This window comes from Bacillus cereus group sp. Bce019 (genome assembly GCF_051781745.1).
Taxonomy (GTDB): Bacteria; Bacillota; Bacilli; order Bacillales; family Bacillaceae_G; genus Bacillus_A; species Bacillus_A cereus.
Window position 1 is genome coordinate 1 of the sequence record NZ_JBPWJX010000016.1, and the last position, 57,671, is coordinate 57,671.

A 57,671-nucleotide genomic window follows, 5' to 3' on the forward strand; every position below is an offset into this window, starting at 1 on the left:
GTTCGAGGTGGAAGCATGGTGACATGTGGAGCTGACGAATACTAATAGATCGAGGACTTAACCATATAATATGTAGCGATGTTATCTAGTTTTGAAGGAATATGCCTTCATAGTTTGGTGATGATGGCAGAGAGGTCACACCCGTTCCCATACCGAACACGGAAGTTAAGCTCTCTAGCGCCGATGGTAGTTGGGACCTTGTCCCTGTGAGAGTAGGACGTCGCCAAGCAAGAACCTAAGTTATTTTGACTTAGGTTTTTTTGTGTTTATTTTTATTTACCGAATGCTATAATCCGTAAATTTAATAAAGCTACAGACGAAAAAAGAATGAAGTAGAGACTCTTTAAAATAATAGTAATGATTTTTTGTGTTCCTGATTTTCCTAATGTCGCTAAAGTAATACTTAAAATAGGACACATTATTTCTATCATAAGTATATATTTTAAATAATGAGATGCTATAAATAAATATTTAATAATTACAGAAATTACTGCAATAGAGAAAAATAAATAGGATAATAGCAAAGTTCTTTCTTTAACAGTTATCCTCCTTAGAAATTAAATCGTTATAATAATACAAGAGTATATATATTTTGATTAAAAACATACTGAAGTGCTATTTAAACGATAAATACATAAAATAGATCTCTAGAAATATATATTCTAATTCCCTTTTCTTCTTGTATATAGTTGCAATTCTTCTTTTGAATATAACTAAAACACGAACGTTATTGACTGCTAATAAAAAAACATTCGATTATTTATTGACATTGTTTATGAAATATTGTTAATATAGCCATAGAAACAATAATATAAGACCTCATATAATCGCGGGGATATGGCCTGCAAGTCTCTACCTAACGACCGTTATTCGTTAGACTATGAGGGAAAGTCACTCGGTATTTTTCTATTCACAAGGGATACGTATGCCTGAGTAGAGCGCTTTCTCTCATAGTAAAAGAGAAACTGTTCTATTTCAGGCTTTTTTTATTTGAATCGGGGGGATTCTAATATGAAATCACTAGTTGGAGTCATAATGGGAAGTACGTCAGACTGGGAAACAATGAAATATGCTTGTGACATTTTAGATGAATTAAATATACCGTATGAGAAAAAAGTTGTATCCGCTCATCGGACTCCGGATTATATGTTTGAATATGCAGAGACGGCTCGTGAACGTGGATTGAAAGTTATTATTGCTGGAGCTGGTGGAGCAGCACATTTACCAGGAATGGTTGCAGCGAAGACAAATCTTCCTGTAATTGGAGTTCCAGTTCAATCAAAAGCATTAAACGGCTTAGATTCATTATTATCCATCGCCCAAATGCCAGGAGGTGTTCCAGTTGCAACTGTTGCAATTGGTAAAGCCGGTTCAACGAATGCTGGATTACTTGCCGCACAAATACTTGGATCATTTCATGATGATATACATGATGGATTAGAATTGAGACGAGAAGCGATTGAAAAAGATGTGCGTGAAGGTAGTGAGCTAGTATGACGAGAATCATTTTACCTGGAAAAACAATCGGTATTATTGGAGGCGGCCAGCTAGGAAGAATGATGGCATTGGCAGCTAAGGAGATGGGATATAAAATTGCTGTTTTAGATCCTACAAAGCATTCGCCATGTGCACAAGTTGCTGATATTGAAATTGTTGCACCATATGATGATTTAAAAGCAATTCAGCATTTAGCAGAGATAAGTGATGTTGTCACATATGAATTTGAGAATATTGATTATAGATGTTTACAATGGCTTGAAAAACATGCGTACTTACCACAAGGTAGTCAGTTGTTAAATACAACGCAAAATCGTTTTACAGAAAAGAATGCGATTGAGAAGGCTGGGTTACCAGTAGCAACGTATAGATTAGTTCAAAATCAAGATCAGCTTACAGAAGCAATTGCTGGGTTATCATTCCCTTCCGTCTTAAAAACGACGACAGGTGGATATGATGGGAAAGGGCAAGTTGTTTTAAGAAGTGAAGCTGATGTTGAGGCGGCAAGAAATCTTGTGGATAAAGCAGAATGTATTTTAGAGAAATGGGTGCCTTTTGAAAAAGAAGTATCAGTTATTGTGATTCGTAGTGTAAGTGGTGAAACAAAAGTGTTTCCAGTAGCAGAAAATATTCATGTAAATAACATTTTACATGAATCTATCGTTCCAGCTCGCATTACAGAAGAGCTTTCTCAAAAAGCAATTGCGTATGCAAAGGTACTTGCGGATGAATTAGAACTTGTGGGAACACTAGCTGTAGAGATGTTTGCTACAGATAATGGTGGGATTTATATTAATGAATTAGCGCCAAGACCTCACAATTCAGGACACTATACACAGGATGCATGTGAAACGAGTCAATTTGGTCAACATATTCGAGCAATCTGTAATTTACCTCTAGGAGAAACAAATTTGTTAAAACCAGTTGTCATGGTAAACATTTTAGGCGAACATATAGAAGGGGTCCTAAGACAAGTGAATAGATTAACCGGGTGCTATTTACACTTGTATGGAAAAGAAGAAGCAAAAGCACAGCGAAAAATGGGGCATGTTAATATTTTAAATGATAATATTGAAGTCGCTCTAGAAAAAGCGAAGAGTTTGCATATTTGGGACCATCAAGAACAACTGTTGGAGGGAAAAAGATGATTAGTCGTTATACACGCCCTGAAATGGGTGCGATTTGGACGGAAGAGAACAAATTTAAAGCGTGGTTAGAAGTTGAGATTTTAGCTTGTGAAGCATGGGCTGAGCTTGGCGATATTCCAAAAGAAGATGTTAAAAAAATTCGTGAACATGCATCATTTGATATTGATCGTATTTATGAAATTGAAAAAGAAACACGTCATGACGTAGTTGCATTCACTCGTGCTGTATCAGAAACGCCAGCATTAGGCGAAGAACGTAAATGGGTTCATTACGGTTTAACATCTACAGATGTAGTAGATACAGCATTATCTTACATCTTAAAACAAGCGAATGAAATTATATTAAAAGACTTAGAGAACTTTGTAAGCATTTTAGCTAACAAAGCGAAAGAGCATAAATACACAATCATGATGGGAAGAACACACGGTGTTCATGCAGAGCCAACGACATTTGGTTTAAAACTTGGTCTTTGGTATGAAGAGATGAAACGTAACGTAGAGCGTTTCAAACAAGCTGCTGATACAGTTCGTGTTGGTAAACTATCTGGTGCGGTTGGTACATATGCAAATATCGATCCATTCGTAGAAAAATATGTTTGTGAAAATTTAGGATTAGAAGCAGCACCAATTTCAACACAAACATTGCAACGTGATCGTCACGCACACTACATGTCAACACTTGCACTAATTGCAACATCTATCGAAAAGATGGCAGTTGAGATTCGTGGTTTACAAAAGAGTGAAACACGTGAAGTTGAAGAAGCTTTCGCAAAAGGTCAAAAGGGTTCTTCTGCAATGCCACATAAACGTAATCCAATTGGTTCTGAAAATATGACTGGTTTAGCTCGTGTTATCCGCGGTTATATGATGACAGCTTACGAAAATGTTCCATTATGGCATGAGCGTGACATTTCTCACTCTTCGGCAGAACGCGTAATTTTACCAGATGCTACAATCGCATTAAATTACATGTTAAATCGCTTTGGTAATATTGTTAAAAACTTAACTGTATACCCAGAGAATATGAAACGCAATATGACAAGAACATACGGCTTAATTTATTCTCAGCGCGTAATGCTTACACTAATCGACAAAGGTATGGTACGTGAAGAAGCTTATGATATCGTACAGCCTAAAGCGATGGAAGCTTGGGAAACACAAGTACAATTTAAAGAGCTTGTAGAAGCTGATGAGCGTATTACAAGCAAGTTAACACAAGAAGAAATTAATGAATGCTTCAACTATGAGCATCATATGCAACACGTTGATACAATCTTTGAACGCCTTGGATTAAACGAAGCGTAAAATTTCATATGGCACAGAATAGAGTCATTCTGTGCCATTCTTTATAAAAATATTATTCACATTTTTCAAACTACAGGGGGCTTGCGAAATGCAAAAGCTAGAATTGCTGTATGAAGGTAAGGCAAAAAGAATTTATCGTACAGAATCAGCAGATATGGTTTGGGTAGAGTACAAAGATAGTGCGACTGCTTTCAATGGGGAGAAAAAAGAGACGATTACAGGAAAAGGTCGTTTGAACAATGAAATTACAACTTTATTGTTCAGAAAGTTACAAGAAGTGGGAATTAAAACACATTTTGTTGAGAAGTTATCTGAAACAGAACAACTTGTTAAAAAAGTGAGTATTATTCCTTTAGAAGTTGTCACAAGAAATGTAATTGCAGGAAGTCTTTCAAAACGATTAGGAATGGAAGAGGGAACTGTACTTGCAGAACCAATCGTAGAATTTTACTTCAAAGATGATGATTTAGGAGATCCGCTTGTAACGGAAGATCATATTCGTGTATTAAACGTTGCATCGCCAGAGCAAGTAAGTGTATTACGAGATATGGCTCTACAAATCAATCAAGTGTTGATTGATCATTTCGCAAGCTGTCGTGTAAGATTAGTAGATTTCAAATTAGAGTTTGGTGTAACGGAAGAAGGAGAAATCATTTTAGCGGATGAAATTTCACCAGATACTTGCCGTTTATGGGATGAAACGAGCAATGAAAAGTTTGATAAAGATGTATTCCGTCGTGATCTTGGAAATTTAACAGATGCTTATGAAGAGATTTTAAAACGTTTAGGGGGAATTTCACATGTATAAAGTTAAGGTATATGTAACATTAAGAGAAAGCGTATTAGATCCACAAGGAACAGCAGTAAAAGGAGCACTTCATAGTCTTTCATTCACAGAAGTACAAGACGTTCGAATCGGAAAGTACATGGAACTAACAATTGATAAATCTGTATCTGATTTAGATAGCAAGGTAAAAGAAATGTGTGAAAAACTATTAGCGAACGTTGTAATGGAAGACTTCCGTTATGAAGTTGAGGAGGTTGTCGCACAGTGAAATTTGCCGTAATAGTATTTCCGGGTTCGAACTGTGATGTCGATATGTTCCATGCAATTAAAGATGAGCTTGGCGAAGAAGTAGATTACGTTTGGCACGATACAGAGAATTTAGATGAATATGATGCAATTCTACTACCAGGTGGATTTTCTTATGGTGACTACTTACGCTGCGGTGCTATCTCTCGCTTTGCTAATGCAATGAAAGCAGTGCAAAAAGCTGCTGAGCAAGGAAAGCCGATTTTAGGTGTATGTAATGGATTCCAGATTCTTGTTGAATCAGGATTACTACCAGGAGCGTTAATGAGAAACGAAAACTTAAAATTTATGTGTCGCACTGTTCAGTTACGTGTTGAAAATAATGAAACGATGTTTACATCACAATATGGAAAAGATGAAATAATTAATATTCCAATCGCGCATGGTGAGGGGAATTACTATTGTGATGAAGCGACTCTTAAACAATTAGAAGAGAACAATCAAATCGCATTCCGTTACGTAGAAAACCCTAACGGTAGCGTTTCAGATATTGCTGGTATTGTAAATGAAAAAGGAAATGTACTTGGTATGATGCCACACCCAGAGCGTGCTGTAGATGAATTACTTGGCGGTGCTGAAGGGTTAAAAGTCTTTCAATCTATCTTAAAACAGTGGAGGGAAACATATGTCGTTAATGCTTGAACCAAATCCAACACAAATTAAAGAAGAGCGTATATATGCGGAAATGGGGCTAACAGACGAAGAGTTTGCCATGGTTGAAAAGATTTTAGGTCGTCTGCCAAATTATACAGAAACAGGGTTATTCTCTGTAATGTGGTCTGAACATTGTAGTTATAAAAATTCAAAACCAGTGCTTCGAAAATTCCCAACAACAGGTGAGCGTGTTCTACAAGGGCCTGGGGAAGGTGCTGGAATTGTAGATATCGGTGATAATCAAGCAGTTGTATTTAAAATGGAAAGTCATAACCATCCTTCAGCTATTGAACCATATCAAGGAGCTGCAACAGGTGTTGGTGGTATTATTCGTGACGTATTCTCTATGGGAGCACGTCCGGTAGCTCTATTAAACTCACTTCGTTTCGGTGAATTACAGTCACCACGTGTGAAATATTTATTCGAAGAAGTAGTAGCAGGAATTGCAGGATACGGTAACTGCATCGGTATTCCGACTGTTGGCGGCGAAGTACAATTTGATCCATGTTACGAAGGAAATCCACTTGTAAATGCAATGTGCGTAGGTTTGATTAACCACGAAGACATTAAAAAAGGACAAGCACATGGTGCTGGTAACACAGTAATGTACGTAGGAGCATCAACTGGTCGTGACGGTATTCACGGTGCAACATTCGCGTCGGAAGAACTATCTGAAAGCTCAGAAGCGAAACGTCCAGCGGTTCAAGTAGGGGATCCATTTATGGAAAAACTTCTTATTGAAGCGTGTTTAGAATTAATTCAATCTGATGCACTTGTTGGAATTCAAGATATGGGTGCGGCTGGTTTAACATCATCATCTGCAGAAATGGCAAGTAAAGCAGGAATGGGTATTGAAATGTACTTAGATGATGTACCACAGCGTGAAACAGGAATGACACCATATGAAATGATGCTATCTGAATCACAAGAGCGTATGTTAATTGTCGTGAAAAAAGGTAGAGAACAAGAAATAGTAGATTTATTTGAGAAGTATGGTCTTGCAGCGGTTACGATGGGGAAAGTAACAGAAGATAAAATGCTTCGTTTATTCCATAAAGGTGAAAAGGTAGCTGAAGTTCCAGCAGATGCTTTAGCAGAAGAAGCACCAATTTATCATAAGCCATCAAAAGAAGCACCATACTTTGCTGAATTCCAAGCAATGAAAATGGAAACGCCAAAAGTAGAAAATTATAAAGAAACGTTATTCGCTTTATTACAGCAACCAACAATTGCAAGTAAAGAGTGGGTATACGATCAATACGATTACCAAGTTCGCACAAGCACAGTTGTTACGCCAGGTTCAGATGCTGCAGTTGTACGTGTACGCGGTACAGAAAAAGGATTAGCAATGACGACAGATTGTAACTCTCGCTACATTTATCTAGACCCAGAGATGGGCGGTAAAATTGCAGTAGCAGAGGCAGCGCGTAATATCGTATGTTCTGGCGGAGAGCCACTTGCAATTACAGATTGCTTAAACTTCGGTAACCCAGAAAAACCAGAAATCTTCTGGCAAATTGAGAAATCAGTAGACGGTATGAGTGAAGCTTGTCGCACATTACAAACACCAGTTATCGGCGGAAACGTATCGATGTATAACGAGCGTAGTGGTGAAGCTGTATATCCAACACCAACTGTTGGGATGGTCGGACTTGTGCATGACTTAAAACATGTAACAACACAAGAGTTTAAGCAAGCTGGTGATTTAGTGTATGTAATTGGTGAGACGAAAGCTGAGTTTGGCGGAAGTGAATTACAGAAAATGATTCACGGCAAAATTTTCGGTCAATCACCAAGTATCGATTTAGATGTAGAATTAAAACGCCAAAAACAAGTATTAGAAGCAATTCAAGCTGGTCTTGTTCAATCTGCACATGATGTTGCTGAAGGTGGTTTAGCAGTTGCGATTTCAGAAAGTGCAATTGGTGCTAAAGGCTTAGGTGCTACTGTGAAATTAGATGGAGAAGCAACAGCAGCATTATTCGCTGAATCACAGTCTCGCTTCGTGATAACTGTAAAACGTGAAAATAAAGAGGCGTTTGAGAAAGTGGTAGAAGCAATCCAAGTTGGAGAAGTAACAAGTACAAATGAAGTAACAATTCATAATGAAGAAAATGAAGTATTACTTACAGCAAATGTAGATGAAATGAGAAAGGCTTGGAAAGGGGCAATCCCATGCTTGCTGAAATAAAGGGGTTAAACGAAGAATGTGGCGTTTTCGGAATTTGGGGGCATGAAAATGCAGCACAAGTTTCATACTACGGATTGCACAGTTTACAGCACCGTGGGCAAGAAGGCGCAGGCATTGTCGTAAATAATGGGGAAAAAATCGTCGGTCACAAGGGGTTAGGTTTAATATCAGAAGTGTTTTCAAGAGGTGAGCTAGAAGGATTAAATGGAAAATCAGCGATCGGACATGTACGATATGCAACAGCTGGTGGAAGTGAAGTTGCTAACGTTCAACCATTGTTGTTCCGTTTTTCCGATCATAGTATGGCGTTAGCTCATAACGGAAATTTAATTAACGCAAAAATGCTTCGTCGTGAATTAGAAGCAGAGGGCAGTATTTTTCAAACTAGTTCAGATACAGAAGTACTTTTACATCTTATTAAACGTAGTACGAAAGATTCTTTAATTGAAAGTGTAAAAGAAGCTTTAAACAAAGTGAAAGGTGCGTTTGCGTATCTTTTACTAACTGGAAATGAAATGATCGTTGCATTAGATCCGAATGGGTTCCGTCCGCTTTCAATTGGAAAGATGGGGGATGCTTACGTTGTAGCATCTGAAACATGTGCTTTTGATGTAGTAGGTGCAACATACATTCGTGATGTAGAACCGGGTGAATTACTTATCATTAATGATGAAGGAATTCACGTAGATCGTTTCACAAACGATGTAGAACATGCAATTTGTAGTATGGAATACATTTACTTTGCACGACCAGATTCTAATATTGCAGGCGTTAACGTTCATGCAGCACGTAAGAATATGGGGAAACGTTTAGCGGCAGAAGCTCCTATTGAAGCAGATGTTGTTACTGGTGTACCAGACTCTAGTATTTCAGCTGCGATTGGCTATGCGGAGGCGACAGGTATTCCATATGAGTTAGGATTAATTAAAAATCGTTACGTTGGACGTACGTTTATTCAACCTTCTCAGGAACTGCGAGAGCAAGGGGTTAAGATGAAGCTTTCCGCAGTAAGAGGTGTAGTTGAAGGGAAACGAGTTGTTATGATTGATGACTCTATCGTAAGAGGAACGACAAGTAAACGAATTGTTCGTATGCTTCGTGAAGCTGGAGCGACAGAAGTTCACGTAAGAATTGCTTCACCACCTCTGAAATATCCATGTTTCTATGGCATTGATATTCAAACGAGAAAAGAATTAATTGCAGCAAATCATACAGTAGAAGAAATCCGTGAAATGATAGGAGCAGATTCTTTAACATTTTTAAGCGAAGATGGATTAGTAGATGCAATTGGACGTCCATATGAAGGGAAATATGGTGGCCTATGCATGGCTTACTTTAATGGGGACTATCCAACAGCTCTTTATGATTATGAGCAAGAGCTTTTAGAAAGTATGAAATAAGAAAAGTGAAACAAGCTTCTACTTCTTTTGATGTAGAAGCTAGCTCCTTTCTTAAAATAGCCCGCCCTGGATGGGGAGAAATTAAAAGACGAGGTGTAAATAACGATGGCGAATGCATATAAGCAAGCAGGAGTAGATATTGAAGCTGGATATGAAGCGGTATCTCGCATGAAAAAACACGTACAAACAACTATGAGAAAAGAAGTACTAGGCGGTTTAGGCGGTTTTGGAGGTATGTTTGATCTATCAAAATTTGCATTAGAAGAACCTGTATTAGTATCTGGAACAGATGGCGTGGGAACGAAATTGATGCTCGCTTTTATGGCAGATAAACATGACACAATTGGTATTGATGCAGTAGCAATGTGTGTAAATGATATTGTTGTCCAAGGAGCAGAGCCGCTTTTCTTCCTTGATTATATTGCTTGTGGTAAAGCTGAACCTAGTAAAATTGAAAACATCGTCAAAGGTATATCAGAGGGCTGTCGCCAAGCTGGTTGTGCATTAATCGGTGGAGAAACAGCTGAAATGCCAGGAATGTATTCTACGGAAGAATATGATTTAGCTGGTTTTACAGTTGGGATTGTTGATAAAAAGAAAATTGTAACAGGTGAAAAGATTGAAGCTGGTCACGTGCTAATTGGCTTAGCATCTAGCGGTATTCATAGCAATGGTTACTCTTTAGTACGAAAAGTGTTACTAGAAGATGGGGAACTATCTTTAGAGCGTATTTATGGCCGCTTAGAACTACCTCTTGGTGAAGAATTATTAAAACCAACGAAAATTTATGTCAAACCTATTTTAGAACTATTGAAGAAACATGAAGTATACGGTATGGCGCATATTACAGGTGGTGGATTTATTGAAAATATTCCACGCATGTTGCCAGAAGGAATCGGTGCCGAGATTGAACTAGGATCTTGGGAAATTCAGCCGATCTTTAGTTTGCTTCAAGAAGTTGGAAAACTGGAAGAAAAAGAAATGTTCAATATTTTTAACATGGGTATTGGTATGGTAGTAGCAGTGAAGGAAGAAGATGCAAAAGATGTTGTTCGTCTTCTTGAAGAGCAAGGAGAAATGGCTCGTATTATTGGACGTACTATACAAGGAGCTGGCGTTACTTTTAATGGGGGCACAGCACTATGAGTAGATTAGCAGTTTTTGCTTCTGGAAGCGGATCTAACTTTCAATCTCTCGTTAATGCGGTAGAAGAAAAAAGATTGGATGCAGAAATTAGTTTATTAGTATGTGATAAACCAGAAGCACGCGCTGTTGGACGGGCAAATTATCATCATATTCCGTGTTTTGCTTTTTCAGCGAAAGCATATGAGTCAAAAGAAGCATTTGAAAAAGAGATATTAAAGAAGCTAGAAGAATATGAAATTGATTATGTTATTTTGGCTGGATATATGCGGTTAATCGGGCCGACGTTACTAGAAGCATACGGCGGGAAGATTATTAATATTCATCCATCATTACTACCGAGCTTTCCGGGTAAAGATGCTGTCGGTCAAGCGTTAGAAGCAGGTGTGAAAGTAACTGGAGTAACAATTCATTATGTAGATGCAGGTATGGATACAGGGCCAATTATTGCGCAAGAAGCAGTGGTTGTTTCTGAAGGGGATACGAGAGAAAGTTTACAAAAGAAAATTCAACAAGTTGAACATAAATTATACGTAAATACAGTGAATCAAATTGTTCAGTCTGTGAAAGAATCAACTGTTAACTAACATACAACCAGGGGTGAAGGATAAATGAAAAAGCGTGCATTAGTAAGTGTTTCAGATAAAACAGGAGTAGTAGAATTTGTTAAAGGGTTACTAGAACAAGGGATTGAAGTTATTTCAACAGGTGGTACGAAAAAGTTATTAGAAGAAAACGGTTTACAAGTAATTGGTATTTCTGAAGTAACTGGTTTCCCTGAAATTATGGATGGCCGTGTGAAAACGTTACATCCAAATATTCATGGTGGTCTATTAGCAGTTCGTGATAATGAAACACATGTAACACAAATGAATGAATTAGGTATGGAGCCAATTGACTTTGTTGTTGTTAACTTATATCCATTTAAAGAAACAATCGCTAAGCCTGATGTAACATTTGCTGATGCAATTGAAAATATTGATATCGGTGGCCCGACAATGATTCGCTCTGCTGCGAAAAATCATAAATTCGTATCTGTAATTGTAGATCCAGTAGATTATGATATTGTGTTAGCAGAACTGAAAGAGAACGGTGAAGTAGCAGAGGAAACAAAACGTAAACTAGCAGCGAAAGTATTCCGTCATACAGCAGCGTATGATGCGTTAATTTCTAACTACTTAACAGAGCAAATGGGTGAAGAAAGTCCAGAAACATTAACTGTGACATTTGAGAAAAAGCAAGACTTACGTTATGGCGAGAACCCACATCAAAAGGCAACTTTCTATAAAGCGCCATTCGCAGCAACTTCTTCTGTTGCATACGCAGAACAATTACACGGTAAAGAATTATCGTATAACAATATTAATGATGCAGACGCAGCACTTAGCATAGTAAAAGAATTTACAGAACCAGCAGTAGTAGCAGTAAAACATATGAATCCATGTGGTGTTGGAGTAGGAACTGATATTCACGAAGCATATACTCGCGCTTATGAAGCAGATCCAGTATCAATTTTCGGCGGTATTATTGCAGCAAATCGTGAAATTGATAAAGCTACAGCAGAAAAGTTACATGAAATTTTCTTAGAAATTGTTATCGCACCTTCGTTCTCGCAAGAAGCTTTAGAAGTGTTGCAAAGTAAGAAGAACTTACGTTTATTAACTATAAATATTGAAAAAGCGACAAGTGCAAGCAAAAAACTAACTTCTGTACAAGGTGGACTTCTCGTTCAAGAAGAAGATACGTTATCATTAGATGAAAGTACAATTTCAATTCCAACGAAACGTGAACCTTCAGAGCAAGAATGGAAAGATTTAAAACTAGCTTGGAAAGTTGTAAAACATGTGAAATCAAACGCAATTGTTTTAGCGAAAGATGACATGACAATTGGCGTCGGTGCGGGACAGATGAACCGTGTAGGTTCTGCAAAAATCGCAATTACACAAGCTGGTGAAAAAGCACAAGGTAGCGCACTTGCATCTGATGCTTTCTTCCCAATGCCAGATACATTAGAAGAAGCAGCAAAAGCAGGAATTACAGCAATCATTCAACCAGGCGGATCAATCCGTGATGAAGATTCTATTAAAGTGGCAGATACGTATGGGATTGCTATGGTGTTCACTGGCGTACGTCATTTCAAACACTAATAGAGGATGTTTAAAAAGTCCGGTTAAGATAACCTTCGCATGTCGTCGTTGCATCGCCAGTGCGGTACTCATGTAGGAAAACTACACTCCGTGTCCTCCTGGCAAATGCGCCTAGACCTGCTCGGTTCTCTTAATCCTCCTTTTTAAACTTTTATTGATATGGATGTTTAAAAAGTCCGGTCGAGATAACCTTTTATTGATATGAAAAAGCAAACTAGGAGCATAGCTTCTAGTTTGTACTTATTTAATTATTGGGGGATGAAATATGAATGTTTTAGTAATTGGCCGCGGTGGGCGTGAGCATGCTCTAGCTTGGAAGTTTGCACAATCTGAAAAAGTAGAAAAGGTATATGTAGCACCAGGTAATGAAGGTATGAGAGATGTTGCAACACCAGTTGATATTGATGAAAATGATTTTGATGCATTAGTTTTATTTGCAAAAGAGAATAATGTTGAGTTAACTTTCGTTGGACCAGAAATTCCGCTTATGAATGGAATTGTTGATTGTTTTAAAGAAGAGGGACTTCGCGTATTTGGTCCGAATAAAGCGGCTGCTGTTATTGAAGGTAGTAAAGCTTTTACAAAAGAGCTTATGAAAAAGTATGATATTCCAACTGCGGCGTACGAAACTTTTACAGATTATGAAGAAGCAGTACAGTACATTCAAAAAGTTGGTGCACCAATCGTTATTAAAGCTGACGGCCTAGCTGCGGGTAAAGGGGTAACGGTAGCAATGACGCTTGAAGAGGCATTACAAGCTGTGAAAGAAATGCTACAAGATGTGAAATTCGGCGCGGCAAGTAAGAAGGTCGTTATTGAAGAGTTTTTAGATGGACAAGAATTTTCATTAATGGCATTCGTGAATGGAACAACTGTACATCCAATGGTAATCGCCCAAGATCATAAAAGAGCTTTTGATGGTGATAAAGGTCCAAATACGGGCGGAATGGGTGCATATTCTCCAGTACCACAAATTCCAGAATCAGCAGTTCAAGAAGCGATTCAAACCGTATTACATCCAACTGCTAAGGCGATGATTGCAGAAAACCGTTCGTTTACAGGTATTTTATACGCAGGTCTTATTTTAACAAATGATGGTCCGAAGGTAATTGAATTTAATGCACGCTTCGGTGATCCTGAAACAGAAGTTGTATTACCTCGCTTAGAAAATGATTTAGTTGACGTATGTAACGCTGTATTAGATGAAAGTGAACTAACGTTACAATGGTCAAAAGAAGCTGTAATCGGTGTTGTACTTGCTTCTAAAGGATATCCAGAAGCATATAAAAAAGGTGATATTATTAGCGGACTAGATGCACTGCAAGATGTGATTGTTTTCCATGCAGGTACAGCAATGAAACATGGGGACTTTGTAACGAACGGTGGCCGTGTATTATTTGTTGCTTGTAAGGCAAATAGTTTACAAGAAGCAAAAGATAAAGTATATAAAGAAATCGGTAAAATTGAGAGTGATGGTCTATTTTATCGAAGTGATATAGGATATCGTGCAATTGGGCATGAGATGACGAAAAGTTAATATGTAAAAATCCCGCTGAGGAATCAGCGGGATTTTTTATGCATCTTTATCTTTTTTTAATTTCCCTTTTTGCTTTGCCATTTCTCGAAGTAAATACTCGATGTGTGCATTGACGCTACGAAATTCATCATTTGCCCATTTTTCGATGACTGCGTGTAATTCAGGATCAATACGTAATGGAAAGCTTTTCTTTTTAGCCATAATTACTTATAGCCCTTAGTATAGGCTTCCTGTATTAATAACTGGTTGCGCACCTTTATCTGAAACGATGGCAACTAATAAGTTGTTTACCATATTTGCTTTACGCTCGTCATCGAGTTCTAGTACGCCTTCTTCATCTAACATATGGATGGAATCTTTCGCCATCTTCACAGCACCTTCAACAATTTCTTTTCTAGCAGCTAATACTGCTTTTGCTTGCTGGCGTTGTAACATTGCATGGGCAATTTCTGTTGCGTAAGCTAAGTGCGTTAAACGAGTTTCTAATACTTCTACACCAGCAATTTCAAGACGCGCCTCTAACTCACGTTTTAATTCTTCAGAGATTTCTTCAGTATTTCCGCGTAACGTAACGCAGGTTTCATCTTGGAAATTGTCATAAGGATATTTTGTTGCAACATGGCGGATTGCCGTTTCGCTTTGAATTTCTACAAATCGATCATAATGTTCAACACCAAACATTGCTTTTGCAGAATCAACAACTTTATATACGATAACAGCTGCAATTTCAATTGGATTTCCATCAACGTCATTTACTTTTAATTTTTTACTGTTAAAGTTTTCAACACGTAAAGATACAGTTTGACGGAATGCGAACGGAATCGTTAAAAATAAACCGTTTTGACGAATTGTTCCTAAATAATTACCGAAGAACGTAATAACCTTCGCTTGATTCGGTTGAACAATACCGATACCTGTAGCGAGAACTGCGGCTAATATAATAGTTAATGCCGCTCCTATGAAAATTTCTTGTGCAAGGAAAAATACACCGATAGCAGCTAAAATCAAAATTCCAATAATACCGAGAAAACCATTTACATAAAATACTTGTTTTTCTTTCATATGATCGCCTCCTGATATAAAAATGATATCACTTTTATATCATTTTAAGCAAGAGGTATGCACCTAATTTTCTGAATTTTATTGATTGATATCTTTTATATACATTTTAAGGTCGAAAAAAAGAATGTACGTTCTGTTTTATGGTAAAATAAAGAAGACTTAACCGCCCACTGCAGCAGCTAAGTCCCTTTGAGAGCATCTTGCATCGTGACAAATGATTCAAAGCGGTTTTGCCAGGATTATATTTTCAATCGCTGACTCAATCTCTTTGTCAGAAGCGTCATAACTTCCTTTTGACTTTGGCTTGTCATGAGTGGAAGTTTGATTCACTTCTTCTTTAGCATGTCCTTTTTCAGCAAAATTCATGCTAGGCATTTTAAATGCCCCCATATTCATGTATTTTCCGAATTTCCACATTTCAACAACAGGGCAGAAACGAACAATTCCTTCTGCAACTTTCATTGCACCAATCCATAGAAAAATGTTAGACCAAGTGCACCACGGCTTGCGTACAAGTTTAGTTGCACTACATCCGAAGAGGACAAGCCCAAGTGTAATTCGAATTAGAGCGTTTATTGTCCCGATATTTTGCTTCATTAGAAAAACACTCCTTTTTATGAAAGTTGAAATAGATAATACTATTTCTTTTATTAGTATCCCGTTTGATTTTTGGGATATGTAATCCAACATTTGACGTGGAAAAAGATGTTGGAATGTGCGTGTGTGTAAGTAACTTTTTTTGTTATAATGAAAGAATGCATAAAAGGAACTTCAAAATTAAATCCTCTAGTTTAAAAAATATGGAAGAGGTAATTCCAAACTTAATTCTCCGTTTTAAACAAATATTTAAGATGAAGTTAAAACAATAATGATGAAAATAAACTGTTATTTTGAACAGAAATATATATAACTAGAGAAAAGGAAGGGTGTTTTCATGTACGATATTTCCGGATGGAAACATGTATTTAAGCTTGATCCAAATAAGGAGTTAAGCGATGAACATTTAGAAATGATTTGTGAGTCTGGAACTGATGCGGTTATTGTAGGCGGAAGTGATGGAGTTACAATTGATAACGTATTACACATGCTAGTTAGCATTCGTAGATATGCAGTTCCTTGTGTATTAGAGGTTTCTGATGTAGAAGCAATTACACCAGGATTTGATTTTTATTACATCCCAAGTGTTTTAAATAGCCGAAAAGTAGAATGGGTAACAGGTGTTCATCATGAGGCATTGAAAGAATTTGGGGATATTATGGACTGGGACGAAATTTTTATGGAAGGGTATTGTGTTTTAAATCCAGAAGCGAAAGTAGCCCAGCTTACAGAAGCGAAATGTGATTTAACAGAAGATGACGTTATTGCATATGCTCGTTTAGCAGACAAGTTATTACATTTACCGATATTTTATTTAGAATATAGCGGTACGTATGGAGATGTTGAACTTGTTAAAAATGTAAAAGCAGAATTGAAACAAGCTAAGTTATACTATGGCGGTGGTATTTCTAATGCAGAACAGGCGAAAGACATGGCACAATATGCTGATACAGTAGTTGTTGGAAATATTATTTATGATGATATAAAATCGGCGTTAAAAACAGTTAAAGCAGTAAAAGGAGAGTAGGTGCAGGCGTATATGAGTATGACAGATAGATTATTAAACGGTTTAAATCCACAGCAACAAAAAGCAGTCCAAACAACGAATGGACCACTTCTATTAATGGCAGGTGCAGGTAGTGGTAAGACACGTGTGTTAACACATCGTATTGCGTATTTACTTGGTGAAAAAGGTGTAGCACCATGGAATGTACTAGCTATTACCTTCACAAATAAAGCAGCTCGTGAAATGCGTGAGCGTATTGATACACTTGTGGGACCAGAAGCAGAAGATATTTGGATTTCGACGTTCCACTCTATGTGTGTACGTATTTTACGACGGGATATCGATCGTATTGGTATTAATCGTAACTTTACAATCTTAGATTCAGGCGATCAGCTAACTGTAGTCAAAAAAATTATGAAAGAGCGCAATATTGATCCGAAGAAATTTGAGCCGCGATCTATTTTAGCGGGTATTAGTAATGCGAAAAATGAACTGTTATCTGCGGATAAATATGCAAAAAAAATTACAATGGCTGATCCATATGAAAAATTAACGAGCGATGTATACACAGAGTATCAAAAACGTCTTTTGAAAAATAATTCATTAGACTTTGATGATTTAATTATGACCACGATTCAGTTATTTGAACGTGTTCCAGAAGTATTAGAGTTTTATCAGCGTAAGTTCCAATATATTCACGTTGATGAGTATCAAGATACGAACAAAGCGCAATATCTTCTTGTTAAACATTTGGCAGCGCGTTTTAAAAATCTTTGCGTTGTAGGTGACTCTGACCAGTCTATTTATCGCTGGCGTGGTGCAGATATTTCTAACATTTTGTCATTCGAAAAAGACTATGAGAATGCGCAAGTTATCCTGTTAGAACAAAATTATCGTTCGTCACAAAATATTTTAAATGCAGCGAATGCGGTTATTGAAAGAAATACGAATCGTAAACCGAAGAAATTATGGACAGATAATGAAGTTGGAAACAAAATTTCGTATTATCGTGCTGCAACCGAAAAGGACGAAGCATACTTTGTTGCGAAAAAAATTCGCGACGATATTCAAATGGGAAAACGAAAATATACTGATTTTGCGGTGTTATATCGTACAAATGCGCAGTCTCGTATGGTCGAGGAGATTTTCCTGAAATCTAATATTCCTTACAAAATTGTCGGCGGTACGAAGTTCTACGACCGTAAAGAGATTAAAGACATTTTGGCGTATTTACGCTTAATTGGGAATCCAGATGATGAGATTAGTTTCGCACGTATTATTAACGTGCCAAAGCGTGGAATTGGTGCGACTTCTATCGACAAAATTATTAATTACGGTGTACAAAATGGAATTTCATTAACAGCTGTATTTGATGAAATTGAGCATGTTGGAGTAAGTGCAAAGGTTACAAAGGCAGTAAAGGAATTCGCAGGGTTATTACACAACTGGGTAAATATGCAAGAGTATTTATCTGTTACAGAATTGGTAGAAGAAGTTATTGAGAAAACAGGCTATCGCGACATGTTGAAAAACGAGCGTACGTTAGAAGCGGAAGGTCGTCTAGAGAACTTAGATGAGTTTTTATCTGTTACGCAAACATTTGAATCTCAAAGCGAAGATAAGAGCCTTGTTGCATTCTTAACAGACTTAGCACTTGTTGCAGATATTGATCGTGTAGATGAAGACCCAACTGCTGGTGAAGAAGTTATTTTAATGACGATGCACTCAGCGAAAGGATTAGAGTTCCCGGTTGTCTTTATTGTTGGCTTAGAGGAAGGGATATTCCCGCATACTCGTTCTCTAATGGAAGAAGATGAAATGCAAGAAGAGCGTCGTCTTGCTTATGTAGGTATTACTCGTGCAGAAGAAGAGTTGTATTTATCTAATGCACAAATGCGTACTTTATTTGGTAGAACAAGTATGAATGCCGCATCTCGATTTATTACAGAAATCCCGACAGAACTAGTGGAATCATTAAATGAAACAGCGCCAAAGCGTGAAACTTCGTTTGGTGCAAAAGGAAGAGTGGCAAGTAGCAGTAAAACGACAACTACAACTACAACACGTTCTCGCTCAGCTTTCGCGCGTCCTGCAGCTAAGACGACAGGCGGCGAACAAATCGGCTGGGCAGTAGGCGATAAAGCTTCCCACCAAAAATGGGGAATCGGTACAGTTGTAAGTGTAAAAGGTGAAGGTGATGCAAAAGAATTAGATATTGCGTTCCCAAGCCCAATTGGTGTTAAACGCTTGTTAGCAAAATTTGCACCTGTGACGAAACAATAGAAAGGAATGAGGATATGTCAAAAGAGATAGCAAAAAAACGTATAGAAGAACTACGTGATTTGTTAAATACATTTAACTATCAATATCACGTGTTAGACAATCCTTCTGTTTCTGATGCGGAGTATGACCGTAATATGCAGGAGCTTATAAAATTAGAAGCAGAGAACCCAGAGTTTATGAGTGAAGATTCTCCCTCCGTTCGCGTTGGGGGGACTGTTCTTGATATATTTGAAAAAGTAACACATAAGTCACCAATGTTAAGTTTAGGAAATGCATTTAACGAAGGAGATTTACGTGATTTCGACAGAAGAGTACGTCAAGGAATTGATAGTGCGAATGTAAGATATATATGTGAATTAAAAATTGACGGGCTTGCCGTTTCGCTTCATTATGAAAAAGGACGCTTCATTCAAGGGGCGACACGTGGTGATGGTGTAACGGGTGAAGATATTACTCAAAATTTAAAAACGATTAAAGCTATCCCACTTCGTTTAAATGAAGAAGTAACGTTAGAAGCACGAGGCGAAGCTTATATGCCGAAGCGTTCATTCGTTAAACTAAATGAAGAAAAAGAGCAAAATGGAGAAGATGTATTTGCGAATCCGCGTAATGCAGCAGCAGGTTCAATACGTCAACTTGATCCGAAAATTGCAGCGAAGCGTAACTTATCTATGTTTGTGTATGGTCTTGCGAATGTAGAAGAAAAAACAATTCCATCACATAGTGAATCGCTTGATTTCTTAGGTGAACTTGGATTTAAGACAAATCCAAATCGCCGTACATGTGAAACAATTGAAGAAGTTATAGCTTATGTAGAAGAATGGCAAGAAAAACGTCCGCATCTTGATTATGAGATTGATGGAATCGTTATAAAAGTAGATGATGTTGCCCTTCAAGAAAGTCTAGGAACTACAGCGAAGAGTCCAAGATGGGCGATTGCTTATAAATTCCCGGCTGAAGAAGTTGTAACGAGATTAACAGGCATTGAATTAAGTGTTGGCCGAACAGGAGTTGTAACACCGACTGCAGAACTAGAGCCAGTGAGAGTTGCTGGTACAATTGTTCGTCGTGCTTCTTTACATAACGAAGATTTAATTCGTGAAAAAGACATTCGAATTGGTGACTACGTTGTTGTGAAGAAGGCTGGAGATATTATTCCTGAAGTTGTGAACGTTATTTTTGATAAGCGTACTGGTGAGGAAGAAGAATACCGCATGCCAACTCATTGTCCAGCATGTGAGAGTGAACTTGTTCGTTTAGAAGAAGAAGTAGCACTTCGTTGTATAAATCCAACTTGTCCTGCTCAAATTCGAGAAGGGTTAATCCATTTCGTTTCAAGAAATGCAATGAATATTGATGGACTTGGGGAACGTGTCATTACACAACTCTTTGATGCTGATTACATTCGTACATTTGCTGATTTATATGCATTGACGAAAGAGCAATTATTACAGTTAGAACGTTTTGGTGAAAAATCAGCAACAAACTTAATACAAGCAATTGAAAATTCTAAAGAAAACTCGTTAGAGCGATTATTATTTGGTCTTGGAATTCGCCACGTTGGAGCGAAAGCAGCACGTACATTTGCAGAGCACTTTGAAACGATGGATGAGCTTGTAAAAGCAACGGAAGAAGAACTAAAAGCAATTAATGAAATTGGCGAAAAAATGGCTCAATCTGTTGTGACATATTTTGATAATGAAGATGTATTAGAGTTATTACAGCAGTTTAAAGAGTATGGCGTGAATATGACATACAAAGGTATAAAAATTGCAGATTTACAAAATGTTGAATCTTACTTCGCAGGAAAAACGGTTGTTTTAACAGGTAAGCTAGAAGTTATGGGGCGAAGTGAAGCGAAGAAGAAGATTGAGGCATTAGGTGGAAAAGTAACGGGAAGTGTTAGTAAGAGTACGGATTTAGTTGTTGCAGGTGAAGCGGCTGGTTCGAAATTAGCACAAGCGGAGAAACATAATGTTGAGGTTTGGAATGAAGAGAGGTTCTTACAAGAGCTAAATAAGTAAGAGGTGCAAACTTACCATGAAAAAAATAGCATTAGCGGTATTAAGCCTTGGCCTACTTGTAAGTGGGTGTAGTGCAGGTGCCGACAAAGATGAAAAAGTGGCTGAGAAATCGGGGAAAGCAAAAGAACAATCAGTTGTTCCAAAATACGCTATTTCGGATGAATATTATAAGACGACTATTCCATTTGATGGTGGAAAGGCACGTGGTTTAGTCGTGCAAGGGTTAAATAGTCGTCTTGATATAGATGAATTTGAAACAGGGTTAATGCGAATTGCAAAAGAATCATTTAGTACGAAAGATAATTTTTTAAAAGGCGGAAAAGCTCTAGATACTCAAACTATACAGATGCTTGTTAAAAGAAAACGTACAGATGCTGAACAAAAGGAACTAGAGGACAAATTAAAAAAAGATGCAGTTAAATTTCCTAATATAGGATTAAACCCTGCATTAGGAACAGGATCCGAATCACTAGAAGTGAAAAATAAAAAAAATCCAATATATATTTCGAATATTTTAGAGCATGATTATTATGTGAAAAAAGGCGATAACGACGAGGAACGCGTTGGTATGGTAGTTGGATTAGCGATGAATTCTGTTCAATATTTTAACGAAGAGCATGGTTATCCACGTGAAGCTGCAATCCCGGATGAAAAGATGTTAGCTGAAGGGAAAAAAATGGCGCAAGAAATTTTGAAAGTCATACATCAAAAAGAACCTGAAACCAAAAATATTCCAATAACATTTGCGATTTATCGCCAAGCTCCAAAGTCTTCGCTCGTGCCGGGTAATTTTGTTTCTTATGCGAATGTTGAAAAAGGTAGTGAAACGGTTGAAGATTGGAAACAAATTAATGAAAAATATTATTTGTTCCCATCAGAGCAAGCGAAAACAGATAATAAACGTGAAGACCTTGCAAGAGTATCCAACTTTAAGGCAAAACTAAGCGATTATTTCCAAGGCGACTATACAGCTGTTATTGGTACTGGTATGTATAGAGATGATGAATTAAGAGAAATGAAGCTTGATATTCCTGTCCAGTTTAATGGAAAAGCTGAAATAGTTGGTTTTACACAATATGTGGCAGGGCTTGTTATGGAATACTTCCCGAATTATATGAAAGTACAAGTAACGATTAAATCTGTAGAACGCCCAGAAGCTATTATTATACGTGAAGCAAAACAAGATGAACCACTTGTGAAGATTTTAGATTAAATATGAAGGCTGTTCCTCTATGGAACAGCTTTTTTTCTTATGTAATTTTGTTATAATTTAAAATGTTGTAAAAAATAGGGGTAAGGGGTAAATCTCATGGAAGAATTAAGTTTTCAAGTCATTATTTTATTAATTGCATTCGGTTTTTTAGCAGCTTTTATTGATTCCGTTGTTGGAGGAGGAGGGTTAATTTCGCTTCCTGCACTTATGTTTGTTGGCTTATCGCCAGCTTCGGCAATTGCAACGAATAAATTAGCGGCAACAATGGGGACGTTTACGAGTGCGATATATTTTATTCGATCAGGAAAAGTTGATTTTAAAATTGTAGGAAAGTTAATCCCGTTAACTATTGTTGGAGCTGTTGCAGGTGCTTTAGTAGTAAAATTTATTCCACCGGATATTTTACGCCCATTAGTACTTGTAATGTTGGTATTTATTGCTATTTATATTATTGCAAAAAAGAATTGGGGAAGTGTGTCTACCTATAAGAAGATGACGCAAAGAAAAACATTAATATTTTTCTTTGCTATTTTAATGATAGGATTTTATGATGGATTTTTTGGACCAGGGACAGGGTCGTTTTTAATTTTTGCATTTTTATTAATTGGCTTGGATTTTATTCAAGCGGCAGCATCTGGAAAACTTTTGAACTTTGTTAGTAATATTGTATCTTTAATTACTTTTTTATTTTTAGATATAATTCATTTTGAATATGGTATTATCATGGGATTATCAATGATCTTAGGTGCTTATTTTGGATCGAAGTTTGCGGTTCAAAAAGGTGTTGGATATGTAAGGACTTTATTTTTATTAGTTACTATATTATTGATCGGGAAAAATGTTTTGGAATATACTCATATTTTGTAGATTCATACGCATGTATGAATCTCTTTTTTTTATTATATTTTAAAAATTTATTAATTTTTAAAATATAAGTCTAGGAATATTTGAATAAATCTAAATTATCGTGTAGAATAATGTTGTAAAATGTAAACGTTTTTCTAAGGGGAGGCTAAAAAAATGGTAGTAGCATACAAACATGAGCCATTTACAGATTTTTCAGTGGAGGCTAACAAATTAGCGTTTGAAGAAGGTTTAAAGAAAGTAGAATCTTATCTTGGACAAGACTATCCATTAATTATTGGGGGAGAAAAAATCACTACAGAAGACAAAATTGTTTCTGTAAACCCTGCAAATAAAGAGGAACTTGTTGGTCGTGTTTCAAAAGCAAGCCGTGAGTTAGCTGAAAAAGCAATGCAAGTAGCGGATGAAACATTCCAAACTTGGAGAAAATCAAAGCCAGAAATGCGTGCAGACATTTTATTCCGTGCTGCAGCAATCGTTCGTCGCAGAAAACATGAATTCTCTGCTATTCTTGTAAAAGAAGCAGGTAAGCCATGGAATGAGGCAGATGCTGATACAGCAGAAGCAATCGACTTTATGGAATATTATGGTCGTCAAATGTTAAAATTAAAAGACGGTATTCCAGTAGAAAGCCGTCCAATTGAATATAATCGTTTCTCGTACATTCCATTAGGAGTAGGCGTTATCATTTCTCCTTGGAACTTCCCATTTGCAATTATGGCAGGTATGACAACAGCTGCTTTAGTTTCTGGTAACACAGTATTACTAAAACCAGCTAGTACAACTCCTGTAGTAGCAGCGAAATTTATGGAAGTATTAGAAGAAGCTGGCTTACCAGCTGGCGTAGTAAACTTCGTTCCAGGTAACGGTTCTGAAGTTGGTGACTACTTAGTAGATCATCCTCGTACACGTTTCGTAAGCTTCACGGGATCTCGTGATGTAGGTATCCGCATCTATGAGCGTGCAGCGAAAGTAAACCCAGGACAAATTTGGTTAAAACGCGTTATCGCTGAAATGGGCGGTAAAGATACAATCGTTGTTGATAAAGAAGCAGATCTTGAATTAGCAGCTAAGTCTATCGTTGCATCAGCATTCGGATTCTCAGGACAAAAATGTTCTGCATGTTCTCGTGCAGTAATCCATGAAGATGTATATGATCATGTATTAAATCGTGCTGTTGAATTAACAAAAGAATTAACAGTTGCTAACCCAGCAGTATTAGGTACAAACATGGGTCCTGTTAATGACCAAGCTGCATTCGATAAAGTAATGAGCTATGTTGCAATTGGTAAAGAAGAAGGTAGAATCTTAGCAGGTGGCGAAGGAGACGATTCTAAAGGCTGGTTCATCCAACCAACAATCGTTGCTGACGTTGCAGAAGATGCTCGCTTAATGAAAGAAGAAATCTTCGGACCAGTAGTAGCATTCTGTAAAGCGAAAGACTTCGATCATGCACTTGCAATTGCAAATAATACGGAATACGGTTTAACAGGTGCTGTTATTACTAACAACCGTGACCATATTGAAAAAGCACGCGAAGACTTCCACGTTGGTAACTTATACTTCAACCGTGGATGTACTGGTGCAATCGTAGGTTACCAACCATTCGGTGGCTTTAACATGTCTGGTACAGACTCTAAAGCTGGTGGACCTGATTACTTAGCACTTCACATGCAAGCAAAAACTACTTCTGAAACTTTATAAGAAATAGTAGAGGAGCTCTTCACAGAATGTGAAGAGCTCCTTTTAAAATTGAAATCCTATATATTACCATCGTTCGAAGGGAATGAGCTAAAACCTATTAGTAGCGGGATAAACATGTGAACAGAAATAAAATGATGAGAAAAGTTGACTTATTAGTCATATTTTTTAGTATTCATTTTGAGAATTTCCTGTATAATACAATTTGAAAGAAAATCTATGGTTCGACAAGGAACACTCCTTTCGGTTTTGCTCACTGAAAGGAGTGTTTTTTTATGTAGCTAAAAATTCTTGCGTGCTTATTACATTTGCATATACGCCATTTAAACTAGCTAAAATTGTATTGTGAATGTAAACAGCTGGTATAGTAGCGTTCTTAAAAGAAAGGTCTTTTGTAGCACAAGCATCATGTATAACGGTACATTGAAAGCCAAAATCGAATGCAGCCCTTACTGTAGCATCGATACACATATGAGTCATCATCCCACATACAACGACATGTTCAATATTTAAACGTTTTAATTGCTCTAGAAGATTAGTTTCTCGGAAGCTATTTGGATAATGTTTGACTATAACTGTTTCTTCTCTAAGTGGACGTACGCTTTCGTGAATATGTACACCTTCTGTATTAGGTAGGAAAAAAGTAGCGTCATCTTTTATAGCTACGTGTTGGATATGAAGAATAGGTTCGCTGTTTGTTCTAAAGTGTTGTAATAACTGATTAGCATATTCGCTTGCTTCTACTGGATTACGCAATTCCATCTTTCCATTTGGAAAATAATCGTTTTGAATATCGACGAGTAAAAGAGCTGTTTTCATATATTTATCTTCCTCCGAGTTTCATATTCAATTCGTAGAGAGGATTCTCCTGTTTAAAAATATGAGGAAGAAGAATTTTAAATAACCTTGAAAGTTACTATTTTCTCATGAATTTTCATCTGAAAATTTTAATAAAGGAATAATTAATATTTTTCTAAAAAATGTATTGACTCTTATTATTCTGAGTTCTATAATGAGAATTAATTAAACGACAATTAAATCGATACATTCTTATCCAGAGAGGTGGAGGGACTGGCCCTACGATACCTCAGCAACGGGTTTTTTTAATACCGTGCTAACTCCAGCAAGCCATATAAAGGCTTGGAAGATGAGAAGATGTGAATGAGTACATAAAAGTGCTCTCCTTCTTATCTTTATGGTTGATAAGAAGGAGAGCACTTTTTATTTTACCTCGAAAGCTCTGCTTCAAGTTTTTACAGCATATAGGAGGGGAAAAAATGATTTCTTTTAACAATGTAAGTAAAGTGTATGAATCAGCTGGGCAATCTGTTCATGCGGTAGAGGATGTAACATTATCAGTTGAGAAAGGCGAAATTTTTGGCATTATCGGTTTTAGTGGCGCTGGAAAGAGTACGTTATTACGCCTAGTAAATATGTTAGAGAGACCGACGGAAGGAACGATTTCAATAGATGATAAAGATATTACATCATTATCGACGAAAGAATTACGTAAACTGAGACAAAGAATTGGAATGATTTTTCAAAGTTTTAATTTATTTAATTCAAGAACAGTATTTGGAAATATTGCTTATCCATTAAAGTTAGCGAAAGTGCCAAAGAATGAGATAAAAGAAAGAGTAAATGAACTGCTGAAGTTTGTAGGGTTAGAAGATAAAGCAAACTATTACCCAGAGCAGCTATCAGGTGGACAAAAGCAGCGTGTGGGCATTGCTAGAGCACTTGCGACATCGCCAGATATTCTTATATGTGATGAGGCAACATCAGCCTTAGATCCAGAAACAACGACAGAAATTCTAAACTTATTAAAGAAAGTAAATAGACAATACAATTTAACAATTCTTCTTATTACACATGAAATGCATGTTGTGAAAGAAATTTGTCACCGTGTAGCTGTAATGGAGAAGGGAAAAGTTATTGAAGAAGGAAAACTGTTTGATGTTTTCACGCAACCAAAAACAAAGACGACTCAAAACTTTGTACGTTCTGTCATTAATGATCATTTACCGGAAAGTGTTCTAGCGAAAATTCAAAATGGTGGTCAAATTTATCGTCTAACATTTACTGGTGAAGAGACAGGACAGCCGGTACTATCATATATCGCAAAAAACTATAACGTCGATGTAAATGTACTGTACGGAAATATTATTGAACTTCAAAATGTGCTATTTGGAAATCTTCTTGTAGAGTTGCAAGGTGAGCAGAGGGAAATTCAAAAAGCATTACAACATCTAAGACTGCAAGTGCAGCTGAAGGAGGTAGAAGCTCATGCGAGTTGATTGGAGTATATTTTGGCCGCGCATACTAGATGCGACGGGGGATACCCTCTTAATGGTAATTGTAACCCTTATATTTGCTACAATTCTTGGTATACCGCTAGGTTTACTTTTATATGTAACGAGAAAAGGAAACTTTTTAGAAAATAAATGGGTCTTTTCTATTCTTAACATCATAATTAATACAATTCGTCCGGTACCATTCATTATCTTTTTAGTAGCGTTAAGTCCACTAACGAGAAGTGTTATCGGAACGACGATTGGAACAGCAGCAGCAATTTTCCCGATGACGTTAGTCGCATCAATTGGTATTGCTAGAATGGTTGAAACAAACCTTGTTTCCGTTCCGAAAGGAGTAATTGAAGCAGCGCAAGCAATGGGCGCCTCGCCAATTAGAATTGTTTTTGAAATCCTTGTACCAGAAGCGTTAGCACCATTAATCTTAGGTGTCACATTTATGACAGTTGGTTTAATTGAATTTTCTGCAGTTGCTGGGCTTGTCGGTGGTGGCGGTCTTGGTGATTTAGCAATGACATATGGTTATCAACGTTTTGATACATCAGTTATGTTTGTAACGGTTGTTTTACTTATTATTCTCGTACAGATAGCTCAAAATTTAGGAAACTACTTTGCGAAAGTCTTGTTACGTAGATCATAAAAAGGAAGAGAGGAAAAGAAAATGAAGAAAATTTTAGCATTTGCATTATCAGCGATTGTAGGGATTTCGGCGTTAAGTGGCTGCTCGGATGCAGGAGCAAAAGAGAAAACAGTTCGCATTGGTGTAACTGGAACGGATGGAAACGCTTGGGAAATTGTAAAGGGGAAAGCTGAAAAAGAAGGGATTAAAGTTAAACTGATTGAGTTCTCTGATTACACAACGCCAAATAAAGCGTTAGCTGATGGAGATATTGAACTAAACTCATTCCAGCATATTGCGTTCTTAGAGCAATTTAAAAAGGAACATAAGTTAGATATTACAGCTGTTGGTACAACACAAATTGCACCAATGGGTTTATACTCTGAAAAATATAAGAAATCAAATGAAATCCCAGATGGTTCAGAAATTGCAATTCCAAACGATCCAACGAACCAAGCACGTGCATTAAAACTTCTTGATGCAGCTGGATTATTAAAGCTGAAAAAGGATTTTGGTCTATTTGGAGATCCAAGTGGTATTGCTGAAAATCCGAAGAAATTAAAAATTACACCGGTTATCGCACAGCAAACACCTCGTGTGTTAAAAGATGTAGCGGCATCAGTTATTAATAACGGTGTTGCTGGTCAAGCTGGATTAGATCCAGCGAAGGATCCTATTTTCTTAGAAGATCCAAAGAATGAAAATGCGAAGCCTTATATTAATATTTTCGCAGCTCGTACGAAAGATAAAGATGATCCAACACTGAAAAAAGTAATTGAATTATACCATTCAAAAGAAGTAACAGATGCAATTAAGAAAGAAACAAATGATGGTTCAATTTCAGTAGATCTTTCACTTGAGGAGCTTGAAAAAATCGTAAAATAATGATTGGGTTTAATGGACTAACAGAAGGAACCCCTCCGCTGTTAGTTCGTTCAACATATAAACTTAACAAACAAACCCTAATTCTGTACCTTCCAATTTTGTATAACGTAGAATCCAATGTTTGTTAAGTAGAGTAATGGACCAGGAGTTTTCCTGGTCTTTTTTTATGAATGAAAATAGCTAGCGAACAGTAAGGTAATCCAAATTATAATGGGATAAGAAAATAAGCTGAAAAGGAGTGTAATTACGAATTGCTTTTGATGAATTAAGTGTTTTTTGGATAAAAAAAAGAAAATAGAAAAGAGAGTAATGAAAAATGCTGATATTACGCCGGGGTTATAGGAGCGATAAATGAAAAACAAAATAATATGTTGAACAGAGTTAAAGAAGATGGCCCCTTGTATAAAAATAATCCAGCATATAGAAGACAAGAAGTTAAGTTGATATAGAAAGACGATAAGTAATACAAAGATTGTTAATACGGAAATGGCAATGAAAAATTGTTGGCTAGTTATAAGGCGGATTGAAAATTGATTAGCAAGATATTGTGGCATTTGGAAAGCTTCTTCAAGGTTATGAATGAAAAATAATAAGGGAATGATCCAGAGTATAGTAGTGGAATGCTTTTTCATCAACTTACATCACTCCAATAAAGTATAGAAAGCCTAAAAAGGGCCCTCTATACAGAGATAGTTATTCAATTATGATATTTTTTAAATTAACTTCATGATGATCTTGTTCTTTCGGATAAGCAGCTAGCTCCTCTTGCAAAATATTTAATATTTGCTTAGCTGATTGCTGGATTGGATTAGGTAGCTCTTCTAATATATGCATCCCAACTTTTACTTTTGTACGAATTACCCTTCGTAGTAGTTCCTCATGCATGCACTACACCTCCAAACCGAATGTTTAGTATATCTTCTTCAAATTTTGCCCCTTGAATAGAAAGGTGTGTTAACGTTTTTGGCAATGTAATATTTCGTTTCACAGAGCCAGCTCGAATAATTAGCTCATCACCTTTTTGATTTAATGAAAGTTCACTTTTGTTTGAGAAGGGAATAGAAAGAATGAAAATATAATCATCGCCATCTTTTCTTACATATTGTGTGCGGCCGTTAAATTTCACTTCAGTAGGACAATGATCAGTTTTAAATAAAGCATCTCCTACACGCTCTAACATAGGTAAACCAACAACTTCTTGTTCAAACATTGGAGCTTCGTAAATAGGAAGTGGATCAAAACTATTTTGAATTAATGTTTTATATTTCTTCTGTGTATCTTTCCATGCTTGAAAATAAGGATCGGTGACGGTGTTAGGGATGACGCGATTAATCATAATGGCATCTACGTTATAATCGTATAAATTTAAATAAGTAAAGCTACGCTGAGCTTCTTTAATGACCATTTTTTCAGGATTTACAACGATGCGGATACTTGTTACTTCTCGGTTTGATAAAATATCTCTCATTTCTCCAAGCTGTTCAAGTGTATTTGTTAATTCGTCCATAATATCATCGGTTGGAAGAGGGACACCAAGGAGTGGTTGAGCTACAGGACGAACGACTTTTAAAACTTTTCTTTTAATAGGAAACAATTTTTCCATCCACCAGCCGAGCATGTCTGGAAAGCTTAGCATTGCTAATGTTTCTCCTGTTGGAGCACAATCAATAATGATAACATCATATGTGTTTTGTTTATAATAATCGAGTACGCGAAGTAAGCTAATTAAATCTTCCATACCAGGAAACATCGTTAATTCTTCTGTTGTAATATCATCGGCTGCTTTGGAAGTGAAGAGTAGTGTAATATATTTCTGTAATTTTCCCCATCCTTTTTCCATCTCATAAATCGTATTAATTTCTTGTGCCCACAAATTTTCACGAATTTCTAATGGCTCAGAAGATAGCTTTATACCAAATGAATCTCCTAAACTATGAGCGGGATCTGTACTCATGACTAAAGTTTTTAATCCTTGTTTTGCGCTTTGAATTGCTGTTGCTGCTGAAATGCTAGTTTTTCCTACGCCGCCTTTACCTGTATACAAAATAATTCTCATCATTCATATCTCCTTTGTTTCGAATATCGAATATTACGAGTGTCGAAGTAAATGATTGAATAAAAACCCAGATAGGGTTTTATTCAATCGGAATGTTTTTCATTTTAGGTGTAGAAACTTTTTCTTCTGTTTTTTGCTGTGACGTAGCAATGTGATTCATAATCTTTTGGAAGATTTGTAGTAAGAATGCTTTTTCTTCTTCTGACAATGCTTCTGTCACTAAGCTAAAGTAGTGGGCTGCATTTTGTTTTACTTCTTGAACGAGCATTACGCCGTTTTCTGTTAACCGAATTAATACAATACGTCGGTCGTTTTCATCACGGTAGCGCTCAATATATCCCTTTTTTACAAGGCGATTTACAACGCCCGTCGTTGTACTCATCGGTATATCAAGAAGGTCAGCAATTTTCGTCATTGTAATATCTGTATTTCGTTCCATCCAAAGTAAACAAAATACTTCTGTTTTAGAAAGTGTTAAATCTAGGCTTACCCATTCTTCAGGATAGAAAAGTTTCTTGGCGTTATCTAGCAGTAAGTCTAAAAAATGTTCATATTGCAACAATTAATTCCACTCCCGTATATTTCGAGGTTCGTAATATTTATTTTTATTTTATGTAGAATAGAAAAAATTGTCAATGGTTTTAATTATTTTTTCAGATTAGACAGAAAACTTTCTTTAAAATAGTATTCTTTTATGATAGATTTATAAATATAAAACTAGAATTTACATAAAAATCCATCATGGTAAATATACTTATCTATAATGGGTATACAGCTAACGAGGGGGAGAACAATGAGAAGACGTAATACGCAAGCGTTCACATTTTTAGCATGGACTTCATTTGTTTGTGCGCTTTCAGGTATGCTAATTGGGATTTATACGTTAGATGAAACGCTTAGTGTAAAAGGATACTATTTAATTGGAACATTATTTTTAACGATGTCTTGTTTTGTATTACAAAAAACAATTCGTGATAATGAAGAAGATAACGAGAGATTTCCAAAAAATAAACCGTTAGATAAAGAGTAAATTGTAAAGAAAGGCATTTGCCTTTCTTTTTTTATGTAAAAATGGCGTAAGTACTCTGTGTTGACTTGCTTGAAGTACTGAAAATTTGGTATCATCAATAGTATTGTAGATTGAACGATATATTATGGAGGTGGCCTAGCCGTGTCAAGAATTTCCGTTGAGAATGTAAAGCACGTAGCACATTTAGCACGTCTTGCAATTACTGATCAAGAAGCAGAAAAATTTCAAAAACAACTAGATGCAATTGTTACATTTGCAGAACAGTTAAATGAATTAGATACAACAGATGTAAAACCAACAACTCATGTATTAACTATGAAAAATGTTATGCGTGAAGATGTACCAGAAAAAGGTTTACCAGTTGAAGAAGTATTAAAAAATGCACCGGATCACAAAGATAATCAAATCCGTGTTCCAGCAGTATTAGAATAGAGGAGGGGAATTTCGATGTCATTATTTGATCATTCAGTATCAGAGTTACATAAGAAGTTAAACAACAAAGAAATTTCCGTTACGGATTTAGTAGAAGAATCTTACAAACGTATTGCGGATGTTGAAGATAACGTAAAAGCCTTTCTTACATTAGATGAAGAAAATGCACGCGCAAAAGCGAAAGAATTAGATGCAAAAATCGGCGCTGAAGATAATGGTTTATTATTCGGTATGCCAATTGGTGTAAAAGATAACATTGTAACTAACGGTCTTCGTACAACTTGTGCAAGCAAAATATTAGCAAACTTCGATCCAATTTATGATGCGACAGTTGTGCAAAAGCTAAAAGCTGCTGACACAATTACAATCGGTAAATTAAACATGGACGAGTTCGCAATGGGTTCTTCAAATGAAAACTCAGGATTCTACGCTACGAAAAACCCATGGAACTTAGATTACGTTCCAGGCGGATCTAGTGGTGGTTCTGCAGCAGCTGTAGCAGCAGGAGAAGTACTATTCTCTCTAGGTTCTGATACGGGTGGTTCTATCCGTCAGCCAGCTGCATATTGCGGTGTTGTAGGTTTAAAACCAACTTACGGACGCGTATCTCGTTACGGATTAGTAGCATTCGCATCTTCACTTGACCAAATCGGACCGATTACACGTACAGTAGAAGACAATGCATACTTATTACAAGCTATTTCAGGTATTGACCGCATGGATGCAACTTCTGCAAACGTTGAAGTTGGAAACTATTTAGCTGGTTTAACAGGCGATGTTAAAGGTTTACGCATTGCTGTACCGAAAGAATACTTAGGCGAAGGTGTTGGCGAAGAAGCTCGTGAGTCAGTACTAGCTGCTTTAAAAGTATTAGAAGGTATGGGCGCAACTTGGGAGGAAGTATCTCTTCCACACTCTAAATACGCTCTAGCAACGTATTACTTACTATCTTCTTCTGAAGCATCTGCTAACCTTTCACGCTTTGATGGCGTGCGTTACGGTGTTCGTTCTGATAATGTAAATAACTTATTAGATCTTTACAAAAACACACGTAGTGAAGGTTTCGGTGATGAAGTTAAACGTCGTATTATGCTTGGTACATTTGCTCTTAGCTCTGGTTACTATGATGCATATTACAAAAAAGCACAACAAGTACGTACATTAATTAAGAACGACTTTGAAAATGTATTTGCTAACTATGATGTTATTATTGGACCAACAACACCAACTCCGGCATTTAAAGTGGGAGAAAAAGTTGACGATCCAATGACAATGTATGCAAATGACATTTTAACAATCCCAGTAAACTTAGCGGGTGTTCCAGCGATTTCAGTTCCATGTGGATTCGGTGCTAACAACATGCCACTTGGTCTACAAATCATTGGTAAACACTTCGATGAAGCGACAATTTACCGCGTTGCACATGCGTTTGAGCAAGCAACAGACTATCATACAAAAAAAGCAAGTCTGTAAGGAGGCGAGCATAGATGAATTTAGAAACAATTATTGGTTTAGAGGTTCACGTTGAGTTAAAAACAAATTCGAAAATTTTCTCTGCGAGTCCAACAGAATTCGGAGCGGAGCCAAATACACAAACAAGTGTAATTGACTTAGGATACCCAGGGGTACTTCCTACTTTAAATAAAGAAGCAGTTAACTTTGCGATGAAAGCTGCAATGGCATTAAACTGTGAAATCGCAACGGAAACGAAGTTTGACCGTAAAAACTATTTCTATCCAGATAACCCGAAAGCTTACCAAATCTCTCAATTTGATAAGCCAATTGGTGAAAATGGTTGGATTGAAATCGAAGTAGACGGTAAAAAGAAACGTATCGGTATTACACGTCTTCATTTAGAAGAAGATGCTGGTAAATCAACGCATACAGCTGATGGTTCATTAGTAGACTACAACCGTCAAGGTATGCCTTTAATCGAGATCGTATCTGAGCCAGATATGCGTACGCCAGAAGAAGCATATGCATACTTAGAGAAGTTAAAATCAATCATTCAATACACTGGTGTATCTGATTGTAAGATGGAAGAAGGTTCCTTACGTTGTGATGCGAACATTTCTCTTCGTCCAGTTGGACAAGAGAAGTTCGGTACAAAAGCGGAACTGAAAAACTTAAACTCATTCACTTACGTACAAAAAGGTCTTGAGCACGAGCAAGTGCGCCAAGAAAAAGAACTGTTATCTGGTGGTATCATCCAACAAGAAACACGTCGTTATGATGAAGCAACGAAGAAAACAATCTTAATGCGTGTGAAAGAAGGATCTGACGATTACCGTTACTTCCCGGAGCCAGACTTAGTTGAACTTTACATTGATGATGAGTGGAAAGAAGCAGTTCGAGCTTCTATTCCAGAACTTCCAGATGCACGTAAAGCTCGCTACGTTGCAGAACTAGGCTTACCAGCTTATGATGCACACGTGTTAACATTAACGAAAGAGATGTCTGATTTCTTTGAAGCAACTGTTGCAGACGGTGCTGATGCGAAATTAACATCGAACTGGTTAATGGGTGAAGTACTTGCATACTTAAACAAACAACAAAAAGAATTAAAAGACGTTGCATTAACGCCTGCTGGTTTATCTAAAATGGTTCAATTAATTGAAAAAGGTACAATTTCTTCTAAAATCGCGAAGAAAGTATTTAATGAATTAATTGAAAAAGGTGGAGACCCAGAAGAAATCGTTAAAGCGAAAGGTCTTGTTCAAATTTCTGACGAGGGTACACTTCGTAAAGTTGTAACAGAAATTCTTGATAATAATGAGCAATCTATCGAAGACTTTAAAAACGGTAAAGACCGTGCAATTGGCTTCTTAGTTGGTCAAATTATGAAAGCTACAAAAGGACAAGCAAATCCACCGCTTGTTAACAAAATCTTACTTGAAGAGATTAATAAGCGATAATAGTAGTAACTTTTAAAGATTAAGCAGAAAAACACCCGTACATGGGTGTTTTTCTAGGTTAATCAAACGTTTGTTTAAATGAGACAAAATCGTTTAAACAAACGTTTGATTAACTGTCAAAAGTGGAAAAATGTTTGTATAGCAACTATGGTATGATAGTTGCAAAAAGGTGGGAATAATGATAAATCTAAACATAGAGGTTTTTTTCATCTCATGAAATAATAGATAGTTATTATTCGTTATATGTAAATTTTTATGGAAGAATGGATAGAAATAAAGTGAAACTTTAATCAGTGGGAGGTTCATCCAACACTGATTATTAGCCCTCACCAATCGGGCATTTACTGCCCGCAAATAGCGGGATAAATTTTGGGGTCAAATAAAAAACCATTGAAATGAATATTTACTTTTGATGGACTACACGAATCGGGTTCTTACTGCCTGTTTGAGCGGGATAAAAGAAGGATAGCAAGATGAGAGGAGGTAGGCATGGGAATACTGAATAGAAGTTCAGTATGTTCTTTTTCGATACATAAAGAAATTTCCTGTGCTAATAAATGATGAAGCGAGCAAGAATTATTTATAATCCTACTTCTGGGCGTGAGCTATTTAAGAAGAGCTTACCAGAAGTATTACAAAAATTAGAACAAGCTGGCTATGAGACATCTTGTCATGCGACAACGGGTCCTGGAGACGCTACTGTGGCGGCGAGGCAAGCTGCGGATCGTAAGTTTGATGTTGTTATTGCGGCTGGTGGCGACGGTACGTTAAATGAAGTAGTAAACGGTTTAGTTGGGCATGAATTCCGTCCGAAATTTGGAATTATTCCAGTTGGAACGACAAATGACTTTGCACGTGCAATTGGTGTACCTCGTTCTATTGAAGAGGCAGCAGATATTATTTGCGAAGGAAAAACAGTGCCATTAGACCTTGGTAGAGCGAACGATACATATTTTATTAACATCGCTGGTGGCGGTCGTATTACAGAATTAACATACGAAGTACCGAGTAAGTTAAAGACAGTATTAGGGCAGCTTGCTTATTACCTAAAAGGTATCGAGATGTTACCATCATTGCATCCGACATATGTTGAAATTGAGTATGATGGAAAGTTACTACAAGAAGAAATTACGATGTTTTTAATTACGAATACTCGTTCAGTAGGTGGATTTGAAAAGGTAGCACCGTATGCATCTATTAACGATGGGTTATTTGACCTATTAGTACTGAAAAAAGGTTCTATCGCTGATTTAATTAAAGCAGCAACACAAGCACAACGTGGTGAACATATTAATAATCCAAAAGTGTTATATACACAAGCGAACCGAATTAAAGTACATTCACCAGATAAACTAATGATTAATTTAGATGGTGAGTATGGTGGAGATGCACCGATGGAATTCGAAAATATATATCATTGTTTAGAACTATTTGTTCCTGAACATCAAGAGGATGCCCTGTAAAGGCATCCTTTTTTACTTTGTTAAAATGAATTGTAAATTGGGAGTTAGTTTGATTTTTATGGTATTTTTACAATTCTTTTATTTTACATCCATACTTTATTGATACACTGGAAGAGATAAGAAATGAGAGGTAGGGTGCTATGGAGAAGGTAAAGGCGATATTATTTGATAAAGATGGGACATTAATGGATTTTCATTCAATATGGATAAAAGTAGCTGAAGAACTTGTAGCTGAATGTATAAGTTTATATCATTTACCAAGTACAATGCGGCAGACCTTATTAGAAGAGATTGGTGTAGAGGGAGCATTTGTTAATCCAAGGAGTGCAATAGCTGCTGGAACAAGCCTTGATGTAGCGAAGGGGCTTTGTAATTATATTGAGTCTGCTAGAGAAGAAGAGATGCATCAGTGGGTAAGTGAGAAGTTATTTTCCCTTATGTATGAGCATCGTTCGCATATGAAAATGACCGCAGACTTACCGAAAGTGTTACAGGCATTAAAAGATAAAGGATTTATATTAGGGGTTGTCACGGCGGATGATTTTGCACCAACAGAATTATTTTTAAAACAATATAAGTTGGAGAACTTTTTTGATTATATTATAGCCTCGGATACATTCCCTGCGCAAAAACCAGATAAAAAGATTATAGAAGTGTTTTGTGAGAAATTTAATTTAGAATCATGTGAGGTTGCGGTTGTTGGAGATACGCCAACTGATTTACATTTAGCTAAAAATGGCGATTGCTATGCAATTGGGGTGCTATCTGGTACAGGAGACCGTCCAACATTAGAACCACTTGCTGATTTAGTGTTAGATTCTGTTGGAGAGTTTATTTCTCAATCGGGTGAGTTTTTCTGGGAGAAAGAAAAGTCTAATGTGTAAGGAAAATAAGTCTATAAAGACTCTTAATGAGTCTTTATAGACTTATTTTTTATGCCTGGATACAAAGAATATAGGATAAATGCTAGAAAAGAAAGTTGGCATATATTTTGCAATAAAAAGAGAAAACAATGTAAAGAAAAGGATGGGGTACACAATGAACACAAAAAAATTTGCTAAAGTAAATGAACAAATTCCAGGACCGAAAGCGGCATCTTTATTAGAACGCCGTCAAAATATAGTACCAAAAGGAGTAAGTAACGGCATCCCAACGTTTGTACGATCTGCCAATGGTGCTCTTGTAACAGATGTTGATGGCAATCAGTACATTGATTTTGCAGGAGCAATCGGGACAATTAACGTAGGGCATTGTCATCCAACGGTTAAAGAAGCGCTCCATAAACAAGTCGATCAATACATTCATACTGGATTTAACGTTATGATGTATGAGCCATATATTGAATTAGCAGAAAAGCTTGCGGCATTGGCACCAGGAAGTTTCGATAAGCAAGTCCTGTTTTTAAATAGTGGTGCAGAAGCAGTTGAGAACGCGGTGAAAATCGCTCGTAAATATACGAAGAGACCTGGTATTATCGCATTTTCTAAAGGTTTCCACGGGCGTACATTAATGACAATGACGATGACAAGTAAAGTGAAGCCATATAAATTTGGGTTTGGTCCCTTTGCTCCAGAAGTATATAAAGCGCCATTTCCATACGAATACCGTCGCCCAGAGGGATTAACGGAAGAGCAGTATGATGATTTTATTATTGAAGAGTTTAAGAACTTCTTCATATCGGAAGTAGCACCAGAAACAATTGCAGCTGTTGTAATGGAACCTGTTCAAGGGGAAGGTGGATTTATCGTCCCAAGTAAGAAATTTGTTCAAGAAGTACGCCGCATTTGTTCAGAGAACGGCATCTTATTTGTAGCGGATGAAATACAAACAGGCTTTAGTCGTACAGGAAAATATTTTGCAATTGATCACTATGATGTCGTTCCAGATTTAATTACAGTGTCTAAATCATTAGGTGCTGGTGTACCGATAAGTGGTGTCATTGGACGTAAAGAAATTATGAATGAGTCTGCACCAGGTGAACTTGGTGGAACGTATGCAGGAAGTCCATTAGGATGTGCGGCTGCATTAGCTGTTCTCGATGTAATAGAAAATGAGAAATTAAATGATAGAGCGATAGAATTAGGAAAAGTCGTAATGAACCGATTCGAAGAGATGAAAAATAAATATCATTGCATCGGTGATGTGCGTGGGTTAGGCGCAATGTGTGCATTTGAGGTCGTTCAAGATCGTAAGACAAAAGCACCTGACAAAACGTTAACGGCTAATCTATGTGCAGAAGCAAATAAGCGTGGGTTACTGTTATTATCAGCAGGGACATATGGAAATGTTATCCGTGTGTTAATGCCTTTAGTTATTACAGATGAGCAACTTGAAGAAGGTTTAACAATAATTGAAGAATCATTGCAAGCTTGTTATGAGCAAACAAACATCGCTCGCGTTTAAAAACTGAAGTATAAATAGCAAACATTCTAGCTGACTCTATATTAAATGCAGAAAATTCACTTTATAATAAAGGTAGTGAAGTGGATCGATGGATTTGAAGTTAGGAGTGGCTAGGATGGTTGCAGAAAAGGAACGAGTGTTAATGGATTTAAAAGATGTATTTGAATATGCGTTTGACGAAATTTTTGTTACAGATGAGCAAGGGATCGTTGTACGTGTAAATAGTACATGTGAAAGGCACTACCAACTAGCTGCAGAAGAGTTAGTTGGTAAGCATGTAAAAGAACTACAAAAGGATGGAATCTTTTATCCATCAGCGACATTAGAAGTGATTGAAAAAAAGAGGCCAATTGAACTCGTTCAAACTACAAAATCAGGAGAGTATTTACACGTTCGTACAAGGCCTGTTTTTGATGATGAGGGAAATTTAAGAAGAGTGATTAGTTATTCTCGCGACCTTACTGAACTCTATCAATTACGTCAAAAGGTAGAGGAAATGGATAATCAGCTAAAAACATATAAAAAAGAATTAAGAGAAACATATGAGCATGAAGGACTTATTTTTAAAAGTCTAGCTATGCAAAAAATAGTCGATACAATCAAAAAAGTATCTGTAGTGGATAGTACTGTTCTCGTTTTAGGCGAGACTGGAGTAGGAAAAAGTCGATTAGTACGCCATTTACATGAAGTGAGTCACCGTAAGCATGAAAGTTTCTATGAAATTAATTGTGCGGCATTACCAACTAATTTAATTGAATCGGAGCTTTTTGGATATTCAGGTGGATCTTTTACAGGTGCGAATCGTGAAGGGAAAAAGGGACTATTAGAATCCGCGCATAAAGGAACTCTTTTTTTAGATGAAATCGGTGAAATGCCGCTTGAAATTCAAGCGAAGCTTTTGCAAGTATTGCAAGAAAAAACATTTCGTCCTATAGGCGGAAGAGAATTAAAAAAAGTAGATGTTCGAATTGTGGCGGCAACAAATAGAGATTTAAGCGAGATGGTGAAACAAGGAACATTTCGGAAAGATTTATACTATCGTTTGAATGTCATTCCAATTGCAATTCCCCCGCTTAGGGAAAGAACAGAAGATATTTTGCCGCTTATTTATCATTACTTGCAGCACTTTAATAAAAAGTACGGACGTGATGTGAAACTAGCGCCGAGTACGTTACAAATGTTTGTTGGATATCCGTGGGAAGGGAACAATAGAGAAATAGAGAATGTAATTGAGAGAATTGTTATTACTGTTGATGATGTTGTAACGGTAGAGGATTTGCCACTCTCTATGCAAGAGGCTGCAGTTGAACAATCGGGGCAAAGCCTTTATAAAATGCTGGAAGAGGTAGAGAGAAATATAATTCTTAAAGCGTATAAAACGTATGGATCAAGTTATAAAGTGGCTGAGTTTTTGCAAATTAGTCAATCTGCTGCTACTAGAAAAATTAAGAAGTTCATAGAGGAGGAAGAAAACATTGGATAAAAAGGCGACTTTCGTAAGTATAGATAAAAAGGCGATGTATATAAATGGTGAGTGGATTACACTACAAGAACAAATTGAAGTAAATAATCCTGCGACGAAGGAAATATTTGCAACTGTACCAAAAGGCGGAGTAACAGAGGCAAAGCAAGCTGTTGATGCTGCACATGAAGCTTTTAAAACGTGGTCTAAGTTAACGGCAGCAGATCGTGCAACGAAGTTAAAAAAGTGGTTCATGCTTATTGATGAAAATAAAGAAGAGATCGCAGCGATTATGACGAAGGAACAAGGGAAGCCGTTTGCAGAAGCGCTTGGTGAAGTAAATTATGCAAACAGTTTTGTTGAATGGTATGCAGAAGAGGGGAAACGCGTATATGGTGAAATGATTCCTGCTGCTCATCCGAATAAGCGCATTTTAGTTATGAAGCAACCAGTTGGCGTTATGGCAGCTATTACACCTTGGAACTTCCCAGCTGCTATGATTACGAGAAAGGTAGCCCCAGCGCTTGCAGCAGGCTGTACAGCCGTTGTGAAACCGGCAAGTCAAACGCCATTAACTGCATTGAAATTAGCTGAATTAGCCCATGAAGCAGATATTCCAAAGGGCGTAATCAATATCGTAACAGGTAGTGCAAAAGCAATTGCTGATACATGGATGGAAGATGGTCGCGTTCGAAAAGTGTCCTTTACAGGGTCAACGGAAATCGGGAAAGAGTTAATGGCTAGTGCGGCGCAAACGATGAAAAAAGTTTCGCTTGAGTTAGGGGGACACGCTCCGTTTATCATAATGAATGATGCAGATTTAGATAAAGCAGTAGAAGCGGTGATTGGTTCGAAATTCCGTAATGCAGGACAAACGTGTATATGTACAAACCGAGTATTCGTTCAAGAAGAAGTATACGAAGTATTTGTAGAGAAGTTCCAAAAGGCAGTAGGGCAGTTGAAAGTAGGAGACGGTTTCGGTGACGGAACGACTGTCGGGCCACTTATTGATGAGAATGCAGTTTCAAAAGTACAAGAACATATTGAAGATGCTATTCAAAAAGGTGGAACAGTTTTATATGGTGGTCAAAAGGTCGCAGAGTTAGAGGGACATTTCATTCAACCGACTGTAATTGGGTTGGCAAATGATACGATGCTTTGTATGAATGAAGAAACATTTGGGCCAGTGGCACCAGTTGCGAAATTTAAAACAGTTGATGAAGTAATCGAACGTGCAAACAATACACCATACGGTTTAGCTGCGTATATTTTCACGAAAGACATTAGCCAAGCATTCCAAATTAGTGAAGCGTTAGAGTACGGTATTATCGGTCTAAACGATGGTCTTCCATCAGTTGCACAAGCACCATTTGGTGGATTTAAAGAAAGTGGTATCGGTCGTGAAGGAGGCCATTTCGGCATCGAGGAATATTTAGAAATTAAATATATTTCATTGGGACTATAAGTAGTATACTAGAATCTCTATAAGGTAACAGAGAAGGAGATTCTAGTATGGTATATTGGCTATTATTACTTGTTACAATTATTTTTGAAGTAGCTGGAACAATTGCGATGAAACTATCAAATGGTTTAACAAAGCTCGTTCCAAGTGTATTGATTTTCGTGTTTTATGGGATTTGTTTCAGCGTGTTTGCCATCGTTGTGAAAAAGATTCATTTAAGTATTGCTTATGCTATTTGGTCTGGCGTTGGAACATTACTTATTACAATTATTAGTGTGTACTTTTTTAAAGAGCATATTAGTTTATTTCAAGCATTTTGTATTCTTTTTATTGTTTTGGGTGTCATTGGGCTTAAGGTTTCATCGGCATCATGAAAGCTATCTTTTGTAGAAGATAGCTTTTTTCTATTTGTGCAGTTAACAATTAATACGACAAAATATGACAAGAAAGAGTAAAGCGTTTTGTTATGATACATATGAAATATTGTCTTATGTGGAGGAAAGAGTATGTTAAAAAAGGTAAGTCAAATTGTTTTAATTTTTGGCATAGCTTTTAGTTTAAGTGCTTGCACTGAGACTAAAGATAGTAATGAAAGTAAACAAGAAGATGTTCAAGATAAAGTGTATAAAATAGGGGAGACAGTAGACGTAGATGGTTTGCAAGTAACTATCGATTCAGTTAAATTAGGATATCCGGATTATGATGAGAATAAAAAGAAAGAGGAGATTTTGGGGATTATTTTCAAAGTAGAAAATAATAGTAAAAAGGAAATACCTTTTGCATTTTATGAATTTGAGATTACCGATAAGAAAGGTACAAGATTTAAAGAATATAATAACCCTGATAGCTTTATTAGTAAAAAGTTAGCACCAGATGAAAAAATTCAAGATATCATGCTATTTGACGTAGCGAAAGAAAATACGTATATCGCTACGTATAGACCGGAGTTTACGCATGAAAATAGAACGATAAAATTTGAATTGAGACCAAATAAATAAAGAAACACATTGGATTATCCAATGTGTTTCTTTATGGTAATAAATTTAAAACGCCCAGTTACCTTTACGGAAGATAGGCTCATGTCTGCCATCAGCAGTAATACCGTCAATATCAAGCTCAGCTGATCCAATCATGAAGTCGTTGTGTGTGATACTAGCGTTTGCGCCGTTTTCAGCAAGTTCTTCTTTAGACATTGTTTTTCCGCCAACTAAGTTAAATGCATAAGCATTTCCGATTGCGAGGTGGCAAGATGCATTTTCGTCAAATAGTGTATTGTAGAATAAAACATTTGTGTTTGAAATTGGTGAGTCATGAGGTACTAAAGCTACTTCTCCTAAGAAGTGAGACCCTTCATCTGTTTCTACTAAATGTTTTAAAGCTTCTTCACCAGCTTCAGCTTTATAGTCTACGATACGCCCGTTTTCAAATGTTAACGTGAAATTATCGATAATATTACCTGCAAATACTAACGGTTTTGTACTAGAAACTTGGCCGTTTACACCTGTTTTAAGTGGCATTGTAAATACTTCTTCAGTTGGAATATTAGCCATAAATGGTACGTTCTTTTCATTTAAGCTACCAGCACCAGCCCATACATGTTTTTCTGGAAGTTCGATTGTTAAATCTGTTCCAGGACCTGTATAGTGAAGAGCTTTATAATGCTTTTCGTTTAAGTAATCCACTTTTGTATGTAATGTTTCATCATGTTCTTTCCATGCTTCTACAGGATTTTCTAAATCAGCACGAGTAGCTTTGAAAATAGCATCCCATAACTTTGCTTCTTGTTCTTCTGGCGCTACGTCAGGGAATACTTTCGCAGCCCATTCTTTCGTAGGAACAGAAATGACACACCAACTTACTTTATCTGCTTGTACGTAATCACGGTATACTTTCATTGCTTCTCCAGCTACTTTATGAGCTGTTGCAATACGCGATGCTTCTACACCTTTTAATAAATCAGGGTTTTCTGCATAGATAGACATAAATGCAGCGCCTTCTTTTGCTAATTCTTCACGAGCATGTGCTTTCCAAGATGGAAATTCAGCGAAAGCTTCTTCAGGAGCTAGATCGAACTTTAAGCGTGTTAACGTCTCATCATTCCAATCTACATATACGTGTTTTGCACCAGATTTATATGCTTTTTCTGTAACGAGGCGTACAAATTGTACAGCTTCAAGAGGTGCACTAATTGATAAAGTTTGTCCAGGTTGAATATTAACACCAACATTAACTGCAAGAGCAGCATATTTCTCTAACGTTTGTTCAAATGACATATGTATAATCTCCTTTAATTTGAAAGATTTCTTACTATATATAATACAAGAAAATTCTAAAAATATATATAAATATAAAGTAAAAAGAGAGCTCAAAATGTATTGAGCTCTCTTTTTACTTAATTGAAGAAGCAAACTGCTCTACAGTCGTTGTATGGTGTATACGAACGCGCTTCATCTTTAACAATTCATCAGGTTCACCCTTCGTAATGAATTGCCCAGGCTTTGTCGTCGTCGCAAATTGATAATACTTCTTCGTTTCTGTAACAACCTTATTATCTACATGACCGAATGGATAAGCAATCGCGATAACAGGCTTACCTGTTATTTTTTCTAGTTTTTCTTTTGAACCTTTTAACTCTTCCTCATAGTTTGTAATTTTCGGTAAGTCTGCATGTGTTGCAGTATGAGATTGCACCGAGAAAATGCCGGAATCAACCATTTCTTTTATTTCAGAAGTAGACAATGCTCCTTCTACATCAACGTTATCAACAATCATATATTCTGTTGCTGCCGGTTTAAAAGTATCATCTTTTAGCTTTTGTAAAACGCGAAATGCATTCATATTATTTTTCATACCGTCATCAAATGTAACGAAAATCGGCTTATTTACTTTATTTATATCACCCCAGCGTTCAAACGTTAAAAGCGTATAACCATTGTCTTTTAAATGTTTCATTTGTGCTTCAAAGTTAGCTGGTGATACGAATAAGTCTTTAATACCTTGACCATGATAATCATCGATTGCGTGATACATAAGAACAGGAACCTTTTGTTCGAAAGTAATAGTAGATTTCGTAAGCGGGATTGTTTTCCCATCTTCTTTCATTCCTGTTGCTTCAATTTGGAACTCACCGCGTTTTCCTTCAAATTCTTTTATGTCAAAAGGAATTGTAAATTGTTTCTCCTTTTCTTTAGAAGAAAAAGATTTAGCACGTTCCTTTCCATCAGCTGTGCGCCAAATTTTATATTGTACTTCATTTAAAGAATCTTTTAAGTCTGTAATATGAATACTTGTGTTTGTAGATTCGTGTGTGATGGGAGTATAAGAAATTTTACCTTGTTCTTGTAGAGCCTCTTTTTGTATAGCTACTTCTTGAACCTTTTTCTCTTTTTTAGGTTCTTGGCTTACATTGCTAGTATTGCAGCCTGCTAGAATGGCAGACGTACATAAAGCAATTGCTGCGTATTTTCTCATAAAAATCACCTTCTATTGTGTAGTATGTTGCATATTGACATTAAAATCCCCACCGCTATAAGAGTGGTGGGGATATACCCTTGTTCATCATATCATTTGAAGAAAATGAGGGGAATATGATTTTTAGGAGGCTATTAAGGTAATAGATTAGTGATTTTGAATAGATGTATTTTTTTGTTTCTTATTAGAATTAATAATAATATAACCGACTACAAAGATAAGAGGAATAATGAAGACATAGATAGGCATTCCCCATACATAATAGCTTTTCAGCGTTAAGACTAGTAAATGTAAGAAATCGAAAAGGGCGTGAATTTTCATAAGGTCCTCCAATGCTTTTTACAAATTATAACATTTAACACTTATTATTTGTATAATTTGGAAAGTTATTTAAGCTAATTTTAAAGTAAGAAGAAGACATATTAATATGCAATTTTGCATAAGGATATTCATTTAATTAAAATATAAAGATTTTATACTATAATGAAAACCGCTATAAAACTAAGTAAGAATAATGTATGGAGTGGAGAATAGAAATGAAATATAAAAAAATAATATATATCTTTTTCATATCGCTATTTATAGTTGGTTGTCAAAGTGAAGTGAGTAAAGCGAATAGCGTGGAAGAGTATATTCCATCGCATCTTATGAATGCGGAAGTGACGGCGGATATTATGACAATAGAATTTCCTTATGAGATAAAAGAGAAATTAGAGAAAATCGGAAATAAAATGAGCAATAGTATTACAAATAATTTAGATTGGTATTTGAAGTATGCCGAAGAAGAAATTATACCGAAAAAAACGTTTCCTTATCATCAAAACTTAGGTATTACAAAAGAAGAATATGATTTTATGATAGATAAAATGGATAATGCAGAATATATAGATACCAAAGACGGAAAACTCTTTTTTAAAAAGAAAGATCATGAAATTCAAATTCTCTCTGATGAAAATTTGAAGCTAATTAAAAATATTCGAATTGATACAGAGAAGAATACAATTAAAACTCCTTTGGGAGAATGCGAATATGAAGGTGAAATAAAGGCGTCGGATGAACAAAAAGCTACTGGTCCATGGAGTGGGAAGATGTGGACTTTAAAAAGCGATGGATTACTTTATCATTTTTCATTAGGAAAGTTAAAAAACATAAACAAATCTATCATTTACATTTCAATAAAAGGTATATATAAAGATAGGATTATCAATACAGAAGAAGCAGTTGAATTTCACTCGGTTTCATAAAGAATCAAAAAAAACACCTTACTTGTTAAAGTAAGGTGTTTTTTTATTAAATAAACAATCCAGCGATTGTCGCAGATAAAATAGAAGCAAGTGTTGATGCAAATAGCATTTTCCAACCGAATTTAGAAACAACGCTTCCTTGCTTTTCAGAAAGGGCACGGATTGTACCAACGATTGCACCAATTTGGCTAATACTTGCGAAGCTAATTAAGAATACTGTAACGATTCCAACTGTACGTGGAGCTAATGTTGTAGCTGTGTCTTTTAAATCAAGGATTGCTACAAACTCGTTTAAAACAATCTTCGTACCCATAATACCACCAGCTGGGATAATATCTTGAGTTGGAATACCCATTAAGAATGCGAATGGAGAAAGTACGTAACCGAAGATTTGTTGTAAAGTAACAGCATGTCCCATTGCGCCTGAAGCTGCACTAATTACGTAGTTTACAACTTCCATCACACCGATAAAGGCGATCATTAATGCGGCAACGATACCAGCTACTTTTAAACCATCAAGCGCACCGTTAATCATTGCGCCGATAAAGCTGTCTCCGAATAGAGTTCTATCAAATTTCTGAATCACTTCATCTTCTTTCTTCGTATCAACTGGTGTTAATAACGAACAAACGATTAAGCTTGAGAATAAGTTTAGCGGAAGAGCTGCTAGTACGTATTTTGCATCTAACATCATTACGTATGATGCTGTAACAGAAGCAGAAACGGAGCTCATCGCAGAACAACAAATGATAAACATACGGTTTTTATTGAAATGCTGTAAATCGTTTTTAATAACGATTAACGCTTCACTTGAACCGAAGAATACAGAGTTTACTGCGTGGAATGACTCAACGCGTGGTAAACCAGTAATTTTTGAAATAGCACCGCCGACAACGCGAACGATGAATGGTAAAACACCTAAATAACTAAAGATTGAAAGTAGTGCTGAGAAAAATACGATAATTAATAATACGTTTAAGAAAAAGACAAAATCTCTGTGAATTCCATTAAAGAGAAAATCGACACCTGTCGTACCAAGTTTAATTAGTTTGTTGAAAACTTTACTAATGAAAATAATGATTTGTTGACCAATCTTTGTAGCAAACATAAACCAACCGATTAAAATTTGGAAACCAATCATAATTGCAATTGCACGGAAGTTGATTTTACTTTTGTTGTTTGACAAAGCAAAACATAAACCTAACACGGCAAGAATACCGATAATGCTCATTACATATTGCATGTAGTTGCCCCTTTCAGAAGTTCGTATAAAGTTTGTACATAAAACGCTCGTTATATTACTAAAAATAAAAGAACGAGGTTTTATGTCATACGTAAGATGTCTGACCTTTTAGAAAAATAAAAATAAAAAAAGACCCATATGGATTCACTTTCATCTATGAGAGAAAGCTAATCAATATGAGTCCTTTTTTGCGCATAGGCTAATATTCATTAGTTTTCCCCATAGTCCAGCAATTTAAGGTTGCCGGGTAGAAACTCTCGATCCATATTATCAAGTATATATGAGGTAACATCGTCCGTATTAAATTAGTAGTAGCGTAACATTAACAGAGAAGTATCGTCAATAGCTTTTTTTCTTCCAATAGAAAAAGACCATATAAGTATGATAAAATGTAACGCAGTGTTATGAAAAAGAGAGGTCGGAAAATGAGTACTAAAATGACGCCACCAGTTGAGAAAAACGAGTTTATAGATGTAGTATTTGAAGATTTAACACATGATGGTGCCGGTGTTGCGAAAGTAAAAGGCTATCCTATTTTCGTTAAAAACGGATTACCAGGTGAAGAAGCGCAAATTAAAATTATTAAAGTGAAGAAAAACTTCGCATTTGGTCGTTTAATGAAGCTTCATACAGAAAGTCCATATCGTAAAGATGCTGAATGCCCAGTATATAATCAGTGCGGCGGTTGTCAGCTTCAGCACTTAACTTATGAAGGACAATTACAAGCGAAAGAAAAACAAGTACGTGACGTTATGCAGCGTATCGGAGGACTAGCTGATGTTCCTGTTCATCCTGTACTTGGCATGAAGAATCCGTGGGTATACCGTAATAAAGCACAAGTACCAATCGGAGAACGTGAAGGCGGACTTGTAGCTGGTTTCTATCGCCAAGGAACGCATGACATCATTAATATGGAATCATGCTTAATTCAGGCAGAAGAAAACGATACATTAATTCAAGAAGTAAAACGTATTTGTGAAAAGCACGGTATCACTGCGTACAACGAAGAGCGTAACAAAGGAACACTTCGTCACGTAATGGCTCGTTACGGGCAAGTAACAGGGGAAATTATGCTTGTCTTCATTACGCGTACAGCAGAATTGCCGAACAAAAAAGCAATCATTGAAGAAATTGCAGCGAAATTCCCAGAAGTAAAATCGATTGTTCAAAACGTAAATACGAAGCGTACGAATGTAATTTTCGGAGACAAAACGACAGTACTGTACGGATCAGAATATATTTATGACTTTATCGGTGACATTAAATTTGCGATTTCAGCACGTTCATTCTATCAAGTAAACCCAGAACAAACGAAAGTGCTATACGATAAAACGTTAGAATACGCAAAATTAAATGGTAACGAAACAGTAATCGATGCCTATTGCGGAATCGGATCAATCTCGTTATTCCTAGCGCAAAAAGCGAAAAAAGTGTACGGCGTTGAAATCGTCCCAGAAGCAATTGAAGACGCAAACCGAAACGCAGCACTAAACAACATGACAAACGCTGAATTTGGCGTAGGAGAAGCAGAAGTAGTCATTCCAAAATGGTACAAAGAAGGCGTAATCGCCGACACAATGGTCGTAGACCCACCGCGTAAAGGCTGTGACGAAGCATTACTAAACACAATCATCGACATGAAGCCAAACCGTGTCGTATACGTATCATGTAACCCAGCAACATTAGCACGTGATTTAAAAGTACTAGAAGAAGGCGGATATAAAACACAGGAAGTACAACCTGTTGATATGTTCCCGCATACGACGCATGTGGAGTGTGTGGCTTGGCTTAAGTTAGTATAATAGGAAAGCAGTTGTTATAGGAAAATCTATACCATCTGCTTTTTGGTTTACAAAAATACCATTCATAAGCGATTTTAGTTAAAATAAATATTGCTGATTTTCACAAATTATAAATTGAGATTTTGAAATTGTATTCATAGTGAGAGGATTTGAATTTGAAATGATAGATAATTTTTGGCGTGAATTACCACGACCATTTTTCGTACTTGCACCAATGGAAGATGTGACAGACGTTGTTTTCCGTCACGTAGTAAGTGAAGCAGGTCGTCCGGACGTATTCTTCACAGAGTTTACAAACTCGGATAGCTATTGTCATCCAGAAGGTATGAAAAGTGTACGTGGCCGTTTAATTTTTACAGAAGACGAACAACCGATGGTAGCACATATTTGGGGAGACAATCCTGAATACTTCCGTCAAATGAGTATCGGTATGGCAGAACTAGGGTTTAAAGGTATCGATATTAACATGGGTTGCCCAGTACCGAACGTTGCATCAAGAGGAAAAGGGAGTGGCCTTATTCTACGTCCAGACGTTGCAGCAGAACTTATCCAAGCAGCAAAAGCGGGTGGACTACCTGTCAGCGTAAAAACACGACTTGGCTTTAAAGAGTTAAGCGAGTGGGAAGATTGGTTAACGCACATTTTCAAACAAGATATTGCAAACCTTTCTATTCATTTACGCACAAGAGAAGAAATGAGCCAAGTAGATGCGCACTGGGAACTAATTCCGGAAATTAAAAAATTACGTGACCGTATCGCACCAAATACGCTCCTAACGATAAATGGAGACATCCCTGACCGTAAAACTGGGCTGGAACTTGCTGAAAAATACGGCATTGATGGCGTAATGATCGGACGAGGAATCTTCAAAAATCCATTTGCTTTTGAAAAAGAGCCAAGAGAGCATAGCAGTAAAGAACATCTAGATCTTTTAAGACTACAACTTGATTTACAAGATCAATATGCAGAAGTATTGCCACGCTCAATCACAGGGCTTCACCGCTTCTTCAAAATTTATGTGAAGGGTTTCCCTGGAGCTGCTGAATTGAGAAACCAATTGATGAGTACAAAATCGACTGATGAGGTGCGAGCTTTGTTGGATAAGTTTGAGGATATTGTTGGTGAGGCACAGAATGGTGAGACGGTGTAACTTTTAAAAAGTTACACCATATGGACATTGGTGAGTTGAAAATAAGTGCAGAGCTGGAAAAGAACAGTGTATTTGAGAAATCAAAACACTGTTTTTTTCTTTTAGTTAATGTTAAGAGAGAAATCTTTTTATAGGTATATAAAAAACATATAAGAGCTCTGTAGATACAATGATAGAGAAAAGTTTGGGTAAGACTATAAAACATATCTTTAAAATGTTAAAGTATTAATTTAGCGGACAATAACTAAAAGGTTAGATTAAACATGATAATTTAAAGTAGGTTATAGCATAAACTTTAACCGCTGAATAAATAATCAACATTTCAGGAGGAAACCCAATGGCAATGAGCAACAACGATATATTAAAAAGAGTAAGATACGCTTTAGATATAAAAGATATAGATATGGTAGAAATCTTTAAACTAGGCGGGATGGAAGTAACGAAAGAAGACGTAGTTGATATGCTTACAAAAATAAAGAGAGCTCCTCAGCATGAAGCTGAAAATGGTGAGGTAGCTGAAGATGAGTATATAAAAACATGCGATATGATGATGTTAGAGGCATTTTTAAATGGATTTATTACTTTAAAAAGAGGAAAGCAAGATCCGAAACCAGGGCAGCCGGCACCTGTACAGAGTAAGGAGAGTGCCAATAACCTTCTTCTAAAGAAAATGAAAATCGCACTATCTTTAACGAGTGAGGATGTACTTGATATATTAGATAGCGTGGGCGTTACGGTAACAAAAGGAGAGTTAGGCGCTCTGTTAAGAAAAAAAGGTCATAAAAATTACAAAGAGTGCGGCGATAGATACGCAAGGAATTTCATTAAGGGATTAGGTGTAAAGTATAGAGGATAATGAGTTCGTTAAAGCAGTAAATGATATAATAGATAGAGTAGGACGTTCGTATCCTACTCTTTTTTATTTATAAAAATACTATGCTAGGTGATGAAATGGTACATACATATTTAGGTGAGACAATTAATTTTCATATAACTTATAAGAAAAAAAAGTCCGTGCGTCTTTTTGTAGATTCGTATGGAAATGTGGAAGTGCAGGCTCCGAAAGGAACACCTGTTGAATACTTAGTCCAGTTGCTAGAGGAGAAGTGGGATTGGATTCAGACAACACGTAAGGAAATGGCGGAGCGAGCGCATGGACCACAGGAAAAGGATTATGATCAAGGAGAGGGCTTTTTGTATTTAGGGAATACGTATCCGATACAGATTTCCCAAGATGCAAGCATTACGCAAGACAACGCAGTATTTGAAGGGGATAAGTTACATATTTATGTGAAAGAGCTTAAGGATGAGAAAATACAACAAGCTTTAAAACGATTTTACTATAAGCAGTGTAAATCTTTAGTAGAGAAGAGTATTAAAGCGCATCAAAGTAATTTCAAAACAAAACCACGTTCTATTCGTATTACAGATAGTAGTCGTACTTGGGGTACTTGCGATTCGAATTTACAACTAACATTCAATTGGAAGCTAGCAATGGCACCGCAGCGAGTAATTGACTATGTAGTCGTTCATGAAATGTGTCATATGGTTCATTTAAATCATGATCGATCTTTTTGGCGTCTTGTCGGGAAGATAATGCCTGATTATAAAGAAATGGAGAATTGGTTAGCGTTATCTAGTTGGAAGATGACGGTTTAGGAAGGGATATCGATTTTTGTCTGTAAATCGATATTTCTTGTCGAATCGTTGATATATTGTGAGTTTTGATAGATATATTTTAAAAATCGTTGATATATTGTAAGTTATGATAGATATATTCGAAAAATCGTTGATATAATTTCATTTACCACAGGATTGTTCAACAAATCGAAAAGAGAAGAGGTCACAGCAGACATCTCCTCTTTTCGAGTATATAGATTATCGCCCAAACTTCACAATGAAAGTATCTGCTGTTTTCTCCATCTCATACCCAAGATACCCCTCCGAAAGCAAAGCCTGCTGTCCACTAGCATCACTCATTAGAATACTTTGAACATCTGTCCAATCGTTTTCCTTATCTCTGCGCAATTCCTTCACAAAAACATACCGCAGATTACCACCATACTTCTCCTTCAGCGCAGCAATCGCCATCCCTTGCGCAAACTTATCCTTCAAACTCGGGATGTTAAAAGGAGCAACGGTGCAGCATACGTAATCATATTTGCTGTCTTCTTTTTGCAATTCGTCCATGATGACGTTTGCTAATATTTTTTGCATACCATTTCCTCGGCAGTTCGGATGAACGTTTGAGATTTCTTGATAGATGACGCGGTGCAGTTCACTTTCTGATAGACCAATATCAAGCCCTAAATGTTCATCGTCGATAGGAGGGACGAGTAGAGCGCGAAATGCGATGAGTTCGTTTTCGATAAAAGCACCGATCATCATGCCGTTTCCTTCTAGAATGTATTGAAATTCTTCTTGTGAGAGTGGTTGTAAACGACTTTTATCTTCTAGTGCTTCAACTACGATGTTTTGTAGTGATAAAATTTGTTCGATGTGCTCTAGTGATAGTAATGTAACGTGAAATGATTCGTTATTTTGTTTTAATGTTCCTTCGTATAGAACCGTCATATGATAGTCCTCCTTTAGCGTACAACGTCTTGAAAGACGGTTAGTTCTTGTAGTGTATCTTCGTTTATTTCAATGCCGAGTCCAGGCTTTTCGTTTAAGCGAATGAATGGTACGTCGTAATGTAAGTTTCCGATGTCTTTTGTGAATTTTAATGGCCCTGTTAGCTCTACGCTCGTAATGATTTTTTTTGAGAAAGCGACATGGAATCCTGCGGAAGAGGCAACAGATGATTCGACCATTGATCCCACTTGGCATTCAATGCCTGCCATTTCTGCTTGATGAGCGAGCTTTACAGCTGGATATATGCCGCCGCATTTCATTAGTTTTATATTTACTTTATCAGCAGCTTCTAATTTAATAATTTGGCGCATTTCACGAGAACTTTTTAATCCTTCATCAATCATAAGCGGGAGGTCTGTCTTAGAACGGATATGAGCCATGGCATCAATATCGCCCGCGATAACAGGTTGTTCAATCCAGTCAATGTTTAAATGTCCTAATGAACGAAGTGCTGTTAATGTGTTTGCGCTATTTTTCCAGCCTTGGTTTACATCAACGCGAATAGCGATGTCATTTCCTACACGTTCTCGTACAGCTTCAATACGTTTCACATCTTCTTTTACATTCGTACCAACTTTCATTTTGAAAGATTGGTAACCTTTTTGAATCATAGAAGCAGCTTCTTCAGCCATGTTTTCTGGATCGGCAATACTTAAAACGTGAGTGACAGAGAATTCTTCATGGTAGCGCCCGCCAATTAATTGATATACAGGTTGATTTAGTTTTTTGCCCATTATATCAAAACAAGCAATATCAATTGTGGCTTTCGCTGTTGGAACACCGTAAATTGTATTGTCCATCATGTCGTGTATTTTTTCGATATTCATTGGATTTTGCCCGATTAGAGCAGGGGTTAGCGTATGTTTTAAAGTATGGAAAGTACTTTCCCACGATTCACCTGTGACGTGATCATCAGCAACGCCTTCACCGTAACCAATAATACCTTCATCTGTTTCCATTTTGACGATAATAGAGGGCATATCAGAATAAGAGCCATAACTAATAACAAACGGATTGCGAAGCGGTAAACGAATTGCGTAAAGATGAATAGCTGTAATTTTCATTAAATAGAAACCCCTTCCTGTTTACAATAGTTTTATACATTTGATATAGTTGACGTTAAATAGTCGTTAATTAATGATAAGGAGTTAGAGAAAATGATGATAAAAATTGCAGTTGTCGGTTCAAAGGAATTTATGGACAACCTTTTTCCTATTGCTCAAAAATTAGAAGGAATAGAAATTGATCCATATATTTACCTTCATCCGGCGGAATCTTCTGAACTATTAAAGTGTTTAAAGCCTTGTGATGTCATCTTTTTCTCAGGTGCTTTACCTTATTATATGGCAAAAGAAATAAGAGAACAATTACGAATTCCAAGTACATACTTACAGCAAGACGAGACAACTGTCGCATCTTCAATTCTTTCTATCATGTATCATCAAAGTATTCAACCACATAACATTTCCATCGATTTAGTAGACCGCTCTTTTATTACAAATGTGTTCCATGATATCGGTATAAAAGAAAGTCCGCAAGTGTTGGATTATGAAAATATGCTGTGGAGTAAAGATGAAATAAATAGAGTTATCGATTTTCATGTAGTTAAATATCAATCTGGAGAGGCTCATTTAGCTTTAACTAGTATTCACGCTGTTTACGACGAGCTTCAAAAAATAGGTGTTCCTTCAGAGCGTATGATTGATCCAACACAATCCATTATACATGGGCTAAAAGATGCAAAAATAAAAGCTGAGTTAGCAAAAAGCTATTCAGCTACTGTTGGTGCTTGTATTATTTCTTCCTTAGAATTACGAACGAGTTTGCTTGAAAAACTAGATGTCATTTCAAAAGAACTACGTGGTTCATTTAAACAAGTGGATGAAATGACATGCATTTTGTATACAACTCGTGGTGATATCGAATCAATTATTAAAACAAATGCGATAGATAACTTGTTTGCGAGCGTAGAAGGAACGATAGCTATTGGATTTGGTTATGGGAAAACCGTGAAAGAAGCGGAGCAAAATGCAAAAATTGCTCAAAGTTTTGCAAAGAATAATCCAATAGATCGTTGTTTTTATATACTAACAAGTGATAAAGATTTGTTTGGTCCGTTCCCGAAAGAACAGAGAGTACAAAGTTTGAAAAATGATAATCCGGAACTAATGAAAATAGCGAAGGAAACAAAGCTTAGTCCGGCCAACTTGTCAAAAATCATTCAATTTAGTCAATCGCATCCGTCATTGAAGTTTACAGCAGCTGATCTTTCTGAGTACTTACAAGTGACTCGAAGATCGACAGAAAGGTTGTTAAAGAAATTAGTTGATTACGGGTATGCTCATATTTGCGGCGAGGAAATGCCCTATCAACAAGGGCGACCTCGCGCACTATATGAACTGAATTTACCGCTATTTTTAAGCTTCTAGTTGAGCTTTTTGTTTCTTTAGTAGTTCTGCTTTTTCAATGTCTGATAGTTTTACAATTGTGAAGCCTGTTATACCATAAATGATTGAGATAATAGGTACGATGAAATTCAAAATAGCATAAGGGGCATATTCAAATGCACCTACGCCAAGTGTAGCGAGAATAAATACACCGCACGTATTCCAAGGAACGAAGACAGAAGTTAATGTTCCGCCATCTTCTAATGCTCTGGATAAGTTTTTTGAATGTAGTCCTTTTTCCGTGTAGGCATTTGCGTACATTCTTGAAGGGACAACAATTGAAATATATTGTTCAGAGCAAGTAAGGTTTGTTGCAAAACAAGATGCGATAGTAGAAGCGATAAGCCCTTTTGCTGATTTCGCTAACTTTAAAATTTGATTTACAATTGAGCGAAGAATACCTGTATGTTCTAATACTCCTCCGAAAGTCATAGCGACAATTGTCATAGAGACTGTATTCATCATCGAATCTAAGCCACCGCGGTTAAATAGTTCGTCTACTAGCTTGTTTCCAGTGTCTATAACAAATCCAGCTTGGAGTGCACCGACAGATGCTGAGACAGAACCACCTTGAATAAAGACTTGTGATAAAAATCCTAAAATAATACCGACGAGAATCGCTGGTATAGCAGGGACTTTTTTAGCGACCAATACCATAACGACTACGGGTATAATGAGTAGGAAAGGCGAGATAACAAAGTTTTGTTGCAATACTTGTAACGTTTGATCGATGCTCTTCGCATCAATATTGTTAGCGCCAAAGCTTTTTCCTAAGACTGCGTAGACGATAAGAGTAATAATTAAACCTGGAACTGTAGTAAATAACATATGACGAATGTGTGCGAATAAATCTGTATTTGTTAATCCTGCGGCTAAGTTAGTTGTATCTGAAAGCGGTGACATTTTATCGCCAAAATAAGAGCCTGAAATAATGGCACCAGCAACCATTGGAGCTGGAATTCCCATACTTAGGCCAATTCCCATTCCAGCAACACCAATTGTGCCCATTGTAGACCAAGAGCTACCAATTGCTAATGCTACGATAGAACAAATGACGGTAATGGAAACTAAAAATAGTGATGGAGTTAAAAGTTTTAAACCGTAGTAAATCATCGTTGCGACGATTCCACCGCCAATCCAAGCACCAATTGTTAAGCCAACAAGAATAATAATGACGATAGCGGGTAATGCAAGACGAATCCCTTTATACATTGCTTCTTCAAGATCATTCCATTTGTAACCGTAACGCCAAGCGACAATAGAAGCAACGGTTGTACCAATAATAAGTGGAACGTGAGGGCTTTGTTTTAATACAACAATTGTAACCATCATAACTGCAACGGTAATGATAATAGGGATAATCGCTATTCCAAAAGGTATTTCTTTTTTCATAAAGTTCCTCCTTGTTAAGTATGTTTGTTTGTATTTTTAGAATTGTCGTAAAATAGACGTTTATTAGGTTATGATAACTAAAAGTTTATGTAAGCGTCAACATAAAAAAACAGAAAATAAGGAATGTTCTAGTTGTTTGTTTAGTTTGTAATATAAGTGCAGAGTAAGCTTTTTAAGTATTTAAAAATAAATAATTGACTTTTTTCTTAAAATTCAATATGTTCATAAAAACATCTGTTTTTCATAAGTATAATTAACCCGAATCGTTTGTAATGTGGGAAGGAGACTGGAACGTTGAAAACATTAGAACTACAAGAGCGCTTAACGGAGATTTTTCAGCATTTACACGAAAACCCTGAAGTAAGTTGGAAAGAATATGAAACGA

Annotated in this window: 54 protein-coding genes, 1 rRNA gene, 1 pseudogene and 3 riboswitches (1 of these 59 running past the window's edge); of the genes and pseudogenes, 40 read left to right on the forward strand and 16 right to left on the reverse strand. The window is 36.6% G+C overall.

All coding sequences use genetic code 11. The features are described from left to right. Positions 1-113: 113 nt before the first annotated feature. Positions 114-229 (forward strand): 5S ribosomal RNA (gene rrf / locus ACS2QP_RS19525). A 43-nt stretch (positions 230-272) separates the two neighbouring features. On the opposite strand, the gene ACS2QP_RS19530 is transcribed toward rrf, so the two are convergent. Further along, complete coding sequence (locus ACS2QP_RS19530; RefSeq protein WP_000927500.1) at positions 273-524, reverse strand: hypothetical protein; 252 nt, start codon at positions 522-524, stop codon at positions 273-275. A gap of 275 nt (positions 525-799) precedes the next feature. After that, positions 800-901, forward strand: a riboswitch (purine riboswitch). A gap of 110 nt (positions 902-1,011) precedes the next feature. On the opposite strand from ACS2QP_RS19530, the gene purE reads away from it, so the two are divergent. From purE to purD, 12 genes are all read left to right on the forward strand, one after another. Beyond that, positions 1,012-1,497, forward strand: a complete 486-nt coding sequence (gene purE, locus ACS2QP_RS19535; protein WP_048538232.1) for a 5-(carboxyamino)imidazole ribonucleotide mutase — start codon at positions 1,012-1,014, stop codon at positions 1,495-1,497. Beyond that, the gene (gene purK / locus ACS2QP_RS19540) at positions 1,494-2,645 is read left to right on the forward strand and encodes a 5-(carboxyamino)imidazole ribonucleotide synthase (RefSeq protein ID WP_410988191.1); all 1,152 of its coding nucleotides are present in this window, start codon (positions 1,494-1,496) and stop codon (positions 2,643-2,645) included. Before purE ends, purK begins: the two co-directional genes overlap by 4 nt. Next, positions 2,642-3,949: an adenylosuccinate lyase gene (gene purB, locus ACS2QP_RS19545; protein WP_000625682.1), complete on the forward strand. Its 1,308-nt coding sequence runs from the start codon at positions 2,642-2,644 to the stop codon at positions 3,947-3,949. Before purK ends, purB begins: the two co-directional genes overlap by 4 nt. An 88-nt stretch (positions 3,950-4,037) precedes the next feature. After that, the gene (gene purC, locus ACS2QP_RS19550) at positions 4,038-4,757 is read left to right on the forward strand and encodes a phosphoribosylaminoimidazolesuccinocarboxamide synthase (protein ID WP_001170544.1); all 720 of its coding nucleotides are present in this window, start codon (positions 4,038-4,040) and stop codon (positions 4,755-4,757) included. Continuing rightward, positions 4,750-5,004, forward strand: a complete 255-nt coding sequence (gene purS / locus ACS2QP_RS19555) for a phosphoribosylformylglycinamidine synthase subunit PurS (protein ID WP_000278823.1) — start codon at positions 4,750-4,752, stop codon at positions 5,002-5,004. Before purC ends, purS begins: the two co-directional genes overlap by 8 nt. Next, complete coding sequence (purQ, locus tag ACS2QP_RS19560) at positions 5,001-5,684, forward strand: phosphoribosylformylglycinamidine synthase subunit PurQ (RefSeq protein ID WP_000666786.1); 684 nt, start codon at positions 5,001-5,003, stop codon at positions 5,682-5,684. The genes purS and purQ overlap by 4 nt, the downstream gene beginning before the upstream one ends. Further along, entirely contained in the window at positions 5,668-7,887 is a 2,220-nt protein-coding gene (purL, locus tag ACS2QP_RS19565; protein WP_438882748.1) for a phosphoribosylformylglycinamidine synthase II, read from the forward strand. Before purQ ends, purL begins: the two co-directional genes overlap by 17 nt. Next, positions 7,872-9,287: an amidophosphoribosyltransferase gene (gene purF / locus ACS2QP_RS19570; protein WP_000879025.1), complete on the forward strand. Its 1,416-nt coding sequence runs from the start codon at positions 7,872-7,874 to the stop codon at positions 9,285-9,287. The genes purL and purF overlap by 16 nt, the downstream gene beginning before the upstream one ends. 105 nt (positions 9,288-9,392) lie before the next feature. Beyond that, positions 9,393-10,433, forward strand: coding sequence for a phosphoribosylformylglycinamidine cyclo-ligase (purM, locus tag ACS2QP_RS19575; RefSeq protein ID WP_001262439.1), 1,041 nt, complete (start codon positions 9,393-9,395; stop codon positions 10,431-10,433). Continuing rightward, on the forward strand, positions 10,430-11,017 hold the full coding sequence (gene purN, locus ACS2QP_RS19580; RefSeq protein WP_000088589.1) for a phosphoribosylglycinamide formyltransferase: 588 nt from the start codon (positions 10,430-10,432) through the stop codon (positions 11,015-11,017). The genes purM and purN overlap by 4 nt, the downstream gene beginning before the upstream one ends. 24 nt (positions 11,018-11,041) lie before the next feature. Beyond that, the gene (gene purH / locus ACS2QP_RS19585) at positions 11,042-12,577 is read left to right on the forward strand and encodes a bifunctional phosphoribosylaminoimidazolecarboxamide formyltransferase/IMP cyclohydrolase (protein ID WP_000745439.1); all 1,536 of its coding nucleotides are present in this window, start codon (positions 11,042-11,044) and stop codon (positions 12,575-12,577) included. 265 nt (positions 12,578-12,842) lie between these two features. After that, entirely contained in the window at positions 12,843-14,114 is a 1,272-nt protein-coding gene (gene purD, locus ACS2QP_RS19590; RefSeq protein WP_438882749.1) for a phosphoribosylamine--glycine ligase, read from the forward strand. A 36-nt stretch (positions 14,115-14,150) separates the two neighbouring features. Here the strand turns inward: purD and ACS2QP_RS19595 are convergent, their stop codons facing one another. The 3 genes from ACS2QP_RS19595 to ACS2QP_RS19605 all read right to left on the reverse strand — a co-directional run bounded on the left by ACS2QP_RS19595 (position 14,151) and on the right by ACS2QP_RS19605 (position 15,773). After that, positions 14,151-14,315: a toxin-antitoxin system HicB family antitoxin gene (locus tag ACS2QP_RS19595; RefSeq protein WP_001085171.1), complete on the reverse strand. Its 165-nt coding sequence runs from the start codon at positions 14,313-14,315 to the stop codon at positions 14,151-14,153. 15 nt (positions 14,316-14,330) lie between these two features. Beyond that, the gene (locus tag ACS2QP_RS19600; RefSeq protein ID WP_000660669.1) at positions 14,331-15,176 is read right to left on the reverse strand and encodes an SPFH domain-containing protein; all 846 of its coding nucleotides are present in this window, start codon (positions 15,174-15,176) and stop codon (positions 14,331-14,333) included. Positions 15,177-15,395: 219 nt separating this feature from the next. Continuing rightward, on the reverse strand, positions 15,396-15,773 hold the full coding sequence (locus ACS2QP_RS19605) for a YgaP family membrane protein (RefSeq protein ID WP_000812346.1): 378 nt from the start codon (positions 15,771-15,773) through the stop codon (positions 15,396-15,398). Positions 15,774-16,110: 337 nt separating this feature from the next. Here ACS2QP_RS19605 and ACS2QP_RS19610 point away from each other — a divergent pair, with 337 nt between their 5' ends. The 6 genes from ACS2QP_RS19610 (at position 16,111) to pruA (ending at position 24,867) form a co-directional block, all read left to right on the forward strand. Then, complete coding sequence (locus tag ACS2QP_RS19610) at positions 16,111-16,800, forward strand: heptaprenylglyceryl phosphate synthase (protein WP_000272097.1); 690 nt, start codon at positions 16,111-16,113, stop codon at positions 16,798-16,800. Between the two features lie 12 nt (positions 16,801-16,812). Continuing rightward, complete coding sequence (pcrA, locus tag ACS2QP_RS19615; protein ID WP_438882750.1) at positions 16,813-19,062, forward strand: DNA helicase PcrA; 2,250 nt, start codon at positions 16,813-16,815, stop codon at positions 19,060-19,062. Positions 19,063-19,076: 14 nt separating this feature from the next. Then, positions 19,077-21,086: an NAD-dependent DNA ligase LigA gene (gene ligA / locus ACS2QP_RS19620; RefSeq protein WP_000031455.1), complete on the forward strand. Its 2,010-nt coding sequence runs from the start codon at positions 19,077-19,079 to the stop codon at positions 21,084-21,086. Between the two features lie 16 nt (positions 21,087-21,102). Beyond that, the gene (locus ACS2QP_RS19625) at positions 21,103-22,299 is read left to right on the forward strand and encodes a CamS family sex pheromone protein (RefSeq protein ID WP_000717027.1); all 1,197 of its coding nucleotides are present in this window, start codon (positions 21,103-21,105) and stop codon (positions 22,297-22,299) included. Positions 22,300-22,395: 96 nt separating this feature from the next. Further along, positions 22,396-23,166 (forward strand): TSUP family transporter, encoded by a 771-nt coding sequence (locus ACS2QP_RS19630; protein ID WP_438882751.1) that lies wholly within the window; start codon positions 22,396-22,398, stop codon positions 23,164-23,166. Between the two features lie 153 nt (positions 23,167-23,319). Further along, the gene (gene pruA / locus ACS2QP_RS19635) at positions 23,320-24,867 is read left to right on the forward strand and encodes an L-glutamate gamma-semialdehyde dehydrogenase (RefSeq protein ID WP_000259555.1); all 1,548 of its coding nucleotides are present in this window, start codon (positions 23,320-23,322) and stop codon (positions 24,865-24,867) included. A gap of 250 nt (positions 24,868-25,117) precedes the next feature. Here the strand turns inward: pruA and ACS2QP_RS19640 are convergent. Further along, positions 25,118-25,683, reverse strand: a pseudogene (locus ACS2QP_RS19640) (cysteine hydrolase family protein). A 228-nt stretch (positions 25,684-25,911) separates the two neighbouring features. Then, positions 25,912-26,018, forward strand: a riboswitch (SAM riboswitch). A gap of 123 nt (positions 26,019-26,141) precedes the next feature. Between ACS2QP_RS19640 and ACS2QP_RS19645 the strand changes: the two are divergent. The 3 genes from ACS2QP_RS19645 to ACS2QP_RS19655 are packed head-to-tail and all read left to right on the forward strand — an operon-like array spanning position 26,142 to position 28,680. Further along, positions 26,142-27,161: a methionine ABC transporter ATP-binding protein gene (locus ACS2QP_RS19645; RefSeq protein ID WP_438882752.1), complete on the forward strand. Its 1,020-nt coding sequence runs from the start codon at positions 26,142-26,144 to the stop codon at positions 27,159-27,161. Then, on the forward strand, positions 27,151-27,816 hold the full coding sequence (locus tag ACS2QP_RS19650; protein ID WP_001261865.1) for a methionine ABC transporter permease: 666 nt from the start codon (positions 27,151-27,153) through the stop codon (positions 27,814-27,816). Before ACS2QP_RS19645 ends, ACS2QP_RS19650 begins: the two co-directional genes overlap by 11 nt. Before the next feature lie 21 nt (positions 27,817-27,837). Beyond that, a complete protein-coding gene (locus ACS2QP_RS19655) occupies positions 27,838-28,680 on the forward strand; it encodes a MetQ/NlpA family ABC transporter substrate-binding protein (protein ID WP_000721575.1) in 843 nt (280 codons plus the stop codon). 164 nt (positions 28,681-28,844) lie between these two features. Here the strand turns inward: ACS2QP_RS19655 and ACS2QP_RS19660 are convergent, their stop codons facing one another. From ACS2QP_RS19660 to ACS2QP_RS19675, 4 genes are all read right to left on the reverse strand, one after another. Then, a complete protein-coding gene (locus tag ACS2QP_RS19660) occupies positions 28,845-29,312 on the reverse strand; it encodes an HXXEE domain-containing protein (protein ID WP_002182395.1) in 468 nt (155 codons plus the stop codon). A 61-nt stretch (positions 29,313-29,373) separates the two neighbouring features. Next, positions 29,374-29,565 carry a DUF3926 domain-containing protein gene (locus tag ACS2QP_RS19665; RefSeq protein ID WP_438882753.1) on the reverse strand — a complete coding sequence of 64 codons (192 nt, stop codon included), beginning with the start codon at positions 29,563-29,565 and terminating at the stop codon, positions 29,374-29,376. After that, a complete protein-coding gene (locus ACS2QP_RS19670; protein ID WP_002182396.1) occupies positions 29,558-30,739 on the reverse strand; it encodes an ArsA family ATPase in 1,182 nt (393 codons plus the stop codon). The genes ACS2QP_RS19665 and ACS2QP_RS19670 overlap by 8 nt, the downstream gene beginning before the upstream one ends. A gap of 76 nt (positions 30,740-30,815) precedes the next feature. Continuing rightward, entirely contained in the window at positions 30,816-31,298 is a 483-nt protein-coding gene (locus tag ACS2QP_RS19675; protein ID WP_000942482.1) for a MarR family winged helix-turn-helix transcriptional regulator, read from the reverse strand. 231 nt (positions 31,299-31,529) lie between these two features. Between ACS2QP_RS19675 and ACS2QP_RS19680 the strand changes: the two genes are divergently transcribed. From ACS2QP_RS19680 to ACS2QP_RS19730, 11 genes are all read left to right on the forward strand, one after another. Next, positions 31,530-31,766: a YiaA/YiaB family inner membrane protein gene (locus ACS2QP_RS19680; RefSeq protein ID WP_001254393.1), complete on the forward strand. Its 237-nt coding sequence runs from the start codon at positions 31,530-31,532 to the stop codon at positions 31,764-31,766. A gap of 141 nt (positions 31,767-31,907) precedes the next feature. Continuing rightward, entirely contained in the window at positions 31,908-32,198 is a 291-nt protein-coding gene (gene gatC, locus ACS2QP_RS19685; RefSeq protein WP_000086999.1) for an Asp-tRNA(Asn)/Glu-tRNA(Gln) amidotransferase subunit GatC, read from the forward strand. A 15-nt stretch (positions 32,199-32,213) separates the two neighbouring features. Further along, the gene (gene gatA, locus ACS2QP_RS19690) at positions 32,214-33,671 is read left to right on the forward strand and encodes an Asp-tRNA(Asn)/Glu-tRNA(Gln) amidotransferase subunit GatA (RefSeq protein WP_000051433.1); all 1,458 of its coding nucleotides are present in this window, start codon (positions 32,214-32,216) and stop codon (positions 33,669-33,671) included. Between the two features lie 14 nt (positions 33,672-33,685). After that, complete coding sequence (gatB, locus tag ACS2QP_RS19695) at positions 33,686-35,113, forward strand: Asp-tRNA(Asn)/Glu-tRNA(Gln) amidotransferase subunit GatB (protein WP_001047685.1); 1,428 nt, start codon at positions 33,686-33,688, stop codon at positions 35,111-35,113. 557 nt (positions 35,114-35,670) lie between these two features. Beyond that, positions 35,671-36,576, forward strand: coding sequence for a diacylglycerol kinase (locus ACS2QP_RS19700; protein ID WP_000977679.1), 906 nt, complete (start codon positions 35,671-35,673; stop codon positions 36,574-36,576). A 140-nt stretch (positions 36,577-36,716) separates the two neighbouring features. Then, entirely contained in the window at positions 36,717-37,460 is a 744-nt protein-coding gene (locus ACS2QP_RS19705) for an HAD family hydrolase (RefSeq protein WP_000416672.1), read from the forward strand. 154 nt (positions 37,461-37,614) lie between these two features. After that, positions 37,615-38,979 carry a 4-aminobutyrate--2-oxoglutarate transaminase gene (gabT, locus tag ACS2QP_RS19710; protein WP_033685433.1) on the forward strand — a complete coding sequence of 455 codons (1,365 nt, stop codon included), beginning with the start codon at positions 37,615-37,617 and terminating at the stop codon, positions 38,977-38,979. 115 nt (positions 38,980-39,094) lie between these two features. Beyond that, a complete protein-coding gene (locus ACS2QP_RS19715; protein WP_000225136.1) occupies positions 39,095-40,462 on the forward strand; it encodes a sigma-54 interaction domain-containing protein in 1,368 nt (455 codons plus the stop codon). Further along, a complete protein-coding gene (gene gabD / locus ACS2QP_RS19720; RefSeq protein ID WP_438882754.1) occupies positions 40,455-41,906 on the forward strand; it encodes an NADP-dependent succinate-semialdehyde dehydrogenase in 1,452 nt (483 codons plus the stop codon). The genes ACS2QP_RS19715 and gabD overlap by 8 nt, the downstream gene beginning before the upstream one ends. Positions 41,907-41,953: 47 nt before the next feature. After that, complete coding sequence (locus ACS2QP_RS19725) at positions 41,954-42,277, forward strand: DMT family transporter (protein WP_000263262.1); 324 nt, start codon at positions 41,954-41,956, stop codon at positions 42,275-42,277. A gap of 132 nt (positions 42,278-42,409) precedes the next feature. Further along, entirely contained in the window at positions 42,410-42,901 is a 492-nt protein-coding gene (locus tag ACS2QP_RS19730; protein WP_000915110.1) for a DUF4352 domain-containing protein, read from the forward strand. A gap of 45 nt (positions 42,902-42,946) precedes the next feature. Here ACS2QP_RS19730 and ACS2QP_RS19735 read toward each other — a convergent pair whose 3' ends face one another. The 3 genes from ACS2QP_RS19735 to ACS2QP_RS19745 all read right to left on the reverse strand — a co-directional run bounded on the left by ACS2QP_RS19735 (position 42,947) and on the right by ACS2QP_RS19745 (position 45,695). Further along, positions 42,947-44,176: an aminopeptidase gene (locus tag ACS2QP_RS19735; protein ID WP_000007349.1), complete on the reverse strand. Its 1,230-nt coding sequence runs from the start codon at positions 44,174-44,176 to the stop codon at positions 42,947-42,949. 115 nt (positions 44,177-44,291) lie between these two features. Then, positions 44,292-45,374 carry a polysaccharide deacetylase family protein gene (locus tag ACS2QP_RS19740; RefSeq protein ID WP_438882755.1) on the reverse strand — a complete coding sequence of 361 codons (1,083 nt, stop codon included), beginning with the start codon at positions 45,372-45,374 and terminating at the stop codon, positions 44,292-44,294. A 147-nt stretch (positions 45,375-45,521) separates the two neighbouring features. Further along, complete coding sequence (locus tag ACS2QP_RS19745; RefSeq protein WP_179885761.1) at positions 45,522-45,695, reverse strand: hypothetical protein; 174 nt, start codon at positions 45,693-45,695, stop codon at positions 45,522-45,524. 215 nt (positions 45,696-45,910) lie between these two features. Between ACS2QP_RS19745 and ACS2QP_RS19750 the strand changes: the two genes are divergently transcribed. Further along, positions 45,911-46,618, forward strand: a complete 708-nt coding sequence (locus ACS2QP_RS19750) for a hypothetical protein (RefSeq protein WP_153581509.1) — start codon at positions 45,911-45,913, stop codon at positions 46,616-46,618. 46 nt (positions 46,619-46,664) lie between these two features. Here the strand turns inward: ACS2QP_RS19750 and ACS2QP_RS19755 are convergent, their stop codons facing one another. Continuing rightward, entirely contained in the window at positions 46,665-47,861 is a 1,197-nt protein-coding gene (locus ACS2QP_RS19755; protein ID WP_001200491.1) for a NupC/NupG family nucleoside CNT transporter, read from the reverse strand. A 202-nt stretch (positions 47,862-48,063) separates the two neighbouring features. Then, positions 48,064-48,165: riboswitch (purine riboswitch) on the reverse strand. Between the two features lie 121 nt (positions 48,166-48,286). Between ACS2QP_RS19755 and rlmD the strand changes: the two genes are divergently transcribed. From rlmD to ACS2QP_RS19775, 4 genes are all read left to right on the forward strand, one after another. After that, the gene (rlmD, locus tag ACS2QP_RS19760; protein WP_000105019.1) at positions 48,287-49,663 is read left to right on the forward strand and encodes a 23S rRNA (uracil(1939)-C(5))-methyltransferase RlmD; all 1,377 of its coding nucleotides are present in this window, start codon (positions 48,287-48,289) and stop codon (positions 49,661-49,663) included. A gap of 160 nt (positions 49,664-49,823) precedes the next feature. Then, complete coding sequence (locus ACS2QP_RS19765) at positions 49,824-50,813, forward strand: tRNA dihydrouridine synthase (RefSeq protein ID WP_438882756.1); 990 nt, start codon at positions 49,824-49,826, stop codon at positions 50,811-50,813. A gap of 337 nt (positions 50,814-51,150) precedes the next feature. Next, entirely contained in the window at positions 51,151-51,669 is a 519-nt protein-coding gene (locus ACS2QP_RS19770) for a DUF1456 family protein (RefSeq protein ID WP_438882757.1), read from the forward strand. Between the two features lie 95 nt (positions 51,670-51,764). Next, positions 51,765-52,472: a M48 family metallopeptidase gene (locus ACS2QP_RS19775; RefSeq protein WP_332284983.1), complete on the forward strand. Its 708-nt coding sequence runs from the start codon at positions 51,765-51,767 to the stop codon at positions 52,470-52,472. A 219-nt stretch (positions 52,473-52,691) separates the two neighbouring features. Here ACS2QP_RS19775 and ACS2QP_RS19780 read toward each other — a convergent pair whose 3' ends face one another. Together ACS2QP_RS19780 and ACS2QP_RS19785 are read right to left on the reverse strand one after the other, a co-directional pair. Beyond that, entirely contained in the window at positions 52,692-53,387 is a 696-nt protein-coding gene (locus tag ACS2QP_RS19780; RefSeq protein WP_000217553.1) for a hypothetical protein, read from the reverse strand. A 14-nt stretch (positions 53,388-53,401) separates the two neighbouring features. Next, positions 53,402-54,511, reverse strand: coding sequence for a mandelate racemase/muconate lactonizing enzyme family protein (locus ACS2QP_RS19785; protein ID WP_438882758.1), 1,110 nt, complete (start codon positions 54,509-54,511; stop codon positions 53,402-53,404). Between the two features lie 93 nt (positions 54,512-54,604). On the opposite strand from ACS2QP_RS19785, the gene ACS2QP_RS19790 reads away from it, so the two are divergent. Continuing rightward, the gene (locus ACS2QP_RS19790; protein WP_438882759.1) at positions 54,605-55,876 is read left to right on the forward strand and encodes a transcriptional regulator; all 1,272 of its coding nucleotides are present in this window, start codon (positions 54,605-54,607) and stop codon (positions 55,874-55,876) included. On the opposite strand, the gene nhaC is transcribed toward ACS2QP_RS19790, so the two are convergent. After that, positions 55,865-57,286 carry a Na+/H+ antiporter NhaC gene (gene nhaC, locus ACS2QP_RS19795; RefSeq protein ID WP_332284981.1) on the reverse strand — a complete coding sequence of 474 codons (1,422 nt, stop codon included), beginning with the start codon at positions 57,284-57,286 and terminating at the stop codon, positions 55,865-55,867. The genes ACS2QP_RS19790 and nhaC overlap by 12 nt on opposite strands. Positions 57,287-57,580: 294 nt before the next feature. Between nhaC and ACS2QP_RS19800 the strand changes: the two genes are divergently transcribed. Beyond that, positions 57,581-57,671 carry the 5' end (the start) of a M20 peptidase aminoacylase family protein gene (locus tag ACS2QP_RS19800; RefSeq protein ID WP_000853516.1) on the forward strand. 1,025 nt of this gene lie beyond the right edge of the window, so 91 of the gene's 1,116 nt are visible here — the first part of the coding sequence; the start codon lies at positions 57,581-57,583; its stop codon lies beyond the right edge, outside the window.

Excerpts from the sequence above, each read along its gene's own strand:
- purE (WP_048538232.1), top strand. The coding sequence starts at position 1,012 with ATGAAATCACTAGTTGGAGTCATAATGGGAAGTACGTCAGACTGGGAA.
- purK (WP_410988191.1), top strand. The coding sequence starts at position 1,494 with ATGACGAGAATCATTTTACCTGGAAAAACAATCGGTATTATTGGAGGC.
- purB (WP_000625682.1), top strand. The coding sequence starts at position 2,642 with ATGATTAGTCGTTATACACGCCCTGAAATGGGTGCGATTTGGACGGAA.
- purC (WP_001170544.1), top strand. The coding sequence starts at position 4,038 with ATGCAAAAGCTAGAATTGCTGTATGAAGGTAAGGCAAAAAGAATTTAT.
- purS (WP_000278823.1), top strand. The coding sequence starts at position 4,750 with ATGTATAAAGTTAAGGTATATGTAACATTAAGAGAAAGCGTATTAGAT.
- purL (WP_438882748.1), top strand. The coding sequence starts at position 5,668 with ATGTCGTTAATGCTTGAACCAAATCCAACACAAATTAAAGAAGAGCGT.
- purF (WP_000879025.1), top strand. The coding sequence starts at position 7,872 with ATGCTTGCTGAAATAAAGGGGTTAAACGAAGAATGTGGCGTTTTCGGA.
- purM (WP_001262439.1), top strand. The coding sequence starts at position 9,393 with ATGGCGAATGCATATAAGCAAGCAGGAGTAGATATTGAAGCTGGATAT.
- purN (WP_000088589.1), top strand. The coding sequence starts at position 10,430 with ATGAGTAGATTAGCAGTTTTTGCTTCTGGAAGCGGATCTAACTTTCAA.
- purH (WP_000745439.1), top strand. The coding sequence starts at position 11,042 with ATGAAAAAGCGTGCATTAGTAAGTGTTTCAGATAAAACAGGAGTAGTA.
- purD (WP_438882749.1), top strand. The coding sequence starts at position 12,843 with ATGAATGTTTTAGTAATTGGCCGCGGTGGGCGTGAGCATGCTCTAGCT.
- ACS2QP_RS19595 (WP_001085171.1), bottom strand. The coding sequence starts at position 14,315 with ATGGCTAAAAAGAAAAGCTTTCCATTACGTATTGATCCTGAATTACAC.
- ACS2QP_RS19600 (WP_000660669.1), bottom strand. The coding sequence starts at position 15,176 with ATGAAAGAAAAACAAGTATTTTATGTAAATGGTTTTCTCGGTATTATT.
- ACS2QP_RS19605 (WP_000812346.1), bottom strand. The coding sequence starts at position 15,773 with ATGAAGCAAAATATCGGGACAATAAACGCTCTAATTCGAATTACACTT.
- ACS2QP_RS19610 (WP_000272097.1), top strand. The coding sequence starts at position 16,111 with ATGTACGATATTTCCGGATGGAAACATGTATTTAAGCTTGATCCAAAT.
- pcrA (WP_438882750.1), top strand. The coding sequence starts at position 16,813 with ATGAGTATGACAGATAGATTATTAAACGGTTTAAATCCACAGCAACAA.
- ligA (WP_000031455.1), top strand. The coding sequence starts at position 19,077 with ATGTCAAAAGAGATAGCAAAAAAACGTATAGAAGAACTACGTGATTTG.
- ACS2QP_RS19625 (WP_000717027.1), top strand. The coding sequence starts at position 21,103 with ATGAAAAAAATAGCATTAGCGGTATTAAGCCTTGGCCTACTTGTAAGT.
- ACS2QP_RS19630 (WP_438882751.1), top strand. The coding sequence starts at position 22,396 with ATGGAAGAATTAAGTTTTCAAGTCATTATTTTATTAATTGCATTCGGT.
- pruA (WP_000259555.1), top strand. The coding sequence starts at position 23,320 with ATGGTAGTAGCATACAAACATGAGCCATTTACAGATTTTTCAGTGGAG.
- ACS2QP_RS19645 (WP_438882752.1), top strand. The coding sequence starts at position 26,142 with ATGATTTCTTTTAACAATGTAAGTAAAGTGTATGAATCAGCTGGGCAA.
- ACS2QP_RS19650 (WP_001261865.1), top strand. The coding sequence starts at position 27,151 with ATGCGAGTTGATTGGAGTATATTTTGGCCGCGCATACTAGATGCGACG.
- ACS2QP_RS19655 (WP_000721575.1), top strand. The coding sequence starts at position 27,838 with ATGAAGAAAATTTTAGCATTTGCATTATCAGCGATTGTAGGGATTTCG.
- ACS2QP_RS19660 (WP_002182395.1), bottom strand. The coding sequence starts at position 29,312 with ATGAAAAAGCATTCCACTACTATACTCTGGATCATTCCCTTATTATTT.
- ACS2QP_RS19665 (WP_438882753.1), bottom strand. The coding sequence starts at position 29,565 with ATGCATGAGGAACTACTACGAAGGGTAATTCGTACAAAAGTAAAAGTT.
- ACS2QP_RS19670 (WP_002182396.1), bottom strand. The coding sequence starts at position 30,739 with ATGATGAGAATTATTTTGTATACAGGTAAAGGCGGCGTAGGAAAAACT.
- ACS2QP_RS19680 (WP_001254393.1), top strand. The coding sequence starts at position 31,530 with ATGAGAAGACGTAATACGCAAGCGTTCACATTTTTAGCATGGACTTCA.
- gatA (WP_000051433.1), top strand. The coding sequence starts at position 32,214 with ATGTCATTATTTGATCATTCAGTATCAGAGTTACATAAGAAGTTAAAC.
- gatB (WP_001047685.1), top strand. The coding sequence starts at position 33,686 with ATGAATTTAGAAACAATTATTGGTTTAGAGGTTCACGTTGAGTTAAAA.
- ACS2QP_RS19700 (WP_000977679.1), top strand. The coding sequence starts at position 35,671 with ATGATGAAGCGAGCAAGAATTATTTATAATCCTACTTCTGGGCGTGAG.
- ACS2QP_RS19705 (WP_000416672.1), top strand. The coding sequence starts at position 36,717 with ATGGAGAAGGTAAAGGCGATATTATTTGATAAAGATGGGACATTAATG.
- gabT (WP_033685433.1), top strand. The coding sequence starts at position 37,615 with ATGAACACAAAAAAATTTGCTAAAGTAAATGAACAAATTCCAGGACCG.
- ACS2QP_RS19715 (WP_000225136.1), top strand. The coding sequence starts at position 39,095 with ATGGTTGCAGAAAAGGAACGAGTGTTAATGGATTTAAAAGATGTATTT.
- ACS2QP_RS19725 (WP_000263262.1), top strand. The coding sequence starts at position 41,954 with ATGGTATATTGGCTATTATTACTTGTTACAATTATTTTTGAAGTAGCT.
- ACS2QP_RS19730 (WP_000915110.1), top strand. The coding sequence starts at position 42,410 with ATGTTAAAAAAGGTAAGTCAAATTGTTTTAATTTTTGGCATAGCTTTT.
- ACS2QP_RS19735 (WP_000007349.1), bottom strand. The coding sequence starts at position 44,176 with ATGTCATTTGAACAAACGTTAGAGAAATATGCTGCTCTTGCAGTTAAT.
- ACS2QP_RS19740 (WP_438882755.1), bottom strand. The coding sequence starts at position 45,374 with ATGAGAAAATACGCAGCAATTGCTTTATGTACGTCTGCCATTCTAGCA.
- ACS2QP_RS19745 (WP_179885761.1), bottom strand. The coding sequence starts at position 45,695 with ATGAAAATTCACGCCCTTTTCGATTTCTTACATTTACTAGTCTTAACG.
- ACS2QP_RS19750 (WP_153581509.1), top strand. The coding sequence starts at position 45,911 with ATGAAATATAAAAAAATAATATATATCTTTTTCATATCGCTATTTATA.
- ACS2QP_RS19755 (WP_001200491.1), bottom strand. The coding sequence starts at position 47,861 with ATGCAATATGTAATGAGCATTATCGGTATTCTTGCCGTGTTAGGTTTA.
- rlmD (WP_000105019.1), top strand. The coding sequence starts at position 48,287 with ATGAGTACTAAAATGACGCCACCAGTTGAGAAAAACGAGTTTATAGAT.
- ACS2QP_RS19765 (WP_438882756.1), top strand. The coding sequence starts at position 49,824 with ATGATAGATAATTTTTGGCGTGAATTACCACGACCATTTTTCGTACTT.
- ACS2QP_RS19770 (WP_438882757.1), top strand. The coding sequence starts at position 51,151 with ATGGCAATGAGCAACAACGATATATTAAAAAGAGTAAGATACGCTTTA.
- ACS2QP_RS19775 (WP_332284983.1), top strand. The coding sequence starts at position 51,765 with ATGGTACATACATATTTAGGTGAGACAATTAATTTTCATATAACTTAT.
- ACS2QP_RS19780 (WP_000217553.1), bottom strand. The coding sequence starts at position 53,387 with ATGACGGTTCTATACGAAGGAACATTAAAACAAAATAACGAATCATTT.
- ACS2QP_RS19785 (WP_438882758.1), bottom strand. The coding sequence starts at position 54,511 with ATGAAAATTACAGCTATTCATCTTTACGCAATTCGTTTACCGCTTCGC.
- ACS2QP_RS19790 (WP_438882759.1), top strand. The coding sequence starts at position 54,605 with ATGATGATAAAAATTGCAGTTGTCGGTTCAAAGGAATTTATGGACAAC.
- nhaC (WP_332284981.1), bottom strand. The coding sequence starts at position 57,286 with ATGAAAAAAGAAATACCTTTTGGAATAGCGATTATCCCTATTATCATT.